Source organism: Eubacterium sp. AF34-35BH, assembly GCF_003477765.1.
GTDB lineage: Bacteria > Bacillota > Clostridia > Lachnospirales > Lachnospiraceae > Eubacterium_G.
On sequence record NZ_QUDZ01000007.1, the window covers coordinates 57,672 to 115,342 of the forward strand.

The window sequence follows — 57,671 nt, forward strand, 5'->3', positions numbered from 1 at the left end:
AAAATGGAAAAATAATTGACCGTTTTAGTACATTTGTTAATCCTGAAATACCTATACCTCTTAGAATTGAACAATTAACAAGTATTAATGACAATATGGTTATTGATGCTCCTAAGATAGAAGAAATTTTACCTTCATTTATGGAATTTTGCGAAGGCTCAGTAATGGTTGCCCACAATGCAGACTTTGACATGAGTTTTATTGCAGCTAATTGCGAGAGAATTGGCTTGCCATGTGATTTTACAATCGTTGATACAGTTGCAATGTCAAGATATTTGATTATAGGACTTGGAAAATACAAATTAGACAGAGTTGCAAAGGCATTGGGAATTGTTCTTGAAAATCACCATAGAGCTGTAGATGATGCAGAGTGTACAGCTCTTATTTTCCTAAAACTTTGTAAGATGTTAAAGGATAAAGGAATTAATAATCTTGATGAAGTAAACAAAGAAGGAAAGAAGTCAGACAATCTTATAAATAAGCTTCCTGCACATCACGCAATTATTTTGGTTAAAAACCAGACAGGAAGAGTTAATTTATATAAGTTAGTATCTATTTCCCATATAGATACTTTTGCCAACAAAAGACCACGTATATTAAAAAGTGATTATTTAAAATACAGCGAAGGTCTGATGATTGGAAGTGCCTGTGAGGCAGGTGAATTATATCAGGCTATATTACATGGAAGAACTCAGCAGGAAGTTGCAAGGTTAGCAGAATTCTATGATTATTTTGAAATTCAACCTTTAGGCAACAATGAGTTTATGTTAAAAACAGGTAATCCTGATATAGATAATAAGAAAAAATTCTTAGTTGATTCAAGGGAAGAACTAAGAGAGATTAACAGGAAGATAATTGAACTGGGAAGAAAATTTAATAAAATAACAGTTGCTACATGTGATGTTCATTTTATGGATCCGGAAGATGAAATTTATCGTAGAATCATACAGTATGGTAACGGATTTAAGGATGCAGATAATCAGGCACCTTTATATTTGAGAACAACAGATGAGATGCTTGGTGAGTTTGATTATTTGGGTAGTGATTTAGCAGAAGAAGTTGTAATTACAAATCCAAACAAGATTGCAGATATGATAGAAAATATTTCACCAATTCATCCTGATAAATGCCCACCGGTTCTTGATAATTCGGAAGAAAACCTGAGAAATATCTGTTTCCAAAAAGCCCATGAAATTTACGGCGAAGATTTACCAAAAATTGTTGAAGATAGATTGGAAATTGAACTGGATTCTATTATTGGTAACGGTTATGCGGTTATGTACATTATGGCTCAGCGATTAGTTTGGAAATCAAATGAAGATGGATATTTGGTAGGTTCAAGAGGATCTGTTGGTTCATCTTTTGCAGCTACAATGTCAGGTATTACAGAATGTAATCCTTTAGCCCCGCACTATTATTGTGAGAAGTGCAAAAGTTCATTTTTTGAGGATGAGTACAGAGCACCTGAAGGGACACCTATAGATGAAATTAAAAAGATTCAGGCAACAATTAAAGAGGAAAGAGCAGAGGGTGGTCTTGGATTTGACTTGCCTGATGCAGTATGTCCACACTGTGGAGAAAAACTTCATAAGGATGGCTTGGAAATTCCTTTTGAAACATTCCTTGGATTTGGTGGTACAAAGGAACCGGATATCGACCTTAACTTCTCCGGTGAATACCAGGGAAATGCACATGCGTATACAGAAGTTATGTTTGGTAAGGGCCATACATTTAGAGCGGGAACATACGCAGGTGTAGCCGAGAAAACTGCATTTGGTTATGTGAAAAATTATTACGATGACCATAACGAGATTAAGCGTACTGCGGAAATTGACAGAATAGCAAGAGGCTGTACAGGAATCCGTAGAAGTACAGGTCAGCATCCTGGTGGAATTGTTATTGTTCCAAGGGATAAGGAAATATATGAATTTACGCCAATACAGAAACCAGCTAACGATATGACGGTAGATACAATAACTACTCATTTTGAATACCATGCAATTGATGCAAACCTGTTAAAGTTAGATATTCTCGGACATGATGATCCAACAATGATTCGTCGACTTGAAAAACTAACAAACACTAATGTTCAAACGGATGTGCCTTTTGATGACAAAAATGTAATGTCATTATTCCTTGGCCCTGAGGCTTTAGGAATTACAAGCGATGACATTGACGGCTGTCCAACAGGTTCCCTTGGTTTACCTGAACTGGGAACAGATTTCGTTATTCAAATGTTAGTAGATACTAAACCTACAAAAATTGCCGATTTAGTTAGACTTGCAGGCTTGTCTCATGGTACTGACGTGTGGCTGGGGAATGCACAGACACTTATTCAGGAGGGCAAGTGTACAATTTCTACTGCTATATGTACTAGAGATGATATTATGGTTTACCTAATGGATAAAGGTATAGAGCCACAGGTAAGTTTTGATATTATGGAACATGTTAGAAAGGGTAGAGGTCTTCTTACTTTTACAGACAAGGAAACAGGAGAAGACAGGAAGGAAGAAGATGTAATGCGTGAACATAATGTACCTGAATGGTATATTTGGTCATGTAAAAAGATTAAGTATATGTTCCCTAAGGCACATGCGGCTGCTTACATTATGATGGCTTTACGTGTTGCCTGGTACAAGGTGTATCACCCATTGGCATATTATGCAGCATATTTTGGAATTCGAGCAAAAGCTTTTGACTATGAAACAATGTGTCAGGGAAAAGAAAAACTTGAATACTTTATGGCAGATTTAAAACGTAAGAAGAATAATCATGAAGCATCTAAGAAAGATGAAGATTCTTTAGGTGACATGAAGATTGTTCAGGAAATGTATGCAAGAGGATTTGAGTTCTTACCGTTGGATATTTATACTGCAAAGGCTCATGAGTTCCAGATAATAGATGGTAAGTTAATGCCTAGCTTGGATTCTATTGAAGGACTTGGAGAAAAAGCGGCAGATGCTTTAGTAGAAGCAGTTGGAAATCAGAATGGACCATTTGTTTCTAAAAATGATTTAAGACAGAAAAGTAAGTTAAGTAAAACAGTAATAGATACAATGTCAGATTTGGGATTGTTAGAAGGAATGCCTGAAGACAGTCAGTTGTCTATTTTTGATTTTTAATTTTATGAGTTTCAAATTTCAAATTTAATTTTGAATTATAAATTTAAATTTAATTTTAAGTTTGAAATTTGAAATTTGAAATTTTGAATTTTTATAAAATAAAAGACAAAGAAAAAGCACTGCATACCGAATGTTCGGTAGCAGTGCTAACTAAAAGGAAAATACATCTTTTAAAAAAGATGTAAAATGAAAAAAATAAAAATAATAATAAAACAAAAAGAAAAATAACTCATATGGGAATCGACCCCAATTATTAACTAAGACCACTCGAGCTAACAATGAATATTATATCACAAAATTGTTATAAGTAAAGAAAAAATTACAAAAATATTGCTAAATTTTACAATTATTGCAAGTGCTATAACATTTGTATCAAAATTGAAAAAATCGTGTTGCTTTATACATTGCAAAATGCAACGGAAAATATCACACGAAATATCACACGAAATATCACACGAATAGTTTTAAATACAAGAAAAGCCCTTAAAATAAGGGCATAAAAAACAGCTCGTACGGGAATTGAACCCGTGATTCCGCCTTGAGAGGGCGGCGTCTTAACCACTTGACCAACGAGCCTGAAAAATGTTACTGTATTATTATAAACAGCAAAAGAAATTTTTGCAAGTGATTTTTGAAAGGATTTAATTTATGGACTGGATATACGGAAAAACAATTCTTATAACAGGGGCATCCTCAGGATTAGGAAGAGCCATGACGCTACAGCTAATCAGAGAGCATGGATGTATGGTTTTAGGAATTGGACAATCTGAAGAAAAAATGAAAAGTTTAATAGAAGAACTGTCTTATTTAAGAGATCAGTTTAAATATTGGATTTTTGACGTGAGCCAGGAAGAAAATTGGAATACATTTAGAGAAGAACTTACTTATAATAATATAAACGTTGATTTGCTAATTAATAATGCAGGTATGTTATTACCTTTTGAGAAGTCAGTTAATTATACGGAAGAGCAGGTTAAGAGATGCATGGACGTTAATTTTAACAGTTGCAGATATTCCATTAACGCAATGCTACCTATATTAAGAAAGTCCACTATGGCAGGGATTGTTAATGTATCAAGTTCAGGAGCGCTTGCACCTTTAGTTGGAACAGGTGTCTATAGTGCAAGCAAAGCCGCAGTTAAAGCTTATACAGAAACTTTAATAGGGGAACTTGGAAGAGAAATGTACATAGGATATGTGTGTCCGGGATTTATAATGACAGACATATTTAGAAGTCAATATTACAAGACAGAAAGCAAGTTGATGAAAATTATTGCAAATAATGTTGATAAAGTTGCTGCAAAGATTATAAAAAAGATAATAAAACAGAAAAATAGAATAATAGTAGGAAAAGATGCAAAGTTTATGAACTTTACTTCAAAATTCTTTCCGGTATTAGGGTTAAAATTTTATGAGCAGTTTATCAAACATACAAAAATAGATATTTTTGAAAATGTAAGATAGTAGTCAGATAAGATTGCACAATATTAAAGTTAAGAATAAATATTATAATTTTAACAGATATAAAAGTTGGAATCAATGAAGGCAGCTGAAAGTTGCAGATGAATTTTACAATGAAAGTTACGATTTTTACAGGGGTTGACAGGAAAATAATAACGTCGTATACTATGTAGTGAATATTGACTAGCGTAGAAGGAGCGAACCGCAAAGGTTCGCTCTTTGTTATGTAGTTAAATTTTTCAAAGAACATTAGAAAATGTTCTTTATAATAAAAGATACTAACAAACACAGCAAAGTCAAATAAGGAGGTTAAGGTGTCTAGAAAAGAAGAATACGAAGCAAAGACAGAAGCACTACTGTTACCCATTGTTGAAGAAAAAGGGTATGAAATGGTAGATGTGGAATATGTTAAAGAAGGAAGCAACTGGTATTTAAGAGCTTTTATTGATAAGCCGGGTGGAATCACAATTAATGATTTAGAAGGCGTAAGCCGTAAGTTAAGTGATTTACTTGACGAAGAAGACTTTATTAGCGATGCTTACATATTAGAAGTAAGTTCACCAGGACTTGGTCGCCCACTGAAAAAAGACAGAGATTTTGACAGAAGTATTGGCGAGGAAATTGAAGTACATTTATATAGAAGCCTTAACGGAAACAAACAGTATGTAGGTTTATTGAAATCTTATGACAAGGATACAATTACTATAGAAGATGAAGATGGAAGTGAGATTGCTCTTGATAGAGTGAATGTTTCACTTGTTAGATTAACTATTGATTTTTAGGAGGATATTGGAAAGATGAACAATGAATTAATTGCAGCATTAGACGTGTTGGAAAAGGAAAAAGGTATTAGCAAGGAGTCTTTATTTGAAGCTATTGAAAGTAACTTGGTAGTTGCTTACAAGAACAACTTTAATAAAGCAGATAACGTAGCAGTAACAATGGATAGAGAAACAGGTGATTTCCATATTTATTCTCAGAAAGAAGTAGTTGAAGAAGTTATGGATCCTGTATGTGAAATCTCATTGGAAGATGCAAGAAATATTAAGGCATCATACGACATTGGAGATTCAGTTAATGTAGAAATTCAGTCAAAGGATTTTGGTCGTATTGCTACACAGAGTGCTAAGAATGGTATTTTACAGAAGATTAGAGAAGAAGAAAGAAAGAGTCTCTATGAAGAATATTATGAAAAGCAGGATGATATTATTACAGGTACAGTTCAGAGAATTAACGGAAAGAACATTAGCGTAAACATTGGAAAAATCGATACTGTATTAATGGAAAAAGAACAGTCTAAGGGAGAATACTTTAGACCAAATGATAAAATTAAATTATATATTACTGAAGTAAAAGATAATGGTAGAGGACCTAGAATTAATGTTTCAAGAACTCATCCGGGACTTGTTAAGAGATTATTCGAACAGGAAGTAACAGAAATTCAGGACGGAACAGTTGAAATTAAGAGCATTGCAAGAGAAGCAGGTTCAAGAACAAAGATGGCTGTTTGGTCAAATAATGAAGCAGTTGATCCTGTTGGAGCTTGTGTAGGTATTAACGGCGCAAGAGTAAATGCAGTAGTTGAAGAATTACAGGATGAAAAAATCGATATCATTAACTGGAGTGAAAACCCAGCTATTTTAATTGAAAATGCATTAAGCCCATCAAAAGTTATTGCAGTTTTAGCAGATCCTGATAATAAGGAAGCTTTAGTTGTAGTTCCTGATTTACAGTTATCATTAGCAATTGGTAAAGAAGGACAGAATGCAAGACTTGCAGCTAAGCTTACAGGTTTTAAGATTGATATTAAGAGTGAGTCACAGGCAAAAGAAGAAGGCATTCAGTATGTTTTCGATGAAGATGATTATTATGATGATGACGAATATTATGATGGAGAGTATTACGATGACGAATACTACGACGGAGAATATTACGATGATGAATATGATGAAGAAAGTGAAGAAGCTGATTCAGTAGAAGAAGCATCAGAGGAATCAACAGAAGAATAGTAACTGATGGATTCAATTAGAACATAGGAGATTATGGCATGGGGCAGAATAGAAAAATACCAATGCGAACATGTATTGGTTGCAGACAGTCAAAGGAAAAAAAAGAGCTAATAAGAATTGTTAGAGACAAGGAAAACAACGTTTTTGTTGACTTAACAGGAAAACAAAACGGTAGAGGTGCATATATATGTGAAGATGTGCATTGTTTGGAAAAAGCCATGAAAACAAAAGCTTTGGAAAAAACATTAAAGGTATCCGTTGACAGTGAAATTTTTGAAAAATTAAAAGAGCAGTTAGGAGATACAAATGAATAAAGTTTTTTCAATGATAGGCTTGGCAACCAGGGCTGGAAAAACTGTTGCAGGTGAGTTTTCTGTAGAAAAAGCGGTAAAACAAAAGAAGGCATGGTTGGTTATTGTCTCAGAGGAAGCTTCAGATAATACAAAGAAACTGTTTTTTAACAAGTGCAAATATTATAATATTCCATGTTTTGTTTACGGAAGTAAGCAGGAATTAGGCGAGGCAACTGGAAATGACAGTCGTGCGTCAATAGCCATAACGGACAGAGGATTTAGTGAAACCATCAACAGATTGATAGAAAGTTAGACGGAGGTAGTATATGTCAAAGATGAGAGTACATGAATTGGCCAAAGAATTAGATATAAAAAGTTCAGACATTATAGAAGTGCTTGGAGAAAAAGGAATTGATGTAAAAGCTCAAAGTTCAATTGACGAAGCTTCAATTGAAATTGTGAAAAAGAAGTTCCCTTCAGCAAAATCTGAAAATAAAAAAGAAGAAAAGTCAAAACCTAGAGTTTTAATTACAAGCAAAGGTGTTGTTAAAACAGGTGAAAGAAGAAGACGTAGACATAGTAGTGATGGAGAGCATAAACATCGTTCGAAACATTCTTCTGAAGTAAAAGAAGAAGTAAAGGAAAATGTTAAGCCTAACGAAACAGTTGAAAAGGCAGTTGAAGAAAAGACAGCTCCAAAAGATACAACTGTTCAGGCTAAAGAAACTACTCCTAAGGCAGAAGAAAAGAAACCTGTAGAAGTAAAAGAAGTGGCAAAAGAAGTGGTAAAGGAACCTGTAAAGGAACCTGTAAAAGAGGTGGAAAACAAAGAAAATAAAATTCAAGAGGTAAATACTACGGAAAAAATGGCACAGAGAGAAACAAAACCGGCTGATAATAAACAACAGCCTAAGGAAAACAATAATAACAGACAGGTAAACAACAACAGACAGCAGAGAGATAATCGTTCAAACGACAATAGAAATAACGATAGAAACGATAATAGAAACAACGACAGAAATAACAACAGAAACGATAACAGAAACAACAATAGAAATAACAACAGAAATAACGGAAGATATAACAACGATAGAAACAATGACAGAAATAACGACAGAAACAATGGAAATCGTAAAGACAACCGTAATTTCAACAAAGACCGTAACGGAAATGGCAGAAATGACAACAGAAACAACAACGGAAACAGAAACAATGACAGAGGCAATTTCAGAAACGGAAATAATGGCAACAGACCAAACAATGATAGAGGCGGCTTTAGAAGAAATGACAGAAATGATGCCCCATCAGAACCAATTCAGGATAAGAACAGAAAGAATAGAGAAAACAAAATCCGCCAGGATAGACAGGAACGTAATAAGAAAAATTACGAAGATGGCAGAAGAGGTAAGAATGGCAAGAAGGGTGATTTCTCTAAACCTACATTAGAAAAGCCAAAGAAGAAGGAAGAAAAGAAAGAAGAAATTAAGATTATTCAGGTTCCTGAAGCTATTACAATTGGCGAGTTAGCAGAAAAGATGAAGATGACAGCATCAACACTTATTAAGAAGTTATTCTTAGAAGGAAAGATGGTTACTGTTAACACAGAAATTGATTTTGACAGTGCAGAAGAAATCGCTTTAGGATATGACATCATGTGCGAAAAAGAAGAAAAAGTAGACATGATTGAAGAACTTCTTAAAGAAGATGAAGAAGATGAATCACTTATGGTTAAACGTCCACCTGTAGTTTGTGTTATGGGACACGTAGACCATGGTAAAACATCACTTCTTGATGCAATTAGAGAAACAAATGTAATTTCAGGTGAAGCAGGTGGTATTACACAGCATATCGGTGCTTCAGTTGTAAAAATTAATGACCAGACAATTACATTCCTTGATACACCGGGACATGAAGCATTTACATCAATGCGTATGCGTGGCGCACAGTCTACAGATATTGCAATCTTAGTTGTAGCTGCTGATGATGGTGTTATGCCACAGACTGTAGAAGCTATTAACCATGCTAAGGCTGCAGGAATTGAAATAATTGTTGCAATTAACAAGATTGATAAGCCGGGTGCAAATATCGAGAGAGTTAAGCAGGGACTTGCTGAACATGAATTATTAGCATCTGACTGGGGCGGAGACGTGGAAATGGTTCCTGTTTCAGCTCACACAAGAGAAGGTATTGACGATCTTCTTGAAATGGTACTTTTACAGGCTGACGTATTAGAATTAAAGGCTAATCCAAACCGTCAGGCAAGAGGTATTGTTATTGAAGCAAAACTTGACAAAGGTAAAGGTCCTGTAGCTACAGTTTTAGTACAGAAAGGTACTTTAAAAGTAGGTGCACATATTGCAGCAGGAGCTAACCATGGTAAAGTTAGAGCCATGACAGATGATAAGGGAAATAGAATTAAGACTGCCGGTCCTTCAACACCTGTTGAAATTTTAGGCCTTAGCGGAGTTCCAAACGCAGGTGAAGTTTTCGTTTCAACAGAAACAGCTTCAGAAGCAAAAGACTTTGCTAACACATTCGTTGAAGACAGCAAGGCAAAACTTATGGAATCTAATAAATTTAGAATTTCTCTTGATGATCTTAACTCACAGATTGAAGCCGGTGAATTAAAAGAACTTAACATTATCGTTAAGGCTGACGTTCAGGGTTCAGTTGAAGCAGTTAAGCAGAGCTTACTTAAACTTTCAAATGATGAAGTTGAAGTTAAGATTATCCATGGTGGTGTTGGTGCAATTAACGAATCAGACGTTATTTTAGCATCTACATCAAATGCAATTATTTTAGGATTTAACGTAAAACCTGACACACAGGCTGAAATTACAGCAAACAATGAAAATGTTGATTTAAGACTTTACTCTGTAATTTACAATGCTATTGAAGACATTGAAAGAGCCATGAAGGGTATGCTTGAGCCAATTTATGAAGAAAAAGTTATTGGTCATGCAGAAATCCGTCAGATATTTAAGGCATCTGGTGTTGGTAACATCGGTGGTTCTTACGTATTAGACGGCTTTATGCAGAGAGGCTGTTCAGCTAGAATTACAAGAGACGGAAAGCAGATTTTTGAAGGCCCTGTTGCATCACTTAAGAGATACAAAGATGATGTTAAGGAAGTAAAAGCAGGTTACGAATGCGGTCTTGTATTTGAAGGCTTTAACGAAATTGCTGAATTAGATCAGGTAGAAGCTTACATTATGGTAGAAGTTCCAAGATAGGTTTTGATATCAGGCATAAAATAGGTCTAAACAAAATTAATATGGCTTATTTTATGAAAAATGGATATTTTATATAGTGTATGACAATCTTTTGTATAAAGAAAGTTGGAATGATTATGAGAAAAAATAGTATTAAGAATACAAGAATAAATGGTGAAGTTCAAAGAGAACTTAGTAATATCATACGTGAGTTGAAAGACCCACGTGTTGGTATTATGACTACCGTTACGGGAGTTGAAGTTGCCCCTGACTTAAAAACATGCAAGGCATATATTAGCGTGTTAGGAGATGAGCAGGCAAAAGCCGACACAATGGCTGGTTTAAAAAGTGCAGCAGGTTTTATTAGAAGAGAACTTGCGAGAACTGTAAATTTAAGAAATACTCCTGAAATTAGATTTATTATGGATGAATCTATTGAGTACGGTATGAAAATGTCAAAAATTATTGATGACATGAAAGCTAAGGAACAGTCAGAAGAATAGGATTTAATGAAAGTGTTTCGGAAGTCCATATTTGAATGACTTGTAATGGAGAATTAAATGAAAAAAATTAATGAAATTATTGGTGATGCTAAAACAATTGGTATTGCCGGTCATATAAGACCTGACGGCGATTGCGTTGGGTCTTGTATGGCGTTATATAACTATTTAAAGAAAAACAGACCTGATTTAACAGTTCAGGTTTATCTTGAAAGTGTTGATGATAAATTTAAAATAATCAAAAATACACAGGATATTTCAACAGAAGGCTATGATGGAACAGTCTATGATTTGTTTATATCATTAGATACAGCAAGTCTTGACAGATTAGGACAAAATCAGGGCTTTTTTGATAATGCAAAAAGAACAGCCTGTATCGACCATCATAAAAGTAATCCGGCTTATGGTGACTACAACTATATTTTGCCTGATGCAAGTTCTGCCAGCGAAGTGTTATATGATTTGTTAGATAATGAATTGTTTGACAAAGACATTGCAGAGCCAATGTATATGGGAATCGCCCATGATTCAGGTGTTTTCAGATTTCAGTCTACATCACCTAAGACTATGAGAATAGCCGCAAACATGATTGAACATGGTGTTGAAGTAAATGAAATTTTAGAAGAAACTTTCTTCAGAAAAACATATAAACAGATGATGGTTACTGCAAAAATCCAAAGTGAAGCAGTTTTAACCATGGATGGCAAATGCATTTATGGTTTCTGCACAAATGAAACCATGGAAGAATACGGCGTAACAAAAAGTGATTTAGATGCTGTAATTGGAGCAATACGAAATGTAGACGGCGTAGAAGTTGCTTTGTTTGTATATCAGCTTGATGAAAATAAGTTTAAAGCAAGTCTTCGTTCAAAAAGATATGTAGATGTAAGTGAAATTGCTGTATCCTTTGGCGGCGGCGGTCACGTTAGAGCTGCCGGATTTGATATTGAAGGAAGCTTGGAAGATGTTATTGAAAAAGTGTTGAAGAAAATCAATAACGTTATTTAATAAAAAGTAAAGAGTGAAGTTATGATTAGTGGAGTTATAAATGTATACAAAGAGCCTGGGTTTACATCCCACGATGTAGTTGCCAAGCTCAGAGGTATATTAAAGCAAAAAAAGATAGGACATATGGGAACTCTCGATCCTAATGCAGTTGGAGTTTTACCGGTGTGTTTAGGCAAGGCAACCAAGTTGTGCGATATTTTATCAGAAAAAGATAAAACTTACGAAGCAACATTGTTACTTGGAACAGAAACAAACACACAGGATACAACAGGAGAAGTTTTAAGTCAGGCAAGTGAAGAGGACTTAAAAAAATTAACTGAGGATCAGGTATTTAAAACCGTAAAAGGCTATATTGGAGAATATGACCAGATTCCACCGATGTTTTCAGCTATAAAAATTGGTGGGGAAAAACTATATAATCTGGCAAGAAGAGGCGAAGTAATTGAACGCCCACCAAGACATTGTAAAATTATTGACATTACAGTAACAAGTATGGAATTGCCAAGAGTTAATATGCATGTTACCTGTTCAAAAGGAACATACATAAGAACACTGTGTTATGACATAGGTAAGGACTTAGGTGTTGGCGGTTGCATGGAGCATTTGGTAAGAAGCAGAGTAGATAGATTTAAAGTAGAGGACTCAATTACTCTTTCTCAAATTGAAGAATTTAGAGATAATGGAACCTTGAAAGATTACATTGTACCTGCAGACGAAATGCTTGATATGTATTCAAAGTGCATGGTATCAGAGAATGCGGAAAAATTAGTATACAATGGAAACATATTTACATCAGGAAATACTCTTCTTAAAATGAACCATAAAGAAGGTCAGACTGTAAGAGTATATACACATGATGGAAAATTTATAGGCTTATACATGTTTATTGCAGATAAGCAGATTTATAAACCAATAAAGATGTTTTTGTAAATTCGAAAATAGGAGAAGATATGCAGTGTATATCTATTGATGATAATATAAAATTAAAAAATACAATAGTTACAATTGGAAAATTTGACGGTATACATAAAGGCCATGAAAAGCTATTAGATGAGATAACAAAAAATGCTAATGGCAGACAGAAAGTTGTGTTGACTTTTGAGACATCACCAAAAGCATTTTTGGATAATAATGCCAACAAAACAATTGTAACAGACAGCGAAAAGCAAATGCTTTGTCACAGCCATGGAATTGATGTATACATGAAAATGCCAATGAAAAAGGAATTTTTAGCATTGACTCCTGACCAATTTGTAAAAGAAATTTTAAAGGACAAAATAGGTGCTACAACAATAGTATGTGGGCCTGATTTTACATTTGGCACAAAAGCATTAGGAAATGTACAATTTCTGAAAGATAATCAGAAAAAATATGGCTACAATCTGATAGTTGTAGAAAAAGAGCAATATCATAACAAAGACATAAGCAGTACAGCCATTCGAGAAAAAATAGTGGAAGGCAAAATGCAGGAAGTTAATGATATGCTAAACCATCCATACACAATTATTGGAAAAGTTGAAGAAGGGAAAAAACTGGGAAGGCAAATAGGACTTCCAACAGCAAACATAATTCCAGAAAAAACAAAACTTTTACCACCAAAAGGAGTGTACAAAACAGTTGTAAATGTAGAAGGAAAACGCTTTGCATCAATAACAAACATCGGAGTAAATCCAACAGTGGAAAGTGGAAACCAAATAAAAGTAGAAACACACATTCTAGACTACAAAGAATACATTTACAATGAAATCGTCCAGGTAGAGTTTTACGAGTTCGTCCGCCCGGAAAGAACATTTCCAAACTTAGAAGAACTAAAAATTCAAATCGAAAAAGATATAGAATATTGTAAAAAAATATAAAGCTTTTGAATAATCGCTCCCTCAGGGGCGTATAAAAATAGAGTGTTTTAAACATGTCGCATTTCTATCTGCGCTGCGCCGCATATTAACAATCGCTACCGATAACTCAACCGCTTCGCGGTTTCAGACAATCTCTCGCGATTGTAGCTATGCTCGCTTCCATAGACGAAATGCTTCCTATCGTTTAAAACACTCTATTTTTATACGCCCCTAGGGGAAAAATTAAATAAAAAGATATATTCTATAGTATTATATTTTGCTAATCAAATTTTTTATATTCTTTTACAAGTTTAATGACTGTTCCTGAAAGGAGGAATAGCGCTATTAAGTTTGGAATTGACATAAGCCCGTTGAATGTATCAGCAATGCCCCAAATTAAGCCTAAATCCATTGTGGCTCCAACTATTGCAACTAAAGCATAAACAACCATAAATGGTTTGATTACCTTTGGTGAAAATAAAAATTCGATACATCTTGCTCCGTATAAGCCCCAACCAAGTATAGTTGAAAAAGCAAAACAACACATGGCAATTGCAGAAAAAATTGAAATCCAGTTACCATAAGTAGAAGTAAATCCAAGTATTGTAAGTTCAGCTCCGGCGTTTGCACCGTAATTAATTGTTACACCACTACAAAGTATAACAAGAGCTGTTAATGTACAAATTACAATAGTATCTGTAAATACTTCAAATATTCCAAAAAATCCCTGTTTAACAGGCTTTTGTGTATCGGCACATGCATGTGCGATTGAACCGGTACCAAGACCTGCTTCGTTAGAAAAAATTCCTCTGGAAACACCACGCTTCATACAAATAAATATGCTACCTACAACACCACCTGTAACTGAACGAGGGTTAAAGGCACCTTCAAATATCGAAGCAAATACAGTTGGCAGGTTTCCGATATTTAATATAACTACGCCAATTGCAAGTGCAATATAAAATAAAGCCATAAAAGGAACTAATTTTTCTGTAACTTTTCCGATTCGTTTAACTCCGCCCAAAAGTACAAGTGCAACTAAAACTGCAATAACAATTCCTAATATTAAATTAATCTGAGGTATTGTTTTTGAAGTGCATACATTATAGTTAAGTAATGCAGAATCAATGGCAGTAGTAATTGTATTAACCTGTGTGGCGTTACCTGTACCAAAAACAGTCAGCACTCCGAAAAGAGAAAATAGAACAGCTAAAAACTGCCATTTCTTTCCAAGACCGTTTTTTATGTAGTACATAGGACCACCAACTAAGTCCCCTTCCTGATTACGTTCTCTAAAATGTACAGCTAGAGTAACTTCAGCAAATTTGGTGCACATACCAAGTAATGCTGAAATCCACATCCAAAATACAGCTCCGGGACCACCTATGGCAATTGCCCCGGCAACGCCGGCAATATTTCCTGTACCAACAGTTGCGGCAAGAGCGGTACATACAGCCTGAAAAGGAGTAATTGAACCGTCACTGGCATCTCTTTTCTTGAAAATACGACCAATAGTTGTTTTCATGGCGTATTTAAATTTTCGTATCTGAATAAATCCGGTACGAATACTCAAATAAAGTCCAACGCCGATAATACAAACCATTGCAGGTACACCCCAAATGAAATTGTTTACTGCACTGTTAATTTCTTCAATAAGTTTTAACATAATAATAATTAACCTCACTATCTTTCGTGAATTCGCTTAAATTGCGCATACTTTGATATTGTACCATATTAAAGTGCTGGTATCAATTTAATATATATAAAGAAAGAGTTTAAAAAATATTAGAAAATTACTAGACAATTTCTTTATTATATAGTAAACTAGCAAAGTATGTTTAATGAACCTACACTAAGTAACCGGATTCTCCGACCATTACTTAAGTGTATGGGGATATATCAAAAATATTTAAGGAGGAAATTATAATGATTTCAAAGGAAGTAAAAGCTCAGCTTACAGCAGAATACGGTAAGACACCTACAGACACAGGTTCACCAGCAGTTCAGGTTGCAATCTTAACTTACAGAATTAAGGATTTAACAGAACATTTAAAGGTAAACCAGAAGGATCATCATTCAAGAAGAGGTCTTCTTAAGATGGTAGGTAAGAGACGTGGTTTACTTGATTACATCAAGGAAAACGATGTAAACGAATACAGAGCTTTAATTGAAAAATTAGGAATTCGTAAATAATTTACTAATTATGAAGTAGAAGCAAGAGAGGATATGTTCCTCCCTTGCTTTTTTTTTATATATCAATTATAATTAAAAGGCTTATGGTTGTTTACCAAAGCTTGGCAGAAGAACCAAGCCGAAGCCACTGTAAAGGACAGTAATTTTTACCGTTTTTTACAGTAGTTTCGGATTCTTCTGCAAATGAAAAATAAATATAAGGAGAAGTTACTATATAAATAAGTAACGAAAGAAGATTATGTACAAGAGTTTTAGTATGGAACTTGGTGGCAGAACTCTTACAGTAGATGTAGGAAGAGTTGCTGCTCAGGCAAATGGTGCGGCTTTTATGCACTATGGTGACACAACAGTATTGTCAACAGCTACAGCATCTGACAAACCTAGAGATGGTGTGGATTTCTTCCCATTATCAGTAGAGTTTGAAGAAAAGATGTATTCAGTAGGAAAAATCCCTGGTGGATTTAATAAAAGAGAAGGAAAGGCTTCAGAGAACTCAGTTCTTACAGCACGTGTTATTGACCGTCCTATGAGACCTTTATTCCCAAAGGATTACAGAAACGATGTTTCTCTTAACAACTTAGTAATGTCAGTTGATCCTGAATGCAGACCTGAATTAGTTGCAATGTTAGGTTCAGCTATTTCAACATGTATTTCAGATATTCCATTTGACGGACCATGTGCAATGACACAGATTGGTTTAGTTGATGGTGAATTTATTGTAAACCCAAGTCAGGCAGATTGGGATAACGGTGATTTACAGCTTACAGTTGCTTCAACAAGACAGAAAGTTATTATGATTGAAGCAGGCGCTAACATTATTCCGGAAGCTAAGATGATTGAAGCTATTTACATGGCTCATGACATTAACCAGACAATTATCGAATTTATTGATAAGATTGTTGCAGAAGTAGGTAAGGAAAAACACACATACGAAAGTTGTGCTATACCTGAAGAATTGTTTGCAGCAATTAAGGAAATTGTACCTCCTGAAGATATGGAAGTTGCAGTTTTCACAGATGACAAGCAGACAAGAGAAGAAAACATTCGTCAGATTACAGAAAAGTTAGAAGAAGCTTTTGCTGAAAATGAAGAGTGGCTTGCTGTATTAGGGGAAGCTATTTATCAGTATCAGAAGAAAACAGTTCGTAAGATGATTTTAAAAGATCACAAGCGACCTGATGGAAGAGCATTAAATCAGATTAGACCTCTTGCAGCAGAAACAGACATTGTGCCAAGAGTACATGGTTCAGCTATGTTTACAAGAGGACAAACTCAGATTTGTAACGTATGTACATTAGCTCCGTTATCAGAAGCACAGAGAATTGACGGATTAGATGAAAATGTAAAAACTAAGAGATACATGCATCATTATAATTTCCCTTCATACTCAGTTGGTGAAACAAAACCATCAAGAGGACCTGGACGTAGAGAAATTGGACATGGTGCTTTAGCAGAAAAGGCTCTTATGCCTGTACTTCCAAGTGAAGAGGAATTTCCATATGCTATCAGAACTGTTTCAGAAACATTTGAGTCAAACGGTTCTACATCAATGGCTTCAACATGTTCATCATGTATGTCATTAATGGCAGCAGGTGTTCCAATTAAGGCTATGGTAGCAGGTATTTCATGTGGTCTTGTTACAGGTGATACAGATGATGATTATGTATTACTTACAGATATTCAGGGACTTGAAGATTTCTTCGGTGATATGGACTTTAAGGTAACAGGTACAACAGAAGGTATTACAGCTATTCAGATGGATATTAAGATCCATGGTCTTACAAGAGAAATCGTTGAAGGTGCTATTGCAAGAACAAGAGAAGCAAGATTATTCATTATGGATAATTGTATGAAACCAGCAATTGCTGAACCACGTAAGGAAGTTAATGCTTATGCTCCAAAGATTGAAACAATTCAGATTAACCCTGATAAGATTGGAGATGTAGTAGGTAAGAGTGGTAAAGTTATTAATGCCATTATTGAAGAAACAGGCGTTAAGATTGACATTACAGATGAAGGAATGGTTTCAGTTTGTGGTGTTGACAGAGACATGATTAATAAAGCATTAAAATACATTGAAACAATTGTAAGTGATTTTGAAGAAGGAATGATTCTTGAAGGAACAGTTGTAAGCATTAAAGAATTTGGTGCTTTCGTTGAATTTGCTCCAGGAAAAGAAGGTATGGTTCACATTTCAAAGATTGCAAAAGAAAGAGTTGAACATGTAGAAGATTACTTAACACTTGGTGACAAGGTAAAAGTTAAATGCCTTGGAAAAGACAAGATGGGAAGAATGAGTTTCTCAATCAAAGATGCTAAATAATATATTTTAGAGATAGAAAACCGGCTTCTAAGCTATAGGCTTAAAAGCTGGTTTTTCTATATTAAAAAATGTACAAAAACACTATGATTTGTAGGAATTATGATTTATAATATTTAAGTTACTAGAAATAAAAGTATTTAAATAAAGGATTCAATATGACAGAAGAGAAGAAAATTAAAATTGGAAAAATATTTAACAAGATAACAACAGTATTGTTTGTACTGTTTTTTATATCAGTTTTTGTAATACCTATTATGAATAAGACATTTTTTTTAGTGTCCACAATTGTAATAGCAGTATTATTTTGTATAAGCTGTATTATCAGTCATATTTGTTTAAAAGACTACAAACCACAATAAGAGAAAAGGAGTACGTTTATTATGGAGAATAACAAAGGAACAATTTGTGTGCAGGGGGGGTGGCAACCTAAAAAGGGAGAACCAAGAGTTTTACCTATTTATCAGAGTACAACATTTAAGTATGATACATCAGACCAGATGGGAAGATTATTCGATTTAGAGGATAGTGGATATTTTTACACAAGACTTCAGAATCCAACAAATGATGCAGTGGCACAGAAAATTTGTGATTTAGAAGGTGGTGCTGCAGCGATGCTTACATCCTCAGGACAGGCAGCAAATTTCTATGCAGTGTTTAATATATGCGAGGCAGGAGACCATTTAATATGTTCATCTAATGTTTATGGCGGAACATTTAATTTGTTTGGTGTTACAATGAAGAAGATGGGTATTGATGTAACTTTTGTGGATCCTGAAATTACACCTGAAGACTTAGATAAGGAATTTAAACCTAATACAAAGTGCGTGTTCGGGGAGTCGATTTCCAATCCGTCTTTAGTAGTTTTAGATTTTGAAAAGTTCAGTAAGGCAGCTCACAATCATGGAGTTCCACTTATTGTTGATAACACATTCCCTACACCAATTAACTGTAGACCTTTTGAGTACGGAGCAGATATTGTTACTCATTCAACAACAAAATATATGGATGGTCATGCAATGGCGGTAGGTGGAGCGATTGTTGACAGTGGAAATTTTGACTGGCAGGCACATGGGGATAAATTTCCGGGAATGACACAGCCGGATGATTCTTACCATGGAATAGTTTATTCAGAAAAATTCGGAAAAGCCGGTTATATAACAAAAGCAACAGCTCAGGTTATGAGAGATTTAGGTTCAATACCTTCACCACATAATTCGTTTTTATTAAATGTAGGACTTGAAACTTTACATTTAAGAATGCCTAAACATTGCGAGAATGCATATAAAGTTGCAAAATGGCTTAGTGAGAATGACAAGGTTGCCTGGGTAAATTATCCGGGACTTGAAGGTGATAAATATTATGAGAGAGCTAAGAAATACATGCCAAATGGAACTTGTGGTGTTTTAACATTTGGTATAAAAGGTGGTCGTGAAGCATCTATTAAATTTATGGATAGCTTAAAGTTTATTGCAATTGTAACTCATGTGGCAGATGCAAGATCATGTGTACTTCATCCTGCAAGTCATACTCACAGACAGATGACAGATGAACAGTTAATTGAAGCAGGAGTACAGCCTGATTTGATTAGATTCTCAGTAGGAATTGAAGACGCAGAAGATATTATTGCAGACTTAGAACAGGCACTTAATCAGTAATATAATTAGAAAATATTGCAGAATAGATTAAAATAATGAATTAAATGAAAGAATAATATGCATAATTTAATGTAAAAACAAGCGAGGAGTAAAATGAAATTTAGACCATGCATTGACATTCATAATGGAAAAGTAAAACAGTTAGTAGGCGGTAGTCTTAAAGATAAAGGAAATCAGGCAGAAGAAAACTTTGTGTCTGAAAAAAACGCTGAAGATTTTGCACAATTATATAAGAAGGACAATTTAACAGGTGGCCATATTATTATTTTAAATGCAGGTGGTTCAGAGTTTTTTAAGGAATCTAAGAAACAGGCAATGTTTGCCCTTAAAGCTTACCCTAATGGAATGCAGATAGGGGGAGGAGTTACGGCAATAAATGCAGATGATTATATAAAAGCAGGTGCCACTCACGTAATTGTAACATCCTTTGTTTTTAAGGACGGAAAGGTTAATTATGGAAATCTCAAAAGCCTTGTAAAAGCTGTTGGAAAAGAACACATTGTTTTAGATCTTAGTTGCAGAAAAAAAGATGGACAATATTATATAGTTACTGACAGATGGCAGAAATTCACTGATGAAAAAGTGAATTTGGAAACTTTGAAAAAATTGTCAGAGTATTGTGATGAGTTTCTAATTCATGGCGTAGATGTAGAAGGAAAATCAGGTGGTATGGAAGAAGAGTTGGTGAGATTGCTGGCTGACTTTACAGAAATCCCAATAACATACGCAGGCGGAATTGGAACAATGGAACAAATCCAAAAGTTCAGAGAAATTTCTAACGGCAGAATGGATTTTACAATAGGCAGTGCAATTGATTTGTTTGGTGGCCCTATGCCTTATGAACAAATTAAGAATATCCGTTAATACGATTATAATAAATAATTAAAAGCATTATTAAGTAAGGTTAATAACAGCATTTGTTGTTAACCTTATATTTTTTTGAAAAAGTTGCACAATAATATAAGAAAAATATTGGAGGTGCAACAAATGGATGAAATAAAAGAATATGGACAGACCGATTTAGAAAATAATAACAGGGATAAAAAAATACATCTGTTATGTATTATAGGTGAAATTGAAGGCCATGAAAATGTGTCACAAAATACAAAGGCAACTAAATATGAACATGTTATACCGAAACTTGCCTGTATTGAAGATGACAAAGAAATAGACGGCTTGCTTGTTGTGTTAAACACAGTAGGCGGAGATGTGGAATGTGGACTTGCCATAGCAGAAATGATAGCAAGTTTAAGTAAACCTACAGTTTCTTTAGTTTTGGGTGGTAGTCATTCAATAGGCGTGCCTTTGGCTGTGGCGTCAGATTATTCTTATATAGTAGAAACAGGTACTATGGTCATTCATCCGGTTAGAATGAACGGCATGTTTATTGGCGTTCCACAGACTTATGAATATTTTAAGAAAATACAACAGCGTATTAATCATTTTGTAATTACTCACAGCAAAATAAAAGAAGAACGGTTTATGGAATTAATGACAGAAACTGAAGTTTTAACAAAAGATGTAGGAAGTATTCTTGTGGGAAAACAGGCTGTAGACGAAGGAATAATAAATGAAATCGGCGGTCTTAAAGATGCTATAGGCAAACTTTACCAACTTATAAGTGAAAAAGATAAAAATGTTTAGAAAAATAAGAAAATATGAAAGGCAATAAATAGGCATCTTGAATAAAAGTATGATTAATAGTAAAATATAAAGGATTATGTGTAAGTATAATTAGTTTTAGTATATAAAGAAGAGGTGCAAAGTGGCCAATACAAAAAGTAAAAGTGGAGGCAAAAAATCAAATACAAAGAAAAAGACTACTTCTACAACAAAAAGTAGAAGCAATGCCAAAAGCACATCAAGAGCTGGTAAGGCATCGGAAACAAGAAAGAGAAATGCACAAAAAGCAATAACTCACAAAAAAGTTGTAAAAGAAGTTGATTTGTGGATTGCGGTTGCGGTTGCGTTAGTTCTCTTCCTTAGCAATTATGGTGTATGCGGAATTATAGGCGAGAGACTTAGTTCTGTTATGCTTGGAACTTTTGGATGGATGGGATATATTTTCCCCATCGTATTAGTTATATTTGTAGGTATCATCGTTTTTAACGAAATGAATTCAGGAATCGTAAGTAAGTTAATAACAGGTGCCATTGCATATATTGATTTTTGCTTATTATTTCATCTGATAAGTTACGGAGGCAGTAATCAGTCTAATATATCTATTTATCGTGAATCTGCTAATAATAATTTTAGCGGCGGAATTCTAGGTGGCATATTAGGTAAGGTTCTACATTCTTTATTAGGACTTACAGGTGCATATATTGTGTCTTTAGCAATTTTAATTATTTCAATTGTTATTTTAACGGAAAAACCTTTTATGGCAGCCATAAGAAACAGAGGTATGGATGTATATGAAAATGCTGCCAAAGATGCAGAGGTTAGACGTGAAATTGCTGCCACAAAGAAACAGCGAAAAAAAGAAGAAAAAGACAGACAGCGTGAGATAGAAAGACAGTATAGAAAACAAAGAGCAATAGGTGTAGATTTTGGAAATACAAGATTAGGTGATGAACCAATTGCTGATAGCAATATGGTAAGTAATCAGGCGGCAGCAGAAGCTGTTAATGAAAATGATTCTGCAACCTTTGGAGAAAGTCTGACTAATATTGATATTAATAATCAGGATGATTTAGTTCCAAAGGATAGAGTAGAAGCTGTAAAAGAACCATATAGAAGAACTTCTAAAAAGAAAAGTGTAGCAAAAAATCCTAGTATTAAGAGTTCTTTACCTGATGGTTACGGTGATGGCTTTAGTGAACTGGCAGATAATTATAATAGTCAGGAAGTACATGAAATACATATAGAAGGAATTGATGATGTATTAGATGATGTTCCTGTTCAGGATGACACAGTTTACACTTACGAGGAAGAAGCAAAGAATACTCCTAAGAAGGCAGAAAACAGAGTTGTGGAAAATGATCCTCATGCAACAGACGGAGAATTTACACCAAAAGAAAGAATTATTGTAAGTGAGGAAGCCCAAAAAGCAATGAGTAGAAAACCTTTTGGTATGAATTCCACAGGAGGAGCGGCTGATACTGCTAACACAGCTAATGATAATGTAATAGCAAGCAGTGGCGCAGGTGAAAACGAAGTTGTGAACAGCGTAGATTCTTTAGAAACAGAAACGGTGGCAAATGAAAATAAGAAAATCCCTTCAGAAGGAAAAATTATTTCACCTGTTAAGAAGAAATTGAAATACAAAAAGCCAAGTTACAATCTTTTAAAAGACAGTGAGAATGGCTCAAGCAAAGTAACAAGAGCATCCTTAATGGAAACAGCTAACAAACTGAAACAGGTTTTGGCTAATTTTGGAGTAAGAGTGGAAGTTACAAATGTTAGTAAGGGACCTTCTGTTACAAGATATGAGTTACAGCCTGAAATGGGTACAAAAGTCAGCAAGATTACAGGCTTAGCTGACGATATTAAATTAAATATGGCAGCAGCAGACATAAGAATTGAAGCGCCAATTCCGGGAAAGGCTGCTGTAGGTATTGAGATTCCAAATGAAGGACGTGATTCGGTATGTTTAAAAGAACTTTTGATGTCAAAAGAGTTACAGAATCATAAGTCAAAACTTGCTTTCCCGGCAGGAAAAGACATTGCAGGAAAAGTAGTCGTGGCAGATATTGCAAAAATGCCACATATGCTGATTGCCGGAACAACAGGTTCGGGAAAATCAGTATTTACCAATTCAATATTAATGAGTATATTGTATAGAACAACTCCTGAGGAGGTAAGACTTATTGTGATAGATCCAAAGGTTGTTGAATTTCAGGTTTATAACAAGATACCTCATTTATTATATGATGTTGTTACAGATCCTAAAAAGGCGGCAGGTATTTTAAATTGGGCTGTTGCCGAAATGACAACAAGATACAATAAGTTTGCAAAAGCCGGAGCAAGAGATATTGGAAGTTACAACAAAAAAGTTGAAGCGGGCGATGTGGTAGATGACTTAGGCGAAAAGGCAGACAAGCTCCCACAGATTTTGATTGTTATTGACGAGTTGGCAGACCTTATGATGGTTGCGGCAAAAGAAGTGGAAGAAGCTATATGTAGATTGGCACAGCTTGCAAGAGCAGCAGGTATTCATATGGTTATTGCTACACAGAGACCTTCTGTTGATGTAATCACAGGTCTTATTAAGGCAAATATTCCATCGAGAGTTGCCCTTACAGTTGCATCGGGTACAGACTCAAGAACAATTATTGACATGAATGGAGCTGAAAAACTTTTGGGAAATGGTGATATGTTATTTTATCCCGCAGGTTATATTAAACCTGTCAGATTACAGGGCGCTTATGTTTCCGACCAGGAAATTTTTGATACAGTAGAATTTATTAAAAATAACAGTGGCGAGGCAGAATATGATGAATCAATTGATGCTAAATTAACCACAGATCAGGAAGCAATGAGCAATGGTAACAGTGACAGAGATCCTTTATTTGCAGATGCCGGTAGGTTATGTATTGAAAAGAAAAAAGGTTCTACAAGTATGTTGCAGAGACAATTTCGTGTTGGCTTTAACAGGGCAGCACGTATTATGGAACAGTTATGTGATGCAGGCGTAGTTGGTCAGGAAGAAACTAACAAACCTAGAAAAGTCATAATGTCCATGGAAGAATTTGAAAATATTTTATAAGGAGAAGGAAGGCATATGAAAACAGACATTGAAATTGCACAGGAAGCAGAAATGCTACCAATTAAAGAGGTAGCTCAGAGGGTAGGATTACAGGAAGATGATTTAGAATTATATGGTAAATATAAGGCAAAAATTTCAAATGAATACTATGAAAGTATCAAAGATAACGAAGATGGAAAATTAATCCTCGTTACAGCTATTAACCCTACACCGGCAGGAGAAGGAAAGACAACAGTAACAGTAGGACTTGGAGAAGCTTTTGGTAGATTAAATAAAAAAGCTGTTATCGCATTAAGAGAGCCTTCACTTGGACCATGTTTTGGTATCAAGGGTGGTGCAGCAGGCGGAGGGTATGCACAGGTTGTACCAATGGAAGATTTAAACCTTCACTTTACAGGAGATTTTCATGCTATTACATCAGCAAATAACCTTTTAGCAGCAATGCTTGACAACTCAATTCAGCAGGGCAATGAATTAAACATTGATCCTAATCAGGTTGTTTGGAAAAGATGTGTGGATATTAACGACAGAGTATTAAGAAATATTGTTGTAGGTCTTGGACGTAAGGTTGATGGAACTGTAAGAGAAGACCATTTTGTTATTACAGTAGCATCAGAAATTATGGCAATTTTATGCTTAGCAACAGATTATGCAGACTTAAAGGAAAGACTTGGAAAAATCATTGTTGCTTATACATATGACGGAGAACCTGTTACAGCAAAAGATGTTAAGGCTGTAGGTTCAATGGCAGTATTATTAAAGGATGCCATGAAACCAAACCTTATTCAGACTTTGGAACATACACCTGCATTAGTACATGGTGGTCCATTTGCAAACATTGCTCATGGATGTAACTCAGTTAAGGCAACAAAAACAGCTTTAAAGATGGCAGATTATGTTATTACAGAAGCAGGTTTTGGTGCTGACCTTGGAGCAGAAAAGTTCTTAGACATCAAATGTAGAAAAGCAGGTTTAAAACCTGATTGTGTAGTTTTAGTAGCAACAGTTAGAGCACTTAAATATAACGGTGGTGTTGCAAAAGAAGACTTGTCAGAAGAAAATCTCGATGCTTTAGCAAAAGGTATTGTAAACCTTGAAAAGCATATTGAAAACTTACAGAAATTCGGTGTGCCTGTAGTAGTAACATTAAACCAGTTTATTACAGATACAGAAGCAGAATATGAATACATTAAGAACTTCTGTGAAGAAAGAGGATGTGAATTCGCATTAGCAGAAGTTTGGGCAAAAGGTGGAGAAGGCGGAATCGCATTAGCAGAAAAGGTTATAGAAACAATAGAAACAAAACCTTCAAACTATGCACCTTTATATCCTGATGATATGCCAATTAAAGAAAAAATTGAAACAATTGCAAAAGAAATTTACGGTGCAGATGGAGTTACATACTCACCTGAAGCAGAAAAAGCAATTGCAAACGTAAACAAACTTGGATACAGCGATTATCCTGTATGTATGGCCAAAACTCAGTTCTCATTATCAGATGACAGAAGTAAGTTAGGAAGACCTACAGGATTCAAGATTAACATAAGAGACGTATATATTTCAGCAGGTGCAGGCTTTGTAGTTGTACTTACAGGCAACGTAATGACAATGCCTGGCTTATCAAAGAAACCGGCAGCATACGAAATCAACTTAACAGACGACGGAAAAATTCAAGGATTATTCTAGAATTACTCCAGAGTTGCTCAAGTATACCGCATTGTCTGTGGAACAAATAAGAAAATGTATGTTTTGAAAATTTTGAGAATAAACAACATTATAAGAAAGTGCTTGGAAGCCGTCGGTTCATAAAGGTGACGAAAGCAGCTTTACAGAACCGCTACGAGCTGGAAGCAGTGGAAGCGTGCTTTCGTTAATTTGTTTATTCTCAAAATAGTAAAACAGAACTAAAAAGGAGAAGAAATGGCAAAGATTATAGATGGAAAAGCTATTTCAGCAGAAATAAAAGAAGAACTAAAAGAAAAAGTAGCTGAATACAAAAAGCAGGGAGTTGAAATTACGTTAGCTGTAGTTAAAGTTGGAAATGACCCTGCATCAGCAGTTTATGTAAGGAATAAGGAAAAGGCATGTGAATATGTAGGCATTACATCAAGAACATTAGCACTTCCTGAAGAAACAACAGAAGAAGAACTTTTAAAAGTAGTTAATGACTTAAATGAAGACAAGGCAGTAAATGGTATTTTAGTACAGTTGCCACTTCCAAAGCACATTGACGAAAGCAAAGTTTTACTTGCAATTGACAGTAACAAGGATGTTGATGGATTCCATCCTGTAAATGTTGGTAAAATGGTTATTGGTGAAGAAACATTTCTTCCATGTACACCGGCAGGTATCATTGAAATGCTAAAAAGAACAGATGTTGAAATTTCAGGCAAGGAATGTGTTGTTATTGGCAGAAGTAACATTGTTGGTAAACCAATGTCAATGTTAATGTTAAAAGAAAATGCTACAGTTACAATTGCTCATTCTAGAACAAAAGACTTAAAGGAAGTAACAAAGAGAGCAGATATTTTAATAGCCGCAATTGGAAAAGCTAAGTTTGTTACAGCTGATTATGTAAAAGAAGGTGCTGTAATAATTGACGTTGGTATGGACAGAGATGAGAATGGCAAGTTATGTGGAGATGTGGATTTTGATTCGGTTTCACAGGTTGCAAGTGCAATTACTCCTGTTCCGGGAGGCGTTGGCCCTATGACAGTTACAATGTTATTAGTGAACTGCTTAAGAAGTGTAGAATTAAACAAATAAAGGCTAATTCACTTATTAGCCATAAAAAAGATGTTTATAATGAAAGGATGGTTGTATGTTTGCAAATATAATAGTTGATATTTCACATGAAAAATTAGACCGTCCTTTCGGATACATCATACCTAAAGAACTTGAAGATAAAATATCCGTAGGAACAGCCGTAATGATTCCTTTTGGAAGAGGAAACAGACTTATTTCAGGATATGTTATTGAAATAACAGATACCCCCGGCTTTGATGTAAGTAAAATGAAACCAATTCATTCTGTTGTAGAAAATGCTACATCAGTTGAGGGAGAGTTGATTAAACTTGCCTGGTGGATAAAGGAAAACTACGGTTCAACTATGAATCAGGCACTAAAAACAGTAATACCTGTAAAACAAACAGTACGAGGTATTGAGAAGAAAACCATTGTTCTTAATTTATCTAAGGAACAGTTAGAAGAAAAAATTCAGACATATACGAAGAAAAACGCAAAAGCAAGAGTCAGACTTTTAAATGAATTAAGTAACACAGACAGATTATCAAAGAATCTGGTTGTGGATAAATTAAATATATCAGCAGGCACATTAAAAGCAATGGAACAGCTTGGAGATATTATAATAGAAACTGACACAGGCTATAGAAATCCTGTTAAAAAAATTGAGCAAAAAGCATATGATATTATTTTAAATGAACAGCAAAGACAGGTTTCAGAAAACATAAAAAAAACTATGGATTTCAGAAAGGACAGTAAGCCCAATATTCATTTAATCCATGGAATTACAGGAAGTGGAAAAACAGAAGTATATATAGATTTAATTGACTATACAATCAGTAAAGGAAAAGCGGTAATAGTTTTAATACCGGAGATTGCATTAACATACCAAACTGTAATGAGATTTACAAGAAGGTTTGGTGACAGAGTTTCAATTATTAATTCAAGATTGTCAAAAGGTGAGAGATACGATCAGTTTGAAAGAGCAAAAAACGGTGATGTTGACATAATGATAGGTCCAAGATCAGCGTTGTTTACACCTTTTAAGAATTTAGGTTTAATAATAATTGACGAGGAACATGAAAGTGCCTATAAAAGTGAATCAGTGCCTAAGTATCATGCAACGGAAGTGGCAATAAAAAGAGCAAAAGACGTGGGAGCAACGTTAGTATTAGGATCAGCCACACCTTCTGTAGAATCTTACTATAGGGCAAAAAATGGCGCGTATAAGCTACATGTATTAAACAAAAGAGAGAAAGGTAATTTACCGGAAGTACATGTAGTTGATTTAAGAGAAGAATTAAAGAATGAAAATAAATCTATTTTTAGTATTGAATTACAGAATTTGATAAAAGACAGATTAGAAAAAAAGCAACAGACAATGTTGTTTATAAATAGAAGGGGCTATGCAGGATTTGTGTCCTGTAGAGATTGTGGTGAAGCAATAAAGTGTCCCCATTGTGACGTAACGTTAAAACTTCATAGAAACAGAAAGTTAGTTTGCCATTATTGTGGTCATACAGAAAATATGCCTACACTTTGTCCAAAATGTGGTTCTAAATATTTGGGCGGTTTTGGAATAGGAACCCAGCAAATTGAAACTGCCGTAAAGAAAATGTTTCCTCACGCAAAAGTTTTGCGAATGGATGCAGACACAACTTCAAAAAAAGGTGGGCATGACGAAATTTTATCAGCCTTTGCTAACAGAGAAGCTGATATTTTAGTTGGCACACAAATGATTGTAAAAGGTCATGACTTTCCGGGAGTTACCTTAGTAGGTGTAATTGCAGCTGACATGTCATTGTATTCATCAGACTATTGTGCAAATGAAAGAACATTTCAACTTATTTGCCAGGCAGCAGGTAGAGCCGGTAGAGGTGAATTGCCGGGCATTGCCATTGTCCAGACCTATTCACCTGACAATTACAGCATCGAAACAGCAGGCAGACAAAATTATGAAGAATTCTATGAAGAAGAAATTGCTTACAGAAAACTTATGAAGTATCCGCCGGTATCGAACATGGTTTCCATTTTACTTCAGGGAAGAGAACAGAAGCAATTAATAGAAGTTACTAATTATTTAGTGGAAATAATAAAGAATTACAAAGATAAATATTTTAAGGAACTGTTTGTTATTGGACCGGCAGATCCACCTGTAGGAAAAATAAATGACATATACCGAAAAATAATTTACTTAAAAAGTGACAGCAGACAGGGAATTATCCAATTAAAAAATTATTTAGAAGATGTTATAAACAGTTCACAGAAATTCAAAAAAATTAATATACAATTTGATTTTAAAGCGTAGTAAAGGAGATAAAAATGGCTATAAGAAATATTAGAGAATTAGGGGAAGAATGTTTAAGAAAGGTATGTAAACCTGTAAAAGATGTTAATCTTAGAACAAAGATTTTAATAGGCGACATGTTTGATACAATGTATGAAGCAAATGGCGTTGGACTTGCAGCACCACAGGTTGGAATTCTTAAAAGAATTTTTGTAATTGACTGTGGTGATGAAGAAGGAAACAGTGTGCCATATGTATTCATTAATCCGGAAATTTTAGATAGAGACGGAAGTCAGACAGACTATGAAGGCTGTCTTAGTGTACCTGGAAAATCAGGTAAGGTAACAAGAGCCAACTGGGTAAAAGTCAGAGCTTACAATGAAAAAATGGAAGAATTTGAAATGGAAGCTGAAGGCTTACTTGCAAGATGTATTCTTCATGAAAATGACCATTTAGATGGTGTAATCTATGTAGATAAAGTAGAAGGTCGTTTATACAATAACGAAGAGTTACAAGATGAAGAATAAGTAATTGCAGAGACAGTTACTTATAACTACAGAGAGAAAAACAGATAATAGTAAGGTACAGTATATAATTGTGCTTATTAATGGAGGAGTATATGAGAGTAGTATTTATGGGAACACCGGATTTTTCAGTTCCGGCTTTAGAAAAAATTGCAGACAAACATGAGGTTGTGGCAGTTGTAACACAGCAGGACAGACCAAAGGGACGTGGACATAAAATGCAGTTTACTCCTATAAAAGAAAAGGCGGTAGAACTAAATATACCTGTTTATCAGCCTGAAAAAGTCAAGAATCCTGAATTTGTTCAAGTATTAAAAGAATTAAAGCCTGATGTGATTGTAGTAATTGCATTTGGACAGATTCTCTCAAAAGAAATTTTGGATTTACCAAAATACGGTTGCATAAATGTTCATGCATCATTGCTTCCTGAATATAGAGGAGCAGCGCCAATTCAATGGGCTGTAATTGATGGCAAAAAGGAAAGTGGTGTTACAACAATGTACATGGCAGAAGGCCTTGATACAGGTGACATAATAGACAAGAAGATTGTGGAATTAGATAAAAAAGAAACAGGTGGCAGTCTTTTTGATAAATTAGCAATTACAGGTGGTAGTCTTATTTTAGAAACATTAGAAAAGTTGGAAAATAATACTGCAGTAACTATTCCACAGGATGATGATAAGTCAACTTATGCAGGTAAAATCACAAAAGAATTAGGTCATATAGATTTTACAAAGTCAGCAGAAGAAATCGAGCGATTAATCAGAGGACTTAATCCATGGCCAAGTGCATTTACATATCTTGATGAAAAGGTATTAAAAATATGGGATGCAGATGTTATAGATGAAGAAGTAGTAGAAGAGCCGGGAACAATTATTAGTACAAATAAAACATTAAAAGTTGCCACAGCAGATGGCTATTTGGACATTAAGGAATTACAGTTACAGGGGAAGAAAAGAATGGACGTTGTATCCTTTTTAAATGGATATAAAATAAATTCTACAAAATTAGGTTAAACTATATGAAGTTTTAAATAGGAGGTAGTTGTATGCTTTACGGTTTTTATTTTGATCCAACATATATTTTGATTATTATTGGCATGGTTTTATGTCTAGCAGCATCGGCTCATGTTAATTCAACATTTAATAAATATTCAAGAGTGAGAAGCAATTCGGGAATGACAGGTGCTCAGGCAGCACAGAGAATTTTGGAATCACAGGGGATATATGATGTGTCAATCAGACATATTTCAGGTAATCTTACAGATAACTATAACCCATCAACAAAGGTATTAAGTTTGTCAGATGCAACTTACGGAAGCACAAGTGTAGCGGCAATTGGTGTGGCGGCTCATGAGTGTGGTCATGCAATGCAGCACAACAAAGGCTATGCACCAATATCCGTTAGAAATGCGCTAGTACCATTTGCTAACTGGGGTTCAAGATTATCATGGGTTTTAATTATTATAGGTATTATCTTTTATGGACAGGGAACAGGTCAGACAATGATTAATATTGGTATATTTGCTTTTTCTTTAGCCGTTTTATTTCAAATTGTCACATTGCCTGTAGAGTTTAATGCGTCAAACAGAGCCATTAGAGTTTTGGAATCCACAGGTATTTTTGGAACATCAGAATTAAAATGTACCAAAAAGGTACTAGGGGCAGCAGCTTTAACATACGTTGCGGCAGCAGCATCATCGATTTTACAGTTATTAAGATTAATCCTATTGTTTGGAGGACGAGATGACGACTAATGGTAATCCACAGGTCAATTTAAGAAATATTGTTTTAACTATGCTTTGTAAAGTAGAGGACGGAGCAAAAAGTCATATTGTTTTAAAAGAAACATTAGACAGTTACGATTATTTAGATAAACAGAAAAGAGCATTTGTAACTGTTTTGTTTAAAGGCACAATTGAAAGACAAATAGAGCTTGATTATATTATTAATCAATTTTCAAAAACAAAAGTTTCAAAAATGAAGCAGGTAATTAGAAATATAATCAGACTTTCTGTATATCAGCTTAAATACATGAACAATGTACCTGACTCGGCAGCCTGTAATGAGGCAGTGAAGCTTGTTAATAAAAGAAAAATGTCAGGGCTAAAAGGTTTTGTTAATGGTGTTTTAAGAAACATATCAAGAAGTCTTGATAAAATAGAATATCCAAAAGATAAAAAAGAATATTTGTCTGTGTGGTATTCAATTCCTATGTGGATAATAGAAATGTGGTCCGAGCAGTATGGAATTGAGAGAACAGAACAGATTTTAAATAGTTTGTATGAAACAAATGAGTACACAACCATACGAGTAGATTCTAATAAGATGTCACCTAAGCAGGTTGTTGCTGAGTTTGAAAAGGAAAACATTTCCGTAAAACAATCAGAACTTTATGGAAATGCTTTGTATATTAAAGGTTACGATTCTCTTGAAAAGTTAAAGTTGTTTGAAGATGGCATAATAACTGTACAGGACGAAAGTTCCATGTTAGTAGGTCTTGCAAGTGGAGTTAAAGAAAATGATTATGTTATGGATGTTTGTGCGGCTCCAGGCGGGAAGAGTATTCACATAAGCCAGCTTATGAATGGAACAGGAACGGTTCAGGCAAGAGACTTAACAGAGAATAAAGAAAGATTAATTAAAGAAAATATTTCCCGAATGAAAATTAAAAATATAGAAACAAAGGTTTGGGATGGAACAAAAGAGGACAAAGAGGCTATTGGAAAAGCAGATGTTGTTATTGCAGATGTTCCATGCTCAGGACTTGGAATTATTGGAAATAAAAGTGACATAAAGCACAATGTTTCTAAGGAACAGATTTTTCAGTTAGTGGAAATTCAAAGAAAGATATTAGAGCAGGCATGTAAGTATGTTAAAATAGGTGGTAGATTAGTCTACAGTACATGTACTGTAAACAAATACGAAAATAATGAAAATGTAGAATGGATAGAGAAAAATTTACCATTGAGAAGAACTGATTTCGGAGAGCTTTTTCCAAAGAAGTTAGATAATGGGAATGGCATGATTCAAATATTCCCAGGAGATTACAACATGGACGGATTTTTCATATCAGTATTTGAAAAAATAAAGGATTAATATGGACGAAAAGAAGGATATAAAATCTTTTAATTTGAAAGAATTAAAAGAAGAAATGGAAAAAATCGGTGAAAAGTCTTTTAGGGCGAAACAGATTTATCAGTGGTTACATAAAGAAAAAGTTACTGATTTTGAAGAAATGACAAACATATCAAAGGCCTTAAGACAAAAATTAAATGACCAGTACGAAATTAGAAATGTAAAAAAGCATGAAGTTCTAATTTCGAAAATTGATGGTACAAGAAAATATCTTTTTGAAATAAAAGGCGGCTCCATAATAGAGAGTGTTCTTATGAGATATCATCATGGTAATTCAGTATGCATATCAACACAGTCAGGTTGCAGAATGGGCTGTAGATTTTGTGCTTCAACTTTAAATGGTTTAGAGCGCAATTTGACAACTTCTGAATTGTTAGGACAGATATATGAAATTGAGAAAGACATTAATGAAAAAGTTTCCAATGTAGTTCTTATGGGAAGCGGGGAACCTATGGACAACTTTGATAATGTAGTTAAATTCATTCAGATGATTTCAGATGAAAATGGAGCTAACATCAGTCAGAGAAACATAACACTTTCAACATGTGGAATTGTACCGAAGATTAATGAGTTGGCAGACATGCATTTTCAAATAACTTTAGCATTATCACTTCATGCATCAAACAACGAAACAAGAAAAAGCTTAATGCCTATTGCATATAAGTATTCTATTGATGAAGTAATAAATGCCTGCAAAAATTATTTTGCCAAAACAGGCAGAAGAATTACCTTTGAATATAGTCTTGTGGCCGGACAGAATGATACTGTGGAAGAAGCCGATGCTTTATGCAGATTAGTAAAAGGAATGAATTGCCATATTAATCTTATACCTGTAAATCCTATAAAAGAACGCGATTATGTTCAATCCGGTAAAAAAGCAGTAGAGCAGTTTAAAAACAGGGTTGAAAAAAATAAGATAAATGTTACTATAAGAAGGGAAATGGGCAGAGATATTAACGGTGCCTGTGGACAGCTTAGAAACGAGGCAATGAAAGGAAGAAAGGAGGAAAGCAATGTCTAGAGAAATAATAAATGCTTTTGGAAAAACAGACGTTGGATTAATGAGAACAATTAATCAGGACAGTATTTTCACATCTATTGAACCAATAGGTAAGCTCCCTAATCTTTTTATTGTTGCTGACGGTATGGGAGGACATAAGGCAGGTGACGTTGCATCCAGGGCTGCAATTGAGAAGTTCGTAAAGTATGCATGTACAACTCACATGTCAGATCCTGCAAATATTTTAGATTCAGGAATTATATCAATTAATAAAGAAATATATGACATGGCAATTTCAAACAAGGATTATAGTGGTATGGGAACTACTTTTGTAGCGTGCTCAATAGTGGATAATCATGTATATATTGCTAATGTTGGGGATAGCAGATTATATTTAATCGGTAGAGATATCAGACAGATTACAAGAGATCATTCTCTTGTTGAAGACATGGTAAGAATGGGAATGATTGACAAGGAGGAAGCAAAAACTCATTACAAAAAGAATGTAATAACAAAAGCTATAGGGGTGGCAGAAGACAGAACTGCAACACCTGATATTTTTGAAATAGAAATATCAGACGGTGAGAAGCTTTTGTTATGCTCAGATGGTCTTACAAATATGGTTGAGGACTATGAAATTAAAAAGATAGTAACCAAAAACGAAAGAATCGAGGATGCAGTAAGAGCATTGATTGATCAGGCAAATGAGAATGGTGGAAAGGATAATATATCAGCAATTCTAATACAACCTGTATTGGGCAAGGAGTAAAACTATGTTGGAAAAAGGGAATTTTATAAATAACAGATATGAGATTATTAATCCTGTTGGAGCAGGTGGTATGTCTGATGTCTATAAAGCAAAAGATCATAAATTAAACAGAAATGTTGCTATAAAAGTATTAAAAACAGAATATAGCAAAGATAAGAATTTTGTATCAAAATTCAGAGTAGAGGCACAGTCAGCTGCAAGTCTTATTCACCCTAACATTGTAAATGTATATGATGTAGGTGAAGATGATGGACTATATTACATAGTTATGGAACTTATTGAAGGCATAACTTTAAAAAAATATATTGAGAAAAAGGGCAAGCTTTCTTTTAGAGAGACAATTAGCATAGCAATCCAGATTGCCAACGGAATTGAGTGTGCCCATAACAATCAAATTGTTCATAGGGATATTAAACCACAGAATATTTTAATATCCAGAGAAGGCAAGGTAAAAGTAACAGATTTCGGTATTGCAAGGGCAGCGTCTGCCAATACAATTAACGGAAATGCAATGGGATCTGTGCATTATATATCTCCTGAACAGGCAGGCGGACAATATGTTGACGAGAAAAGTGACATATATTCCCTTGGTATTACAATGTTTGAAATGTACACAGGTCGCGTTCCTTTTGACGGAGAATCAACTGTGTCAATTGCTCTTAAGCATATTCAGAGCAATGTGCCAAGTGTACGTGAATATGTACCAACGGTGCCTGTAAGCATTGAGAAGATTATTCTTAAATGTACACAGAACAAAGCTGACAGGAGATATCCAAAGATATCATTACTTATATCAGATTTAAAAAGAGCTTTGGCAGAGCCAAATGTTGATTTTGTACAGTTGGACACATCAAACATTGGTGGTTCAACAGTCATGATTACAGATGATGAAATTAACCAAATTAGAAAAGGCTCAAGTGATAATAGAAAAGATACAGTTGAAGATACTTTAGATGACGAAAACGATATTGATAAATTAAATCCTAAAATGGACAGAATTGTGTCTGTTGGTGGAATTATTATTGGAATTATCGCTTTATTAATTGCAACTGTAGTAGCAACATTATTTATTAGTGATAATAATTTTGATTTCGCAAAAAAAGCAGAAACAGTAGAGGTTTCAACTGTTCCATCAGATAAGACTATTGTACCTAATGTTTTAGGTCAGACTTTAGATGATGCAGAACAATTACTTCATAAAAACTATTTAGGATATAAATATGATTCAAATTATGTATATAGCGATATTTATCCTAAAGATACAATTGTTTCACAGTCTATTGATTCAGGAAAAATGGTTGATAGAAACGAAACAGTTACTTTGGTAGTAAGTAAGGGAGCAAAGAAAATTACAGTTCCATCAGGTATTGTAAATTCTTCATTGGAAACAGCCAAAGATACAATCAAAAAAGCAGGTCTTAAAACTGAGGTTGTATATGAATACAGTGACAGAAGTATTGATGTGGTTATTTCATGTTCACCATCAGAAAGAGCATCTGTTTCAAAGAACAGTATTGTTACTTTAAAAGTAAGTAGAGGAAGAACAGTAAGGGATAATCAGAGTGTATACACAGTGCCTAATTTAGTAGGAATGGAACAGGGAAAAGCTCAGGCTAAGATTTCATCATCAGGATTTGGCATTGGTGCTGTTAGAGAAGTTTACGATGAAAAAATTGAAAAAGGAATTGTTATCAGACAGACTCTTAAAGCCGGTACTTCAATCCCATCAGGGGCTACAATAGGTTTAGTAGTAAGTAAAGGACCGGAAAATCCGGAAGAGTACAAGGCAACATATACATTTGCTTTGGAAGATTTAGTTGACTCTGATGGAAATCCTATTACAGAAGGTGTTGTAAGTGTTGCTGTTGACGAAGTTTTACAGAAAGTAGACAAAAAACACTCAGATGTTTCTAAGTGGGATGGAGATTACACAATGGACTTAACCAGCGAAACAAAGGGGAAAGCTACTATTGAGTTGTTCGTAAATGGAAAGAGTGTAAAGAAAGATACAGTTAAATTTAAATAGAAAAGCCCACCCGTAAGGGTGGACTTATCTATGTGAAACTAAAATACACAAACATATAATTTGCTAAGGTGGATATTTATAATATGCACAAGTGATTTGTCAAGGCAGATTATTTATATTAAGTATAGGTGATTCGTCACAGTAGATTATTTATTAAATACAAGTGAGGGTGATATTATTAAAAAGCAGGGCAAGATAATAAAAGGAATAGCGGGATTTTATTATGTAATAGCAGAGGAAAATATATACGAGTGTAAGGCAAAAGGCGTTTTCCGAAATAAAAAGATAAAACCGTTAGTAGGTGACAATGTTGAAATTGACATTATTGATGAGGAAAAGAAAAAAGGTAATATAACTTTAATAAAAGAAAGAGAAAACGAATTAATGAGACCGGCTGTTTCTAACATAGATCAGGCTATGATAGTTTTTGCGGTAAAACAACCGGATCCTAATTTGAACCTTCTAGACAGATTTCTTGTAATGATGGAGTATCAGAATATTGAAACTATTATATGCTTCAATAAAAAAGATATTGGCAATGAAGAATATATGGATTATCTGAAAAATATTTATAACCTTGCCGGATACAAAGTAATATTTGCCAGTGCCACAGAAGACGAAGGCGTGCATAAAGTAAAAGAACTTTTGAAGGGAAAAACAACCGTTTTTGCAGGTCCTTCAGGTGTTGGGAAATCTTCAATGCTCAACACATTGACAAAAGATTACACAATGGAAACAGGAAGTGTAAGTGAAAAAATAGGAAGAGGCCGTCATACAACAAGACATTCTGAAATGTTTGAGATTGACAAGGATACATTTGTGTTTGACACGCCGGGATTTAGTTCACTGTTTGTTCCGGGAATGACAAAAGAAAAGTTAGAGGACTGTTTCCCAGAATTTGGAGAACATCTTAATAATTGTCGTTTTGTAGGTTGCGCTCACAATAACGAGCCGGACTGTGCTGTAAAGGATGCTTTAGAGGAAAACAAAATTGCACAGTCAAGATATGATAATTATATTTTAATGTATAACGAATTAAAAGAAATGGAAAAACAGAGATATTAAAATAAGAAATAAATAAGGAGAGAATTATGATTAAATTATCACCATCAATTTTATCAGCAGATTTTGCAAATTTAGGACAGGACGTAAAAAGAATCGATGTAGGAGGCTGCGATTGGATTCATGTGGATGTTATGGATGGAATTTTCGTTCCAAATATTTCTTTCGGTATGCCTGTTATTAAGGCAATCAGAAGTTACACATCAAAATTTTTTGACGTACACTTGATGATAAAGGAACCAATCAGATATATTAAAGAATTTAAAGCTGCAGGCGCAGATTTGCTTACAATACATGTGGAAGCCTGTGAGAACGTAAAAGAAACTATTGATGAAATCAAAAAACAGGGCATGAAAGTGGGCTTGGCGATAAATCCTGAAACAAAAGCAGAAGAAGTGTTCCAATACATTAATGATGTTGACATGGTTTTAGTAATGACAGTACATCCGGGATTCGGTGGTCAGTCATACATAGATGATTGTACAGACAAGGTAAAAGTAATTAGAGAAAAAGCAAATTCAGAAAATAAAGATTTGCTTATACAGGTAGATGGCGGAATTACAACAGCTAATGTTGAAACACCAATTAAAGCAGGTGCCAATGTAATAGTTGCAGGTTCGGCAGTATACAAAGGTGATGTGGAAGGAAATATTAAAAACTTTAAAGAAATCTTTGAAAATGTAAAATAAATATTAGATAAGATAACATGAGTTAGTACAGCATACTCTATTATAGATGTGCTTTATTGTAGTCTTTTAAGTGGAATAGAAGGTAGTGGCTCATAAAGTTTTTTAGATATGAAAAAAGAAAAAAATATTACATAAAAAGCGTAAGATTAGAAATGTTAATCTTACGCTTTTTATGTAATGGAGAGAATGTCGCAAACAACATCCTCTATTATATAATAGTAAATTTTCGGAAAATTCTACTACATAATAATTAAACATTAAATCTAAATGTAATAACGTCGCCGTCTTTTACAACATAGTCTTTACCCTGGAGACCAACTAAACCGGCTTCTTTTGCATCTTTCATAGAACCACATTTAATTAAGTCATCGTAGGCAACAACTTCTGCACAAATAAAGCCTCTCTCAAAATCAGTATGGATTTTGCCGGCAGCCTGTGGAGCTTTAGTTCCTTTCTTGATTGTCCAGGCTCTTGTTTCGTCTTCGCCTGAAGTAAGGTAACTGATAAGTCCAAGAAGAGAGTAGCTTGCCTGAATTAATTTATCTAATCCTGACTGCTTAATGCCTAAGTCTTCTAAGAACATTTGCTTTTCATCGTCGTCAAGTTCTGCAATTTCCTGTTCGATTTCTGCACTAATAACAAAAACTTCGCAGTTATTGTCTGCTGCAAATTTTCTAACAGCGGCAACATGGTCATTTGAGTTGCCATCATCAGCTAAATCATCTTCTGAAACGTTAGCTGCAAAAATAACAGGCTTAGCTGTTAATAAGTTATATTCCTGAAGCCATGCAAGTTCATCTTCGTCTTCAGTTTCAAATTTGATAGCAAGATTTCCATCTTCAAGGAATTTCTTCATTCTTTGCTGGAAATCAAGTTCTTTTGCAAGTGCCTTGTCATTTCTTGCGCCTCTTGTTGTCTTTGCAATTCTTCTTTCTAATATTTCAACATCAGAGAAAATTAATTCAAGATTAATTGTTTCAATATCTCTAATAGGATCAACGCTTCCGTCTACATGGATAACGTTAGTGTCTTCAAAACATCTTACAACATGTACGATAGCATCAACTTCACGAATGTTGGCAAGAAACTGGTTTCCTAAACCTTCACCTTTTGAAGCTCCTTTTACAAGTCCTGCAATATCAACGAATTCGATTACGGCAGGAATAGTTTTTGCTGAGTTGTACATTGCTGTTAATTTATCTAATCTCTCATCCGGAACAGAAACAACACCTACATTTGGATCAATAGTACAAAAAGGGTAGTTTGCTGATTCAGCACCGGCTTTTGTTAAAGAATTAAATAAAGTACTTTTACCTACATTTGGTAAACCAACTATACCTAATTTCATTTTTTGTTCCTCCATTCTTTGGTAATACCAAAGGTAAGTTTATCATATTTTTACAAGTGGGGCAATGCACAATAATAGATATTATGGGGCTTGTGTATAATACTTATTGTGCTTGTACAATAATAGTTGTTACAAAGCGTGTGATAATAGTTACTATGCCTGTACAATTATAGTTATGGTAGGGTGGGCAATAATATTTGCTTGGGGTTGAATATATTTCCTGTAACTGATAAGATAAAAAACAGAAAAAAGGTGATCTTGCAATACGAAGTTTCTGTTCCGGTATAAGGATTAGTTATTTACCATAAATATGAATCTTATATATGTTGTAATGTGAGATCATTAGCAAAAATAAGGAGAGACACATGGACATTCAATTTCCAAATTTACACATTAATATAGAAAATTTACCTAAGAGTTTTAATTTCTTTGGGGTGGATATCGCTTTTTACGGGTGCATAATTGCCCTGGGTATGATTTTAGGCATTGCACTTGTTTGTTATATAGCAAAGACTTCAGGTCAGGACTATAACGAATACATTGATTTTGCGTTATATGCCATTATTTTTAGTGTAATCGGAGCAAGATTATATTATGTAATTTTCAGTTGGGATTATTATGGAAAACATCCAAACGAAATATTAAATATAAGAGAAGGTGGACTTGCAATTTACGGTGGTGTAATAGCAGGGGTACTTGTATGTTTAATATATACAAGGGTGAAAAAACTTTCGTTTAAAAAAATTGCAGACACTGCAGTATACGGTTTAATACTTGGACAGATTATAGGAAGATGGGGCAACTTCTTTAATAGAGAAGCTTTCGGTGGGGTAGCAAAAGACTCCAGCCCATTAATGATGAAAATATTCTTCGGTGACAAATACAGCATATCTCAGGTGCCTGATGCAGTAAGACAGGGGATGGAAACATTAAAAGGCAAAACATTAAGTGAAATAGGATATATACAGGTACAGCCAACATTTTTATACGAATCCCTTTGGAACCTGTGTGTTCTAATATTAATGCTTACTTTTAGAAAAAAGAAAAAATTTGATGGCGAGATTTTATTATGGTATTTACTTGGCTATGGAACAGGCAGAGCCATTATAGAAGGTATGAGAACAGACCAGTTAATAATGCCTGTAACGGGGTGGCCGGTATCTCAGGCATTGTCAATAGTAGTTGCGGCGGTAGCACTGACTATAATAATTGTTAAACGTGTGCAGATAAAAAGAGCACAACAGTAATAAAAATATGAAAAAAATAATAAATGATATAAAGTAGATTATAAACTGAATTAAAAATTAAATAAGAAATTAAATAAGAAATAACTGAAAAGAGAAACTGTTATGTTGATAACACCTAGTGTGTAAGTCGACCTGACAGTTTTTCTTTTTTTGCTATTTGTCAAGCTTAGGAGGGAACTATATTTTTTATTTTTGCACAGAAATGGTTAAAAAATATTTTTCCCCACAAAAATATGAAAAAATAGGAAAAATTCCCCACCAGGCGTAAATTATCATGTGAAAAATAGAAAAACAGCCCTATTTATGGGAGAAAATACCACAAAATTAATTTCATAAAAAATAAAAAAATGGTTGCAATAATGATGGAAATGGTATAGAATTTACCTATGAGTGGTGAATTTTACCCATAAAGTGGTGAAAAGTGGTGGAAATATTAGGAATTAAGCAGAAGACAAGAGTAGGTGAGTTATATGTTTACAGGTGAACAAACTCAAAAAATGGATACTAAAGGCAGAACAGTTATCCCTTCAAAGATAAGAGATAATCTTGCCGAAAGACTTGTTGTTACAAGAGGTATTGACAAGTGTCTTTTTGCATACCCTGAAACCACATGGAAAGCTTTACAGGAAAAGCTTAGTAGTTTACCATTTACCGACAAAAAGGTAAGAAGTTTCAATCGATTTTTCCTCGGTGGTGCGGAAGCCCTTGATGCGGACAAGCAGGGACGTGTGCTTGTACCTTCAACATTAAGGGACTATGCATCTTTAACAAGCCAGGTTGTCTGGGTTGGCGTAGGTGATCACATTGAAATTTGGGATATAGATAAGTGGAATGAACAGATGGATGAATATCTGTTAAGCGAAGACGCAGAAGAGAAGATTGAAGATTTGGCAGATTACATGGCAGGTCTTGGAGTATAAGAATTAAGTAATGGAAAGAAGGTCAATATGGATTTCAAACACATATCAGTTCTTTTGGATGAAACCATTGATGGCTTAGATATAAAACCTGACGGAATATATGTTGATGGAACATTAGGTGGTGGTGGTCATTCATACGAAATATTAAGGAGACTGTCACCGAAAGGAAGACTGATTGGTATAGATCAGGATGGAGAGGCTTTAAAAGCAGCAGGAGAGCGTTTAAAAAAATTTGAAAATCAAATTACATTAGTAAGAAGTAATTATTGTGAAATTGATAAGGTACTAAAAGAATTAAATGTAGAAAAAGTAGACGGCATACTTTTAGATATAGGAGTTTCCTCATATCAGTTAGATAATTTAGAAAGAGGTTTTTCTTATAAATCAGATGCACCTCTTGATATGAGAATGGACACAAGACAGGAACTTACAGCAGCAGATGTTGTAAATACTTACAGCGAAAATGAATTATTTAAAATAATAAAAGACTACGGAGAAGATAAATTTGCAAAGAACATTGCAAAACATATTGTTTTAGCCAGAAAGGAAAAGCCTTTAGAAACTACAAAGGAGTTAAGTGAAGTAATTAAAAGAGCTATTCCAATGAAGGTTCAGGCAAAGGGTGGACATCCTGCCAAGAAAACATTTCAGGCTATTAGAATTGAAGTTAATCAGGAATTAACAGTATTAAAAGAATCTATTGATAAGATGATTGATTTGTTAAAACCAAATGGAAGAATTTGTATTATAACTTTTCATTCACTAGAGGACAGAATTGTTAAGACAAAGTTCAGGGAAAATGAAAATCCATGTACTTGTCCACCAAATTTCCCAGTGTGCGTTTGTGGGAAAAAGTCAAAAGGAAAAGTTATAACAAGAAAACCAATTATTCCATCAGAAGATGAGATAGAAGAAAATAAGCGGGCAAAAAGCTCAAAGCTAAGGATATTTGAAAGGTGTTAAATATGAACGGGGTAAGAAGCAATTATACAAGTGAATTTGTTTATGGTAATATAGCAACTCAGTCTGTACCAAGTAGAGAACAGATTGAGGTACAGAGAAAACACAAAAGACATACAGTTGAACAGGAAGAAATTAAAGGGCTAGCAATGAGTGCACCTTTAGTTGTATTTTTTGCAATTGTAACAATGGTGTGTTTGGTTATGAGTGTAAGTTATTTACACATGCAGTCAAACATTACAGCAACAAGAGACAGTATCTCACAGTTAAAAAGTCAGATTAGCACAGTGCAGTCACAGAATAATGCGTTAAATTATTCAATTAGCAGCTATGTTAATGTTGACCATGTTTATAAAGTGGCAACAACTAAGTTAGGTATGAAACAGGCAACTGACAAACAGATATCTACTTACAAGGCAAGTGACAGTGGATATACATTACAGTATGGAGATATACCAAGAAAGTAATTATGAGTGAGAGAAGACAAGTAAGAAGGAAAAAACCAAGATTAAGATTTAATAAGAGAATGGGTAGAAATCTGGGAATTATTTATGTAATAATTGTCGGATTTTTACTTGTATTATGCGGAAAAATTGCATATATAAATGTGGCAAAAGGTAATACTTATTCAATTCAGGTATTACAACAGCAGAGCTTTACCAGCAGGGTTATACCCTTTAAACGTGGTGATATAAAAGACAGAAACGGTAATGTGCTTGCAACAAGCGTTATGGTTTATAATCTTGTAATTGACTCAAAATTAATCATGAATAGTGAAGACAATAAATATTTAGAGCCAACAGTGGAAGCTTTAACTAAATATTTTGATTTTAATAAGGAAGACTTGATAACAAGTATTAAGGAGCGAAAAAACAGCAGTTATTGGGTGGCAAAAAAAGAATTAAAATATGAGGAAATAGAAGAGTTTCAGGATTATGTTGCGGGAAAACTTGCTAAAACAAAAGAAGAAAAGGAAACAGTAAGTAATGTGAAAGGTGTCTGGTTTGAAAAGAACTACAAGCGTATGTATCCGTATAATACATTAGCATGTAGTGTTCTTGGATATTCCAACCTGAATAATGAGGCATCAATGGGAATTGAAAGCAGTTACGGAGAACAGCTTAACGGAATTGCAGGGCGTGAATATGGCTATATGGATGCTGAAAATAATATGGAAACAGTAGTTAAAGACGCTACTAATGGAAACAACGTTATTTCTTCTATAGATATGAACATACAAAGAATTGTTCAAAATGCCATGAAAAAATATATGAAGAAATACAATCCTAAAAGACTGGCAGTTGTTATTGCAGATCCAAATACAGGTGAAATATTGGCAATGGGTGATGACACTACTTTTAATTTGAATAATCCTACGAAAAGGCCTACAGGTTATACAAAGGCACAGTGGGACAAGTTTTCAAGAAAGAAAAAGTCAGAAGCCTTAAATGAAATTTGGAATAACTTCTGTATTACAGATTCTTTTGAACCGGGTTCTACAGCTAAACCATTTACAGTGGCTGCGGGAATTGAGGAAAATTTAATTAATCAGAAAACAAAATTCACATGTGATGGTCATGAAAAAGTAGACATATACACAATTGACTGTCACGATAAAAGTGGTCATGGATTAATTGATGTTAAGACAGCGGTAGCACAGTCATGTAACGATTACATGATGTTTATTGGTAGAAAGTTAGGCACATCATTATTCCAGCAGTATCAGGAAAGATTTGGTTTTGGCATGAAAACCGGAATTGATTTACCAGGTGAAACAAGAGGTATTGTTTATGATAAGAAAAGTGGTATGAATGCTGTGGACCTTGCAACAAACTCATTTGGTCAGAACTTTACAGTAAACATGATACAGATGGTGTCAGGATTTTCTTCATTAATTAATGGAGGTTATTATTATGAACCACATGTCGTAAAACAGGTGGTAACAGAAAATGGTGATTTAGTTAAAAACTATTCAAAAACATTAATAAAAGAAACTGTAACAAGAGATACTTCTGAATTTATAAAGAAATGTTTAAGAGAAGTAGTATTAACAGGTACAGGTAAAACAGCAGCCATACCGGGATATACTGTTGGTGGAAAAACAGGTACAGCCGAAAAAGTATACACATCAGGTAAGGTAAAAGGAAGAATTAAAAATCAGTATATTCTTTCATTTATAGGTTGTGTTCCTTGTGAAAATCCACAGGTTGTATGTTATACAATTATGGATAGCCCAAAGGATAATACAGAAGCAACAGCGTACAACACAGAATTTTGGACATACATTATGAAACAGGTATTGCCATATATGGGAATAGAAAAAACAGAAAAAGAATAGAATTATAAAAAACATTCTGGAAGCGGTAATTTGAATAAAGTTAAAACAATTAACCGAAAATTATTACTGATTTATGTTTGGGGAATAATTTTATTTTTAGTTTTGGTAACAGGAAAATTAGTATATTTAATGGTCTTTAAATCCCAATATTATACGAAAAGAGCCCTTGAGGTTCAGGAAAGAGAAAGAAGAATAAAGGCTCCACGAGGGGAAATTTTAGATAGAAACGGTAAGGTCATTGCAAGTAATAAGACAGTGTGTACCGTTTCTGTTATATATAACCAAATTAAAGAACCTGAAAAAATTATAGAAATATTAACAAAAGAATTAGAGCTTTCCAAAAGTGAAGTCTCTAAAAAAGTAAACAAAATAAGTGTAAGAGAAAAAATAAAATCTAATGTACCTAAAAGGGTAGGTGATAAAATCAGAAAATATAATTTGTCAGGGGTAAAGGTTGACGAAGATTATAAAAGGTATTATCCTTATGGAGGTTTAGGTTCAAAAATTTTAGGGTTTACAGGCTCTGATAATCAGGGGATTATTGGCTTGGAGATTCAATATGAAAAGTACCTGAAAGGAAAAGATGGGACTATTTTAACACCAACAGATTCAAGAGGCATTGAAATGAAAAATGCTCTTGAACAAAGAAGGGAACCTGTAACAGGTAATAGTCTGGTAACATCCATTGACTTGAATATCCAGCAGTATGCTGAACAGATTGCCTACAAAACCTTAGAAGTGAAAAAAGCAAATTATGTTTCAATTATTGCAATGAATCCGAACAACGGTGAAATATTGGCTATGGTCAATGCACCTGAGTTTGATTTAAATAAACCATACAACTTAAATTATACAACTAATGAAAAAATTTCTTCTAAAGAAAAACAGGATTTACTTAATAGAATGTGGCGAAATCAATGTATTAATGATACTTATGAACCGGGTTCTACATTTAAAGTGATAACTTCCACAGCAGCTTTGGAAAATAATCAGGTGACAATGGACACAAGATTTAGCTGTCCGGGCTTTAGGATTGTGGACGATAGAAGAATAAGGTGTCATAAAACAACAGGTCATGGAAGTGAAAATTTCCTACAGGGAGTTATGAATTCCTGCAATCCGGTTTTTATAGACGTAGGATTAAAGGTAGGCAAGGAAAAGTTTTATGAGCAAATGAGAAAATTAGGGCTAATGAACAAAACGGGAATTGACTTGCCAGGGGAAGCCTCAACAATTATTCATAAGCTGAAAAATGTTGGTAACGTTGAATTGGCAACAATGTCTTTTGGACAGTCGTTTCAGATTACACCTATGCAGTATCTTGTTGCAGCAAGTGCAGTGATTAATGGTGGAAAAATTGTCACACCTCATTTTGGTATTAAAGCCATAAACAGCAATGGAAAAGTTGTAAAACAATTTAAGTACAAAAATAAGAACAACGTTGTATCTAAAAAAACATCAGATACAATGAAATTTATCCTAGAAAAAGTAGTTTCAGAAGGAACCGGAAGCAAAGGAAAAGTGGAAGGATACAAGGTTGGAGGGAAAACTGCAACTTCGCAGAAACTGCCAAGAGGTTCAGGAAAATACATAGCATCTTTTATGGGTTTTGCTCCGGCAGATAATCCACAAATAATAGCAATGGCAATTATTGATGAACCAAAGGGGATATATTATGGTGGGCAGGTTGCTGCTCCGGTAATAAGTGAGCTATACAAAAATATTCTTCCATATTGGTTGGAAGAAAAGAAACAAGGAGAGTAAAATGAGTACAAGTACAACTATCATCGCAGCAATTATTATTTCTTTTGCAGTAAGTGTTATTTTATGTCCTATAGTAATACCCATGCTTAAAAAATTAAAATTTGGACAGTACATAAGAGAGGAAGGACCAAAATCACATCAAAGTAAGTCAGGTACACCAACTATGGGTGGCATGATTATTCTTGCAAGTGTTATTGTCACATCTCTTATTTTTATGTTCGTTTGCAAGAACACAAGAATAGTACCGGTTTTGTTTATGGTTATAGGTTTCGGTATTATAGGCTTTTTAGATGATTATATAAAAGTTGTAAAAAAACGTAATTTAGGTTTAACAGAAATTCAGAAACTTGTTGCACAGATTGTTGTAACAGCAATTTTCTGTTTCTATATAGTTAAATATTCAGGTCTTGGAACAGCTACAATTATTCCTTTTACAAACGGAATGGAAGTGACAATGCCAATGTGGTTATTTATTCCATTTTTATTTATAGCTGTTTTAGGAACTGTAAATGGAGCAAACTTAACAGATGGTCTTGATGGTTTAGCAACAAGTGTTACTGTTATAATTGCAGTGTTCTTTACAGCAGTAGCTGCAGGAACAAAATCAGGTTTAGAGCCAATTTCAGCAGCTTTTGTTGGAGCGTTACTTGGATTTTTCTTATACAACGTATATCCTGCAAGAGTATTTATGGGTGATACAGGTTCGCTTGCTTTAGGTGGTTTTGTTTCATCTATGGCATTTATGCTTAAAATGCCAATTTTTATAGTAATTGTGGCATGTATATATTTACTTGAATCATTGTCAGACATAATTCAGGTAAGCTGGTTTAAGTACACAAAGAAAAAATATGGTGAAGGAAGAAGAGTGTTTAAAATGGCACCGCTTCATCATCATTTTCAGGAAAGCGGTTATGCAGAAACTCAGGTTGTGGCAGCTTTTGCAATTGCTACAGCAATGTTATGTTTAATTGGATATTTAGCATTATAAAATAATAGAATATAAATGGTGATAATTTAGCAGATGAGGAGTAATGTTATGGAACTTAAGAACAAAAAAGTATTAGTTGCAGGTTCAGGAAAAAGCGGTATAGGTGCTGCAAACCTTTTAAAAAAGGTAGGCGCAGTTGTTACAATTTATGATGGAAATGTAAAACTAAACAAAGAAGATATTTTGGCAAAATTAGATAATAAAGAAAATGTTGATGTAATTCTTGGAGAATTAAAAGAAGATGTTATAAAGCAGTTTGACCTTATGATATTAAGTCCTGGTATTGCTATTGATGCACCTTTTGTAAATGATGTAAGAGATAATAATGTACCAATTTGGGGCGAAGTTGAACTTGCCTACGTTGTAGGGAAAGGAAGACTTGCAGCGATTACAGGAACTAACGGAAAAACTACAACAACAGCTTTGGTTGGAGAAATTTTAGCAGCATATTATAAGGATGTAAATGTAGTTGGTAACATTGGAACACCATATACATTAACAGCTTTTGATTCTACAGAAGATACAGTGACAGTTGCAGAAATAAGCAGTTTCCAGTTAGAGACAATACATACATTTAAACCAGATGTAAGTGCTGTATTAAATATTACTCCGGACCATTTGAACCGTCATTATACAATGGAATGTTATACAAATGTAAAAATGAGTATTGCAATGAATCAGGACGAAAATCAGCCGATTATTCTTAATTATGAAGATGAAATATTAAGAGAATATGCGCCAAAACTTAAAAATAAAATTGTTTGGTTTAGCAGCAAAAACAAATTAGAAGAAGGTGTTTATTTAGACGGGAAAAATATTATGTACGCTGAAAATGGAGAAAAACGTGTTATTACAACAACAGAGGACACAACACTTGTAGGTATTCATAATGTTGAAAATATTATGGCAGCAATTGGAATTTCAGTTAATATGGGAGTTCCTGATGCTGTGATTAAAGAAGCAATCAAAAAGTTTAAAGCAGTAGCTCATAGAATAGAATATGTAGATACAATTGATGATGTTATTTACTATAATGATTCTAAGGGAACAAATACAGATGCATCCATAAAAGCAATTCAGGCAATGACACGTCCAACTGTTTTAATAGCAGGCGGCTATGACAAGAAAGTTACTTTTGACGAATGGGCAAAAGAATTAGAAGGCAAAGTTAAATGCTTGGTTTTACTTGGTGAAACTTCTAACCAGATTGCTGACACAGCAAAAAAATATGGCTTTGAAAATATTATTTTCACAAAATCTTTAGAAGAAGCAATAGATGAATGTAAGAAAAATGCGCAGCAGGGAGATGCAGTTTTATTGTCACCTGCATGTGCAAGCTGGGATATGTTTGACAGTTATGAGCAGCGTGGTGATATGTTCAAGGATTATGTTAAGAAATTAAAATAGAACTTGGGGTAAGTATATTGAATAAAGAAAATAATCAGGTTTCCAAATCAGATGAACAACAATTAAATAGAAAAAAAAGAAGTGGTTATTTCGACTATAGTTTGCTATTTGTATGGATTTTTATAATGCTTTTAGGCTACGTACTTTTGTACAGTGCAAGTTCTTATACAGCATTAAATAAATATAATAGTTCAATATATTTTTTGAAAAATCAGCTAATTGCCACAGCCATGGGATTAGTTGTAATGATACCAATGATATTTTTTGACTATAGAATTTTAAAGAAGTTCAGCAAATTCATCTACGGGGCATCCATAGTAAGTGTTTTTCTCGTTTTAACACCAATGGGAATCGAGGCAAACGGTGCAAGAAGATGGGTGGACTTGAAAATTGTATCTTTTCAGCCTGCTGAGTTAGTTAAAATATCAGTTATTCTTTTAACGGCGTTTTTGCTATCTAAATGTGGTAGGGATGCTTTAAAACATGGTAAGATTTGTTGGCAGATTTACAGCATAAGTATTCTTGGGGCGGCAGTGTTGTTTATTGTCACATCTAACCTAAGTTCCGCAATTATTGTTTTAGGAATAGGAGCTGTAATGCTAATTGTTGCAGGTGCCTGCAAATTTTTTACAGGGATAATCGCAGCCGGAATAGGTGTTGGTGTTGTATCGCTGTTTTTTCTCGGAGAATTCTCTGACTTAGGATTTAGATTTAGCAGAATTGCTGTTTGGAGAAATCCGGAAGCGTACATGGATAAAGGTGGTTATCAGGTAATGCAGGGGCTATATGCAATTGGTTCCGGTGGTTTATTTGGTAAAGGATTAGGAAACAGTGCTCAGAAATTAGGGTACGTTCCTGAAGCCTCTAACGATATGATTTTTTCCATTGTATGTGAGGAACTTGGTATTTTTGGAGCATTGTGTATTATTGCATTGTTTATTTTCTTAATTAGAAGAATGAGATATATTGCAAGTAATGCGTCAGATTTATTTGGCTCAATGGTGGTAGTTGGTGTGCTTGCGCATATTTCAATACAGGTTGTTCTTAATATAGCCGTTGTTACTAACTTTATACCAAATACAGGTGTATCCTTACCATTCATAAGTTATGGTGGAACGTCGTTAATGTTTTTGATGATAGAAATGGGAATGGTTTTATCAGTTTCAAGAAGAATAAAGAGGATTCGTTAAATGTAAGGAGTCATTATGAGTCAGGAGAAAAGAAGAGGAAGAAAAAAACACAGACGTAGAAAATTAAAAAAATGGGTTAAAGTTTCTTTTTTGGTAATTGTAATTATTGTTGCCTTAATCTTAATTGGTATATTTGGATTTAAGTTGCAAAACGTTACATGTACTTCTGATTTGGACCAGTTTACAGATCAGGAAGTGAATGCCTACATGAGTGAACAAAAGATTGATAACACATTGGTCTTTTGGTTTAAAAGTTTAATAGGGAAAAATACACCGCTTGAGTTGTATGAGGAATATAAAGTAAAACTTTTATCGCCATCAAAAGTGAAAATAACAGGATATGAAAAGAAGTTACAGGGATACATCAAAAAAGATAAATTATATTATTACTTTGATGAGAAGGGCACAATTCTTAAAATATCTGATGAAAAAATAAAAGATATTGTTCCGGTTAAGGGATTGGAAGCTACAGAATTAAAGCTTTTCAAAAAAATAAAAGTAAAAGATGAAAAGTCTTTAGAAACAATTTTGACAGTTACTTCATCAGTGGAAGCTTACAATTACAAAGTAAAACAGTATTCCATAAACAAAAACAATGAAGTGACAATGAACATAAAAAATGTGAAAGTTCAGCTTGGCAAAAAAACAAATTTGGACAAGAAATTAAAGGATTTTAATGACATGTACAAAAATGTTATAAAGTACAAAGGAACTTTAAACATGAAACATGCCAGTGAAGATGGAAGTTACACTTTGAAAAAAAGTGAAGAAAAAAAGAAATAAAGGTATTGCTATTTTTAGAAAAAAATTATATTATATAATGTATATGGCTAATATTATGTCTCTGTTTTAAGAGGCAAACTAAATTTTAAGTGAGACAAAGGAGGATGTACTCTTGTTAGAAATTACTACAAACGAAAGCGAAGCAGTAGCAAAGATTATAGTTGTAGGCGTTGGTGGAGCAGGAAACAATGCCGTAAATAGAATGATAGATGAAAACATCGGAGGAGTTGAATTTATTGCAATTAATTCTGATGCACAGGTACTTAAAAGAAGTAAGGCACCAACAACTTTACAGATTGGTGAGAAGATAACAAAAGGTCTTGGAGCAGGAGCTAAGCCTGAAGTTGGTGAAGCAGCTGCAGAAGAGAACGTAGAAGAATTAGCACAGTTATTAAAGGGTGCCGATATGGTATTCGTAACATGTGGTATGGGTGGTGGAACAGGTACAGGAGCAGCACCTGTTGTGGCACGTGTAGCAAGAGAGCAGGGAGCTCTTACAGTAGGTGTAGTTACAAAGCCTTTCAGATTTGAATCAAAGGCACGTATGAACAATGCTTTAGCAGGTATTGAAAGATTAAAGCCAAACGTAGACACACTTATTGTAATTCCAAATGATAAATTATTAGAAATCGTAGATAAGAGAACAACAATGCCTGAAGCATTAAAGAAGGCTGATGAAGTATTACAGCAGTCAGTTCAGGGTATTACAGACTTAATTAATGTACCTGCATTAATTAACCTTGACTTTGCTGACGTTCAGACAGTTATGAGAGATGCAGGTATTGCTCATATTGGTATCGGTGAAGCAAGCGGTGATGAGAAGGCTTCAGATGCAGTTCAGCAGGCTGTTACATCTCCACTTCTTGAAACAAAAATCGATGGAGCAAAGAATGTTATTATCAACATTACTGGTGATGTTAGCTTGTTTGAAGCTAATGAAGCTGCAAGCTATGTACAGGAACTTGCAGGTGATGATGCAAACATTATCTTCGGTGTAAGATATGATGATTCATACCCTGATGAATGTTCAATTACAGTAATGGCAACAGGTATTGGCGATTCAACACCAGCGCCAAAGGCAACAGCTTTTGGTATGGGAAGCACGGCTAAGAAGTTCTCATACAATGCAACACCTTCTGCTACACCAAAGAGTGAAACAACTCCTGTTCAGCAGCCACATAGTAGCATTGAGGACAAGCCACTTAACATTCCTGATTTCTTAAGAAACAAATAATTAGGCTTAAGCCAAAGTTTACTTAATAAATAAAAAGACACGAACCTGAGTATATGCAGTTCGTGTCTTTTTGTTGCAAAAACATTATTCAAAAATAAAATGGAGAGAAGCATGGAAGATAACATAAAAAAAGAAATAGAAAATAGAAGAACATTTGCGATTATTTCTCATCCTGATGCAGGTAAGACAACTTTAACAGAAAAGTTTCTTTTGTACGGTGGAGCAATTAACACAGCAGGTTCTGTAAAAGGAAAAGCAAATTCAAAGTATGCTGTTTCTGACTGGATGGGTATAGAAAAAGAAAGAGGTATTTCTGTTACATCATCAGCATTACAGTTTCAGTATGAAGGTTATTGCATTAACATTCTTGATACACCGGGCCATCAGGATTTCTCAGAGGATACTTACAGAACACTTATGGCTGCTGACTCGGCAGTGATGGTAATTGATGCTTCAAAGGGTGTAGAAGCACAGACAATTAAACTTTTCAAGGTATGTGTAATGCGTCATATACCGATTTTTACATTTATTAACAAAATGGATTTAGAGGCAAGAGATCCTTATGAATTATTAGAAGAAATTGAAAATGTATTAGGAATTAAAACATGTCCTATTAACTGGCCAATTGGTTCCGGTAAGAGATTTAAAGGCGTCTATGACAGAAATACAAAGAAAATTTCAATGTTTCAGGCTGTTTCAGTAGGTGGCGCAAAAAGTGCTGCTGAAAAAATATATGATTTAGACAACGAAGAGTTTAAAAATGAAATAGGTGATGAGTTATATGATCAGTTAGTAGATGATGCTGAATTATTAGATGGAGCCAGTGAACCATTTGATCAGGAATTAGTTGATAAAGGTGAATTATCACCTGTATTTTTCGGTTCAGCGTTGACAACTTTTGGTGTGGAAACTTTCCTTGAACATTTCTTAAAAATGACAGAGTCACCGCTTCCAAGAATGTCTGATCAGGGATTGATTGATCCAGTAACAGAACCATTTTCAGGATTTGTTTTTAAGATTCAGGCAAACATGAATAAAGCGCATCATGATAGGATTGCATTTATGAGAGTTTGCTCAGGAAAATTCGATGCAAGTAAGGAAGTTTACCATGTTCAGGGTGGAAAGAAAATGAAGCTTTCTCAGCCACAGCAGATTATGGCACAGGACAGAAAAGTTATAAATGAAGCTTATGCAGGCGACGTTATAGGTGTATTTGATCCGGGAATTTTTTCAATTGGGGATACAATTTGTACACCTGGAAAGAAGTTTGCATACGAAGGAATACCTACTTTTGCACCTGAACATTTTTGTAGATTAGTTGCCCTTGATTCAATGAAGCGTAAGCAGTTTATGAAGGGTGTTACACAGATTGCTCAGGAAGGGGCGATTCAGATATTCCAGGACTATAACCTTGAAATGTCAGAAATAATCGTAGGTGTAGTAGGTGTGCTACAGTTTGACGTTTTGAAATACAGAATGGAAAATGAATACGGTTGTGATGTTAGATTAGAGCCACTTCCATACAGACACATTAGATGGATTAAGGATCCTACAGTTAATCTAAATAACGTAAAATGTCCATCAGACGCTAAGAGAGTAAAGGATATGAAGGGCAATCCTTTAGTTATATTTACAAACGAATGGTCTGTAAAACTTTTACTTGAAAGAAATGAAGGTTTGGAAGTGACAGAATTTAAGAATAATTAACAATAAAAGCAAATCGCGAATTTATAAAAAATGAAATAAGTTATAAATTACACATAATATGGAAGGTATATATTTTGACATATTAATAGAAATGTAATTTATAACTTATTTTTTTATGTGTCTCTTCGACAGACTTTTTTATGGGAAAAATTATAATAGTAGAAAAGGGGTGAGATATATATACATATTTATAGATGTTTACTTTGGGTACAATTTTCTAATAGATTTGTCAGTTGTATTTGCAACCGGAGAGATTTTAAATAAAAAGAGTAAGTGGTACAGAATGATATTGGCAGCATTAGCAGGAGCCATATACAGCGTGTTGACTCTTTTTTTGAAGGAAAACATACCGGTTAAAATAATTTTAACTTATCTGATAGTAGCTGAAATAATGATAATTCTTGCTTTTGGAAAAATGGATTTTAGGGCAAATGTGAAGGCTTTCCTTGTTATGTATGGGGCTACTTTCCTGCTAAATGGCATAATGAATCTGTTTAATAAAAACAACAGTATGCTTTTGAGTATTGTTATTGCAGTTACATGCAATAGCATTATCAGACTGTTAGCTAAGCTTATGCTAAAAGAGGCAGGAGCAAGTAAAAATCTGCTTAAAATAATCATAAAAGAAGGAAATTGCAAAGTAGATGTTACTGCACTTGTGGATACGGGGAATAACCTTTTTGAGCCTATGACCGGAAAGCCGGTTTCCATTATTGAAAAAACTGTTGCAGAAAAAATTATAAATGAAAATTCGAGGTTTACTTTTATAGCTTTTAAGTCGCTGGGCAAGGAAAATGGGCTGTTAAAAGGAGTTTTTTGTGAGTACATAGAAGTAAATGGAAATAGATACAATAATCAGATTATCGGTATATATAACGGTAAATTAAGTAATGATAATATGTATCATATGATTTTACATCCTAAATTATTAGAATAAAAGGGGGAGAGTTTGTGAAAGCGTTAGATTTTGGAAAAAAATACATGGGAAAAATTGCCTTGTTAAAAGGGCTACTTTATTCAAAAGAAGGGGAAATATATTACATTGGTGGCAATGACATTTTGCCACCGCCTTTGGAAGCAGAAGAGGAAGCAACCTGCATAAAGAAAATAATTGAAGGTGAGGATAAGGAAAGTCGGTCGAAATTAATTGAACATAATTTAAGACTGGTGGTTTACATAGCCAAGAAATTCGATAACACAGGAGTAGGCGTTGAAGATTTGATTTCCATTGGCTCCATTGGATTGATTAAAGGAATAAATACTTTTAACCCTAATAAAAACATAAAACTGGCAACTTATGCATCCAGATGTATTGAAAATGAAATTCTTATGTATTTAAGAAAAAATAATAAAACAAAACTGGAAGTGTCAATTGATGAGCCACTTAATGTAGACTGGGATGGTAATGAACTGCTTTTGTCAGATATTTTAGGGACAGATGAGGATATTATATCAAAAGACATAGAAAATGAGGTAGAGAAAAAGCTTTTGTACAAGGCGATAAACAAGCTAAATAACAGAGAAAAAACAATAGTACAAATGCGTTATGGACTAAATAATATTGATGGCGAGGAAATGACGCAGAAAGAAGTGGCAGACTCTCTTGGAATCTCCCAGTCTTACATATCAAGACTTGAAAAAAAGATAATAAGAAGACTGAAAAGAGAAATTGTAAAGTATCAATAAAAAACATAATAAACCACAATTCGACAGTATATAAAGTTTATAGTTTCAAAAAGAAAATATTACGAATAAAGAGCCGATATTTAGGAAAACATATTTATGTGAAAATACAAAAATATGAAAGTAGGAAATATTATGGCTCTTTTTAAAGTGGAAATATGTGGAGTAAATACAGCCAAACTACCATTATTAACAGAAGAGGAAAAAAGAGAACTTTTTAAGGAAATAAAAAAAGGAAACATGGAAGCAAGAGAAAAGTACATTAGAGGCAATTTGAGATTAGTATTAAGTATTTTACAGAGGTTTTCTAACACAGGAGAAAATGTTGACGACTTATTTCAAATAGGATGCATTGGCTTAATAAAAGCGGTAGATAATTTTGATGACACACTAAATGTAAAGTTTTCAACTTATGCGGTACCTATGATTTCAGGAGAACTGAAAAGATTTTTGAGAGATAACACGGCAATTAGAGTTAGCCGCTCCATCAAGGATACGGCCTATAAGGCAATTTATTGCAGGGAAAACATAATTAAGTCAACTAACAAAGAACCTACAATCGGTGAAATTGCAGAGCATATTGGGGCAACGGAAGAACAGGTGACTTATGCGTTAGATGCCATTCAAAGTCCGGTTTCCTTATATGATCCTGTATATGACCAGGGAGGGGACACCCTTTATGTAATGGATCAGATTAGCGATAAAAAGAATAAAGAAGAAAACTGGGTTGAAGACATTGTGCTAAGGGAGGCCTTAGACGGGCTAAACGAAAGAGAAAGAAAAATTATAGACATGAGGTTTTTTTATGGAAAAACTCAAATGGAAATAGCTGATGAAATAGGAATTTCCCAGGCGCAGGTTAGCAGACTGGAAAAAAATGCAATTAAAAACATGAAAAATTATATTAAATAAAAAGACGATTTTAAGAGAACAAAAATAAAAATAAAGAATACTATATATAAAAAAGGTCTTTTATGAGAATAGAAGAATTAAAACGAAAACAAGTTATAAATTGTTGTGACTGCAAAATTCTTGGCAATGTTTGTGACTTGGAATTTGATATATGTACCGGCTGTATAAAATCTATTGTTGTTATGGGACCAAGTAAATGGTGCGGGCTTGTTTGCAGTGATTTTGAATATATAATACCTTTTGGTTGTATTACTCAGGTTGGGCCTGATATTATTTTGGTTCGTGTGGAAGAGAAGGAGGTCAAACATAAAATTAAAATATCTTGACCTCTCTAAACACTTTATTTATAATGGCTTTGTGTAAAATTAACTAAAATAAACAGCAAACTTAGAAGAAAAATGAATTAAGTTCATTTTTATAATAGTTACAACTAAAGGCTGATGACCAGATGGAGTATACTAGGAGGAAGAAACATGAAGTGTCCATATTGCGGTGAAGAAAATACAAAAGTAATAGACTCAAGACCTGCGGAAGAAAACAACGCCATAAGAAGAAGACGTCAGTGTCTTAAGTGCAAAAAAAGATTTACAACTTACGAGAAAGTAGAAAACATTCCTCTTATTGTTATAAAAAAA

48 protein-coding genes and 1 tRNA gene (2 of these 49 cut by a window edge) are annotated in these 57,671 nt (G+C 34.2%); 46 read left to right on the forward strand and 3 right to left on the reverse strand.

Translation table 11 applies throughout. From position 1 onward, the window contains the following. Positions 1 to 3,122 carry the 3' portion of a PolC-type DNA polymerase III gene (locus DWZ69_RS09070; RefSeq protein ID WP_347497521.1) on the forward strand. It extends 1,408 nt beyond the left edge of the window, so the window shows 3,122 of its 4,530 coding nt (coding positions 1,409-4,530); the start codon falls outside the window, past its left edge; its stop codon occupies positions 3,120 to 3,122. A 504-nt stretch (positions 3,123 to 3,626) separates the two neighbouring features. Here the strand turns inward: DWZ69_RS09070 and DWZ69_RS09075 are convergent. Beyond that, positions 3,627 to 3,698 (reverse strand) — tRNA-Glu (locus tag DWZ69_RS09075). Positions 3,699 to 3,770: 72 nt separating this feature from the next. Between DWZ69_RS09075 and DWZ69_RS09080 the strand changes: the two genes are divergently transcribed. The 10 genes from DWZ69_RS09080 to DWZ69_RS09125 all read left to right on the forward strand — a co-directional run bounded on the left by DWZ69_RS09080 (position 3,771) and on the right by DWZ69_RS09125 (position 13,461). Beyond that, positions 3,771 to 4,586, forward strand: a complete 816-nt coding sequence (locus tag DWZ69_RS09080) for an SDR family NAD(P)-dependent oxidoreductase (RefSeq protein WP_022165182.1) — start codon at positions 3,771 to 3,773, stop codon at positions 4,584 to 4,586. Positions 4,587 to 4,897: 311 nt separating this feature from the next. Beyond that, on the forward strand, positions 4,898 to 5,365 hold the full coding sequence (gene rimP / locus DWZ69_RS09085; RefSeq protein WP_022165183.1) for a ribosome maturation factor RimP: 468 nt from the start codon (positions 4,898 to 4,900) through the stop codon (positions 5,363 to 5,365). A gap of 15 nt (positions 5,366 to 5,380) precedes the next feature. Continuing rightward, a complete protein-coding gene (gene nusA / locus DWZ69_RS09090; protein WP_117999129.1) occupies positions 5,381 to 6,592 on the forward strand; it encodes a transcription termination factor NusA in 1,212 nt (403 codons plus the stop codon). A gap of 38 nt (positions 6,593 to 6,630) precedes the next feature. Continuing rightward, entirely contained in the window at positions 6,631 to 6,906 is a 276-nt protein-coding gene (locus DWZ69_RS09095; protein ID WP_022165185.1) for a YlxR family protein, read from the forward strand. Then, a complete protein-coding gene (locus DWZ69_RS09100) occupies positions 6,899 to 7,198 on the forward strand; it encodes a ribosomal L7Ae/L30e/S12e/Gadd45 family protein (RefSeq protein WP_118436849.1) in 300 nt (99 codons plus the stop codon). The genes DWZ69_RS09095 and DWZ69_RS09100 overlap by 8 nt, the downstream gene beginning before the upstream one ends. Positions 7,199 to 7,211: 13 nt before the next feature. Continuing rightward, positions 7,212 to 10,118, forward strand: coding sequence for a translation initiation factor IF-2 (infB, locus tag DWZ69_RS09105; protein ID WP_118436851.1), 2,907 nt, complete (start codon positions 7,212 to 7,214; stop codon positions 10,116 to 10,118). A 116-nt stretch (positions 10,119 to 10,234) separates the two neighbouring features. Beyond that, positions 10,235 to 10,600: a 30S ribosome-binding factor RbfA gene (gene rbfA, locus DWZ69_RS09110; protein ID WP_117999221.1), complete on the forward strand. Its 366-nt coding sequence runs from the start codon at positions 10,235 to 10,237 to the stop codon at positions 10,598 to 10,600. 57 nt (positions 10,601 to 10,657) lie between these two features. Then, complete coding sequence (locus DWZ69_RS09115) at positions 10,658 to 11,605, forward strand: bifunctional oligoribonuclease/PAP phosphatase NrnA (protein WP_118436853.1); 948 nt, start codon at positions 10,658 to 10,660, stop codon at positions 11,603 to 11,605. A gap of 21 nt (positions 11,606 to 11,626) precedes the next feature. After that, complete coding sequence (gene truB, locus DWZ69_RS09120) at positions 11,627 to 12,535, forward strand: tRNA pseudouridine(55) synthase TruB (RefSeq protein ID WP_118436855.1); 909 nt, start codon at positions 11,627 to 11,629, stop codon at positions 12,533 to 12,535. A 20-nt stretch (positions 12,536 to 12,555) separates the two neighbouring features. Then, positions 12,556 to 13,461 carry a bifunctional riboflavin kinase/FAD synthetase gene (locus DWZ69_RS09125; protein ID WP_117999125.1) on the forward strand — a complete coding sequence of 302 codons (906 nt, stop codon included), beginning with the start codon at positions 12,556 to 12,558 and terminating at the stop codon, positions 13,459 to 13,461. 259 nt (positions 13,462 to 13,720) lie between these two features. Here the strand turns inward: DWZ69_RS09125 and DWZ69_RS09130 are convergent, their stop codons facing one another. Beyond that, entirely contained in the window at positions 13,721 to 15,106 is a 1,386-nt protein-coding gene (locus tag DWZ69_RS09130; protein ID WP_117999124.1) for a sodium:alanine symporter family protein, read from the reverse strand. 260 nt (positions 15,107 to 15,366) lie between these two features. Here DWZ69_RS09130 and rpsO point away from each other — a divergent pair, with 260 nt between their 5' ends. From rpsO to rpe, 18 genes are all read left to right on the forward strand, one after another. Next, the gene (gene rpsO / locus DWZ69_RS09135; RefSeq protein WP_022165795.1) at positions 15,367 to 15,633 is read left to right on the forward strand and encodes a 30S ribosomal protein S15; all 267 of its coding nucleotides are present in this window, start codon (positions 15,367 to 15,369) and stop codon (positions 15,631 to 15,633) included. 238 nt (positions 15,634 to 15,871) lie between these two features. Next, complete coding sequence (locus DWZ69_RS09140; protein WP_117999123.1) at positions 15,872 to 17,956, forward strand: polyribonucleotide nucleotidyltransferase; 2,085 nt, start codon at positions 15,872 to 15,874, stop codon at positions 17,954 to 17,956. A 380-nt stretch (positions 17,957 to 18,336) separates the two neighbouring features. After that, positions 18,337 to 19,611, forward strand: coding sequence for an O-acetylhomoserine aminocarboxypropyltransferase/cysteine synthase family protein (locus DWZ69_RS09150; protein WP_117999122.1), 1,275 nt, complete (start codon positions 18,337 to 18,339; stop codon positions 19,609 to 19,611). A 93-nt stretch (positions 19,612 to 19,704) separates the two neighbouring features. After that, the gene (gene hisA / locus DWZ69_RS09155; RefSeq protein ID WP_117999121.1) at positions 19,705 to 20,475 is read left to right on the forward strand and encodes a phosphoribosylformimino-5-aminoimidazole carboxamide ribotide isomerase; all 771 of its coding nucleotides are present in this window, start codon (positions 19,705 to 19,707) and stop codon (positions 20,473 to 20,475) included. 123 nt (positions 20,476 to 20,598) lie between these two features. Beyond that, on the forward strand, positions 20,599 to 21,255 hold the full coding sequence (locus tag DWZ69_RS09160; protein WP_022165800.1) for an ATP-dependent Clp protease proteolytic subunit: 657 nt from the start codon (positions 20,599 to 20,601) through the stop codon (positions 21,253 to 21,255). Between the two features lie 121 nt (positions 21,256 to 21,376). Next, positions 21,377 to 24,319, forward strand: a complete 2,943-nt coding sequence (locus DWZ69_RS09165) for a DNA translocase FtsK (RefSeq protein WP_118436857.1) — start codon at positions 21,377 to 21,379, stop codon at positions 24,317 to 24,319. 15 nt (positions 24,320 to 24,334) lie between these two features. Next, positions 24,335 to 26,005: a formate--tetrahydrofolate ligase gene (locus tag DWZ69_RS09170; protein ID WP_117999120.1), complete on the forward strand. Its 1,671-nt coding sequence runs from the start codon at positions 24,335 to 24,337 to the stop codon at positions 26,003 to 26,005. A gap of 234 nt (positions 26,006 to 26,239) precedes the next feature. Next, entirely contained in the window at positions 26,240 to 27,085 is an 846-nt protein-coding gene (gene folD, locus DWZ69_RS09175) for a bifunctional methylenetetrahydrofolate dehydrogenase/methenyltetrahydrofolate cyclohydrolase FolD (RefSeq protein WP_117999119.1), read from the forward strand. A 55-nt stretch (positions 27,086 to 27,140) separates the two neighbouring features. Beyond that, entirely contained in the window at positions 27,141 to 29,369 is a 2,229-nt protein-coding gene (priA, locus tag DWZ69_RS09180; protein ID WP_117999118.1) for a primosomal protein N', read from the forward strand. A 14-nt stretch (positions 29,370 to 29,383) separates the two neighbouring features. After that, entirely contained in the window at positions 29,384 to 29,875 is a 492-nt protein-coding gene (gene def, locus DWZ69_RS09185; RefSeq protein WP_117999117.1) for a peptide deformylase, read from the forward strand. 92 nt (positions 29,876 to 29,967) lie between these two features. Next, the gene (gene fmt, locus DWZ69_RS09190) at positions 29,968 to 30,888 is read left to right on the forward strand and encodes a methionyl-tRNA formyltransferase (RefSeq protein WP_117999116.1); all 921 of its coding nucleotides are present in this window, start codon (positions 29,968 to 29,970) and stop codon (positions 30,886 to 30,888) included. 32 nt (positions 30,889 to 30,920) lie between these two features. Further along, on the forward strand, positions 30,921 to 31,628 hold the full coding sequence (locus tag DWZ69_RS09195; protein WP_118436859.1) for a zinc metallopeptidase: 708 nt from the start codon (positions 30,921 to 30,923) through the stop codon (positions 31,626 to 31,628). After that, on the forward strand, positions 31,618 to 32,970 hold the full coding sequence (gene rsmB, locus DWZ69_RS09200; protein WP_118436861.1) for a 16S rRNA (cytosine(967)-C(5))-methyltransferase RsmB: 1,353 nt from the start codon (positions 31,618 to 31,620) through the stop codon (positions 32,968 to 32,970). Before DWZ69_RS09195 ends, rsmB begins: the two co-directional genes overlap by 11 nt. 1 nt (position 32,971) lies before the next feature. Then, on the forward strand, positions 32,972 to 34,030 hold the full coding sequence (gene rlmN / locus DWZ69_RS09205; RefSeq protein WP_118436862.1) for a 23S rRNA (adenine(2503)-C(2))-methyltransferase RlmN: 1,059 nt from the start codon (positions 32,972 to 32,974) through the stop codon (positions 34,028 to 34,030). After that, a complete protein-coding gene (locus DWZ69_RS09210; RefSeq protein ID WP_199521877.1) occupies positions 34,023 to 34,778 on the forward strand; it encodes a Stp1/IreP family PP2C-type Ser/Thr phosphatase in 756 nt (251 codons plus the stop codon). The genes rlmN and DWZ69_RS09210 overlap by 8 nt, the downstream gene beginning before the upstream one ends. A gap of 4 nt (positions 34,779 to 34,782) precedes the next feature. Further along, positions 34,783 to 36,804 carry a Stk1 family PASTA domain-containing Ser/Thr kinase gene (pknB, locus tag DWZ69_RS09215; RefSeq protein WP_117999112.1) on the forward strand — a complete coding sequence of 674 codons (2,022 nt, stop codon included), beginning with the start codon at positions 34,783 to 34,785 and terminating at the stop codon, positions 36,802 to 36,804. Positions 36,805 to 37,002: 198 nt separating this feature from the next. Continuing rightward, entirely contained in the window at positions 37,003 to 37,869 is an 867-nt protein-coding gene (gene rsgA / locus DWZ69_RS09220; protein ID WP_347497522.1) for a ribosome small subunit-dependent GTPase A, read from the forward strand. Between the two features lie 26 nt (positions 37,870 to 37,895). Continuing rightward, the gene (gene rpe / locus DWZ69_RS09225) at positions 37,896 to 38,555 is read left to right on the forward strand and encodes a ribulose-phosphate 3-epimerase (protein WP_118436864.1); all 660 of its coding nucleotides are present in this window, start codon (positions 37,896 to 37,898) and stop codon (positions 38,553 to 38,555) included. Between the two features lie 250 nt (positions 38,556 to 38,805). Here rpe and ychF read toward each other — a convergent pair whose 3' ends face one another. Further along, a complete protein-coding gene (ychF, locus tag DWZ69_RS09230) occupies positions 38,806 to 39,903 on the reverse strand; it encodes a redox-regulated ATPase YchF (protein ID WP_117999109.1) in 1,098 nt (365 codons plus the stop codon). Positions 39,904 to 40,268: 365 nt separating this feature from the next. Between ychF and lgt the strand changes: the two genes are divergently transcribed. The 17 genes from lgt to nrdR all read left to right on the forward strand — a co-directional run. Continuing rightward, entirely contained in the window at positions 40,269 to 41,150 is an 882-nt protein-coding gene (gene lgt, locus DWZ69_RS09235; RefSeq protein ID WP_118436866.1) for a prolipoprotein diacylglyceryl transferase, read from the forward strand. A 470-nt stretch (positions 41,151 to 41,620) separates the two neighbouring features. Next, on the forward strand, positions 41,621 to 42,070 hold the full coding sequence (gene mraZ, locus DWZ69_RS09240; RefSeq protein ID WP_117999107.1) for a division/cell wall cluster transcriptional repressor MraZ: 450 nt from the start codon (positions 41,621 to 41,623) through the stop codon (positions 42,068 to 42,070). A 27-nt stretch (positions 42,071 to 42,097) separates the two neighbouring features. Further along, on the forward strand, positions 42,098 to 43,033 hold the full coding sequence (rsmH, locus tag DWZ69_RS09245; RefSeq protein WP_117999106.1) for a 16S rRNA (cytosine(1402)-N(4))-methyltransferase RsmH: 936 nt from the start codon (positions 42,098 to 42,100) through the stop codon (positions 43,031 to 43,033). A gap of 2 nt (positions 43,034 to 43,035) precedes the next feature. Next, positions 43,036 to 43,497 carry a hypothetical protein gene (locus DWZ69_RS09250; RefSeq protein ID WP_118436868.1) on the forward strand — a complete coding sequence of 154 codons (462 nt, stop codon included), beginning with the start codon at positions 43,036 to 43,038 and terminating at the stop codon, positions 43,495 to 43,497. Positions 43,498 to 43,499: 2 nt separating this feature from the next. Next, the gene (locus DWZ69_RS09255) at positions 43,500 to 45,368 is read left to right on the forward strand and encodes a penicillin-binding protein 2 (RefSeq protein WP_117999104.1); all 1,869 of its coding nucleotides are present in this window, start codon (positions 43,500 to 43,502) and stop codon (positions 45,366 to 45,368) included. A gap of 129 nt (positions 45,369 to 45,497) precedes the next feature. After that, positions 45,498 to 47,132: a penicillin-binding transpeptidase domain-containing protein gene (locus DWZ69_RS09260; protein WP_118436910.1), complete on the forward strand. Its 1,635-nt coding sequence runs from the start codon at positions 45,498 to 45,500 to the stop codon at positions 47,130 to 47,132. Position 47,133: 1 nt separating this feature from the next. After that, positions 47,134 to 48,120, forward strand: a complete 987-nt coding sequence (gene mraY, locus DWZ69_RS09265; protein ID WP_117999103.1) for a phospho-N-acetylmuramoyl-pentapeptide-transferase — start codon at positions 47,134 to 47,136, stop codon at positions 48,118 to 48,120. 48 nt (positions 48,121 to 48,168) lie between these two features. Beyond that, entirely contained in the window at positions 48,169 to 49,527 is a 1,359-nt protein-coding gene (gene murD, locus DWZ69_RS09270; protein WP_118436870.1) for a UDP-N-acetylmuramoyl-L-alanine--D-glutamate ligase, read from the forward strand. A 17-nt stretch (positions 49,528 to 49,544) separates the two neighbouring features. Then, positions 49,545 to 50,717 carry a putative peptidoglycan glycosyltransferase FtsW gene (locus tag DWZ69_RS09275; protein WP_243081043.1) on the forward strand — a complete coding sequence of 391 codons (1,173 nt, stop codon included), beginning with the start codon at positions 49,545 to 49,547 and terminating at the stop codon, positions 50,715 to 50,717. A gap of 15 nt (positions 50,718 to 50,732) precedes the next feature. Beyond that, on the forward strand, positions 50,733 to 51,500 hold the full coding sequence (locus DWZ69_RS09280) for a cell division protein FtsQ/DivIB (RefSeq protein WP_118436872.1): 768 nt from the start codon (positions 50,733 to 50,735) through the stop codon (positions 51,498 to 51,500). A gap of 112 nt (positions 51,501 to 51,612) precedes the next feature. Then, on the forward strand, positions 51,613 to 52,734 hold the full coding sequence (gene ftsZ / locus DWZ69_RS09285; protein WP_117999100.1) for a cell division protein FtsZ: 1,122 nt from the start codon (positions 51,613 to 51,615) through the stop codon (positions 52,732 to 52,734). A gap of 111 nt (positions 52,735 to 52,845) precedes the next feature. Further along, complete coding sequence (locus DWZ69_RS09290; RefSeq protein ID WP_117999099.1) at positions 52,846 to 54,441, forward strand: peptide chain release factor 3; 1,596 nt, start codon at positions 52,846 to 52,848, stop codon at positions 54,439 to 54,441. Between the two features lie 169 nt (positions 54,442 to 54,610). Beyond that, positions 54,611 to 55,378, forward strand: a complete 768-nt coding sequence (locus DWZ69_RS09295; RefSeq protein WP_158573378.1) for a sigma-E processing peptidase SpoIIGA — start codon at positions 54,611 to 54,613, stop codon at positions 55,376 to 55,378. Between the two features lie 44 nt (positions 55,379 to 55,422). Beyond that, positions 55,423 to 56,127: an RNA polymerase sporulation sigma factor SigE gene (sigE, locus tag DWZ69_RS09300; RefSeq protein WP_117999216.1), complete on the forward strand. Its 705-nt coding sequence runs from the start codon at positions 55,423 to 55,425 to the stop codon at positions 56,125 to 56,127. Positions 56,128 to 56,259: 132 nt separating this feature from the next. After that, the gene (gene sigG, locus DWZ69_RS09305) at positions 56,260 to 57,036 is read left to right on the forward strand and encodes an RNA polymerase sporulation sigma factor SigG (RefSeq protein ID WP_022166241.1); all 777 of its coding nucleotides are present in this window, start codon (positions 56,260 to 56,262) and stop codon (positions 57,034 to 57,036) included. A gap of 62 nt (positions 57,037 to 57,098) precedes the next feature. Beyond that, positions 57,099 to 57,362 carry a YlmC/YmxH family sporulation protein gene (locus tag DWZ69_RS09310; RefSeq protein WP_117999097.1) on the forward strand — a complete coding sequence of 88 codons (264 nt, stop codon included), beginning with the start codon at positions 57,099 to 57,101 and terminating at the stop codon, positions 57,360 to 57,362. A 147-nt stretch (positions 57,363 to 57,509) separates the two neighbouring features. Next, positions 57,510 to 57,671, forward strand: the 5' end (the start) of a protein-coding gene (gene nrdR / locus DWZ69_RS09315) for a transcriptional regulator NrdR (protein ID WP_022166239.1). 288 nt of this gene lie beyond the right edge of the window; only the first 162 of its 450 coding nucleotides appear in the window; its start codon is at positions 57,510 to 57,512; its stop codon lies off the right edge, out of view.

Excerpts from the sequence above, each read along its gene's own strand:
- DWZ69_RS09080 (WP_022165182.1), top strand. The coding sequence starts at position 3,771 with ATGGACTGGATATACGGAAAAACAATTCTTATAACAGGGGCATCCTCA.
- nusA (WP_117999129.1), top strand. The coding sequence starts at position 5,381 with ATGAACAATGAATTAATTGCAGCATTAGACGTGTTGGAAAAGGAAAAA.
- DWZ69_RS09095 (WP_022165185.1), top strand. The coding sequence starts at position 6,631 with ATGGGGCAGAATAGAAAAATACCAATGCGAACATGTATTGGTTGCAGA.
- DWZ69_RS09100 (WP_118436849.1), top strand. The coding sequence starts at position 6,899 with ATGAATAAAGTTTTTTCAATGATAGGCTTGGCAACCAGGGCTGGAAAA.
- infB (WP_118436851.1), top strand. The coding sequence starts at position 7,212 with ATGTCAAAGATGAGAGTACATGAATTGGCCAAAGAATTAGATATAAAA.
- rbfA (WP_117999221.1), top strand. The coding sequence starts at position 10,235 with ATGAGAAAAAATAGTATTAAGAATACAAGAATAAATGGTGAAGTTCAA.
- DWZ69_RS09115 (WP_118436853.1), top strand. The coding sequence starts at position 10,658 with ATGAAAAAAATTAATGAAATTATTGGTGATGCTAAAACAATTGGTATT.
- truB (WP_118436855.1), top strand. The coding sequence starts at position 11,627 with ATGATTAGTGGAGTTATAAATGTATACAAAGAGCCTGGGTTTACATCC.
- DWZ69_RS09125 (WP_117999125.1), top strand. The coding sequence starts at position 12,556 with ATGCAGTGTATATCTATTGATGATAATATAAAATTAAAAAATACAATA.
- DWZ69_RS09130 (WP_117999124.1), bottom strand. The coding sequence starts at position 15,106 with ATGTTAAAACTTATTGAAGAAATTAACAGTGCAGTAAACAATTTCATT.
- rpsO (WP_022165795.1), top strand. The coding sequence starts at position 15,367 with ATGATTTCAAAGGAAGTAAAAGCTCAGCTTACAGCAGAATACGGTAAG.
- DWZ69_RS09140 (WP_117999123.1), top strand. The coding sequence starts at position 15,872 with ATGTACAAGAGTTTTAGTATGGAACTTGGTGGCAGAACTCTTACAGTA.
- DWZ69_RS09150 (WP_117999122.1), top strand. The coding sequence starts at position 18,337 with ATGGAGAATAACAAAGGAACAATTTGTGTGCAGGGGGGGTGGCAACCT.
- hisA (WP_117999121.1), top strand. The coding sequence starts at position 19,705 with ATGAAATTTAGACCATGCATTGACATTCATAATGGAAAAGTAAAACAG.
- DWZ69_RS09160 (WP_022165800.1), top strand. The coding sequence starts at position 20,599 with ATGGATGAAATAAAAGAATATGGACAGACCGATTTAGAAAATAATAAC.
- DWZ69_RS09170 (WP_117999120.1), top strand. The coding sequence starts at position 24,335 with ATGAAAACAGACATTGAAATTGCACAGGAAGCAGAAATGCTACCAATT.
- folD (WP_117999119.1), top strand. The coding sequence starts at position 26,240 with ATGGCAAAGATTATAGATGGAAAAGCTATTTCAGCAGAAATAAAAGAA.
- priA (WP_117999118.1), top strand. The coding sequence starts at position 27,141 with ATGTTTGCAAATATAATAGTTGATATTTCACATGAAAAATTAGACCGT.
- def (WP_117999117.1), top strand. The coding sequence starts at position 29,384 with ATGGCTATAAGAAATATTAGAGAATTAGGGGAAGAATGTTTAAGAAAG.
- fmt (WP_117999116.1), top strand. The coding sequence starts at position 29,968 with ATGAGAGTAGTATTTATGGGAACACCGGATTTTTCAGTTCCGGCTTTA.
- DWZ69_RS09195 (WP_118436859.1), top strand. The coding sequence starts at position 30,921 with ATGCTTTACGGTTTTTATTTTGATCCAACATATATTTTGATTATTATT.
- rsmB (WP_118436861.1), top strand. The coding sequence starts at position 31,618 with ATGACGACTAATGGTAATCCACAGGTCAATTTAAGAAATATTGTTTTA.
- rlmN (WP_118436862.1), top strand. The coding sequence starts at position 32,972 with ATGGACGAAAAGAAGGATATAAAATCTTTTAATTTGAAAGAATTAAAA.
- DWZ69_RS09210 (WP_199521877.1), top strand. The coding sequence starts at position 34,023 with ATGTCTAGAGAAATAATAAATGCTTTTGGAAAAACAGACGTTGGATTA.
- pknB (WP_117999112.1), top strand. The coding sequence starts at position 34,783 with ATGTTGGAAAAAGGGAATTTTATAAATAACAGATATGAGATTATTAAT.
- rpe (WP_118436864.1), top strand. The coding sequence starts at position 37,896 with ATGATTAAATTATCACCATCAATTTTATCAGCAGATTTTGCAAATTTA.
- ychF (WP_117999109.1), bottom strand. The coding sequence starts at position 39,903 with ATGAAATTAGGTATAGTTGGTTTACCAAATGTAGGTAAAAGTACTTTA.
- lgt (WP_118436866.1), top strand. The coding sequence starts at position 40,269 with ATGGACATTCAATTTCCAAATTTACACATTAATATAGAAAATTTACCT.
- mraZ (WP_117999107.1), top strand. The coding sequence starts at position 41,621 with ATGTTTACAGGTGAACAAACTCAAAAAATGGATACTAAAGGCAGAACA.
- rsmH (WP_117999106.1), top strand. The coding sequence starts at position 42,098 with ATGGATTTCAAACACATATCAGTTCTTTTGGATGAAACCATTGATGGC.
- DWZ69_RS09250 (WP_118436868.1), top strand. The coding sequence starts at position 43,036 with ATGAACGGGGTAAGAAGCAATTATACAAGTGAATTTGTTTATGGTAAT.
- DWZ69_RS09255 (WP_117999104.1), top strand. The coding sequence starts at position 43,500 with ATGAGTGAGAGAAGACAAGTAAGAAGGAAAAAACCAAGATTAAGATTT.
- DWZ69_RS09260 (WP_118436910.1), top strand. The coding sequence starts at position 45,498 with ATGGTCTTTAAATCCCAATATTATACGAAAAGAGCCCTTGAGGTTCAG.
- mraY (WP_117999103.1), top strand. The coding sequence starts at position 47,134 with ATGAGTACAAGTACAACTATCATCGCAGCAATTATTATTTCTTTTGCA.
- murD (WP_118436870.1), top strand. The coding sequence starts at position 48,169 with ATGGAACTTAAGAACAAAAAAGTATTAGTTGCAGGTTCAGGAAAAAGC.
- DWZ69_RS09280 (WP_118436872.1), top strand. The coding sequence starts at position 50,733 with ATGAGTCAGGAGAAAAGAAGAGGAAGAAAAAAACACAGACGTAGAAAA.
- DWZ69_RS09290 (WP_117999099.1), top strand. The coding sequence starts at position 52,846 with ATGGAAGATAACATAAAAAAAGAAATAGAAAATAGAAGAACATTTGCG.
- sigE (WP_117999216.1), top strand. The coding sequence starts at position 55,423 with ATGGGAAAAATTGCCTTGTTAAAAGGGCTACTTTATTCAAAAGAAGGG.
- sigG (WP_022166241.1), top strand. The coding sequence starts at position 56,260 with ATGGCTCTTTTTAAAGTGGAAATATGTGGAGTAAATACAGCCAAACTA.
- DWZ69_RS09310 (WP_117999097.1), top strand. The coding sequence starts at position 57,099 with ATGAGAATAGAAGAATTAAAACGAAAACAAGTTATAAATTGTTGTGAC.